49 protein-coding genes (1 of these 49 running past the window's edge) are annotated in these 57,671 nt (G+C 33.9%); 19 read left to right on the top strand and 30 right to left on the bottom strand.

Annotated features, from left to right (window positions below):
- The 5 genes from ACFS3A_RS17745 to ACFS3A_RS17725 form a co-directional block, all read left to right on the top strand.
- Positions 1-181, top strand: the end of a protein-coding gene (locus ACFS3A_RS17745) for a vWA domain-containing protein (protein ID WP_109194053.1). It extends 938 nt beyond the left edge of the window; 181 of the gene's 1,119 nt are visible here — the last part of the coding sequence; its start codon lies off the left edge, out of view; its stop codon occupies positions 179-181.
- A gap of 104 nt (positions 182-285) precedes the next feature.
- Positions 286-1,749 (top strand): AAA family ATPase, encoded by a 1,464-nt coding sequence (locus tag ACFS3A_RS17740; protein ID WP_379826906.1) that lies wholly within the window; start codon positions 286-288, stop codon positions 1,747-1,749.
- A 413-nt stretch (positions 1,750-2,162) separates the two neighbouring features.
- Positions 2,163-3,017: an EamA family transporter gene (locus tag ACFS3A_RS17735; RefSeq protein WP_379826905.1), complete on the top strand. Its 855-nt coding sequence runs from the start codon at positions 2,163-2,165 to the stop codon at positions 3,015-3,017.
- A gap of 455 nt (positions 3,018-3,472) precedes the next feature.
- On the top strand, positions 3,473-4,759 hold the full coding sequence (locus ACFS3A_RS17730) for a Glu/Leu/Phe/Val family dehydrogenase (RefSeq protein WP_379826904.1): 1,287 nt from the start codon (positions 3,473-3,475) through the stop codon (positions 4,757-4,759).
- Between the two features lie 135 nt (positions 4,760-4,894).
- On the top strand, positions 4,895-6,118 hold the full coding sequence (locus tag ACFS3A_RS17725) for a sterol desaturase family protein (protein WP_379826903.1): 1,224 nt from the start codon (positions 4,895-4,897) through the stop codon (positions 6,116-6,118).
- Between the two features lie 132 nt (positions 6,119-6,250).
- Here ACFS3A_RS17725 and ACFS3A_RS17720 read toward each other — a convergent pair whose 3' ends face one another.
- Positions 6,251-7,849: a DUF6377 domain-containing protein gene (locus ACFS3A_RS17720; RefSeq protein WP_379826902.1), complete on the bottom strand. Its 1,599-nt coding sequence runs from the start codon at positions 7,847-7,849 to the stop codon at positions 6,251-6,253.
- A 480-nt stretch (positions 7,850-8,329) separates the two neighbouring features.
- Between ACFS3A_RS17720 and ACFS3A_RS17715 the strand changes: the two genes are divergently transcribed.
- From ACFS3A_RS17715 to ACFS3A_RS17690, 6 genes are all read left to right on the top strand, one after another.
- Complete coding sequence (locus ACFS3A_RS17715) at positions 8,330-8,851, top strand: DUF5004 domain-containing protein (protein WP_379826901.1); 522 nt, start codon at positions 8,330-8,332, stop codon at positions 8,849-8,851.
- An 8-nt stretch (positions 8,852-8,859) separates the two neighbouring features.
- Positions 8,860-9,942: a hypothetical protein gene (locus ACFS3A_RS17710; protein WP_379826900.1), complete on the top strand. Its 1,083-nt coding sequence runs from the start codon at positions 8,860-8,862 to the stop codon at positions 9,940-9,942.
- A 121-nt stretch (positions 9,943-10,063) separates the two neighbouring features.
- Complete coding sequence (locus ACFS3A_RS17705) at positions 10,064-13,081, top strand: SusC/RagA family TonB-linked outer membrane protein (RefSeq protein WP_379826899.1); 3,018 nt, start codon at positions 10,064-10,066, stop codon at positions 13,079-13,081.
- A gap of 28 nt (positions 13,082-13,109) precedes the next feature.
- Positions 13,110-14,621, top strand: a complete 1,512-nt coding sequence (locus ACFS3A_RS17700; protein ID WP_379826898.1) for a RagB/SusD family nutrient uptake outer membrane protein — start codon at positions 13,110-13,112, stop codon at positions 14,619-14,621.
- A gap of 266 nt (positions 14,622-14,887) precedes the next feature.
- Entirely contained in the window at positions 14,888-16,132 is a 1,245-nt protein-coding gene (locus ACFS3A_RS17695; protein ID WP_379826897.1) for a glycoside hydrolase family 71/99-like protein, read from the top strand.
- A gap of 25 nt (positions 16,133-16,157) precedes the next feature.
- Positions 16,158-18,176, top strand: a complete 2,019-nt coding sequence (locus ACFS3A_RS17690) for a glycoside hydrolase family 97 protein (RefSeq protein ID WP_379826896.1) — start codon at positions 16,158-16,160, stop codon at positions 18,174-18,176.
- Between the two features lie 430 nt (positions 18,177-18,606).
- Here ACFS3A_RS17690 and ACFS3A_RS17685 read toward each other — a convergent pair whose 3' ends face one another.
- A complete protein-coding gene (locus ACFS3A_RS17685; RefSeq protein WP_379826895.1) occupies positions 18,607-19,521 on the bottom strand; it encodes a hypothetical protein in 915 nt (304 codons plus the stop codon).
- A 173-nt stretch (positions 19,522-19,694) separates the two neighbouring features.
- Between ACFS3A_RS17685 and ACFS3A_RS17680 the strand changes: the two genes are divergently transcribed.
- The 3 genes from ACFS3A_RS17680 (at position 19,695) to ACFS3A_RS17670 (ending at position 22,995) form a co-directional block, all read left to right on the top strand.
- Positions 19,695-20,171, top strand: a complete 477-nt coding sequence (locus tag ACFS3A_RS17680) for a MarR family winged helix-turn-helix transcriptional regulator (RefSeq protein WP_379826894.1) — start codon at positions 19,695-19,697, stop codon at positions 20,169-20,171.
- 62 nt (positions 20,172-20,233) lie between these two features.
- Positions 20,234-21,652, top strand: a complete 1,419-nt coding sequence (locus ACFS3A_RS17675; RefSeq protein WP_379826893.1) for an MATE family efflux transporter — start codon at positions 20,234-20,236, stop codon at positions 21,650-21,652.
- A gap of 182 nt (positions 21,653-21,834) precedes the next feature.
- A complete protein-coding gene (locus ACFS3A_RS17670) occupies positions 21,835-22,995 on the top strand; it encodes a hypothetical protein (RefSeq protein WP_379826892.1) in 1,161 nt (386 codons plus the stop codon).
- A gap of 194 nt (positions 22,996-23,189) precedes the next feature.
- On the opposite strand, the gene ACFS3A_RS17665 is transcribed toward ACFS3A_RS17670, so the two are convergent.
- Together ACFS3A_RS17665 and ACFS3A_RS17660 are read right to left on the bottom strand one after the other, a co-directional pair.
- Positions 23,190-23,624 carry a DUF6526 family protein gene (locus ACFS3A_RS17665; RefSeq protein WP_379826891.1) on the bottom strand — a complete coding sequence of 145 codons (435 nt, stop codon included), beginning with the start codon at positions 23,622-23,624 and terminating at the stop codon, positions 23,190-23,192.
- Between the two features lie 296 nt (positions 23,625-23,920).
- Positions 23,921-24,406, bottom strand: coding sequence for a DNA-deoxyinosine glycosylase (locus tag ACFS3A_RS17660; RefSeq protein WP_379826890.1), 486 nt, complete (start codon positions 24,404-24,406; stop codon positions 23,921-23,923).
- Between the two features lie 193 nt (positions 24,407-24,599).
- Between ACFS3A_RS17660 and ACFS3A_RS17655 the strand changes: the two genes are divergently transcribed.
- Positions 24,600-25,625 (top strand): helix-turn-helix domain-containing protein, encoded by a 1,026-nt coding sequence (locus ACFS3A_RS17655; RefSeq protein ID WP_379826889.1) that lies wholly within the window; start codon positions 24,600-24,602, stop codon positions 25,623-25,625.
- A gap of 206 nt (positions 25,626-25,831) precedes the next feature.
- On the top strand, positions 25,832-26,785 hold the full coding sequence (locus tag ACFS3A_RS17650) for a bifunctional helix-turn-helix transcriptional regulator/GNAT family N-acetyltransferase (protein WP_379826888.1): 954 nt from the start codon (positions 25,832-25,834) through the stop codon (positions 26,783-26,785).
- Positions 26,786-26,863: 78 nt separating this feature from the next.
- Here the strand turns inward: ACFS3A_RS17650 and ACFS3A_RS17645 are convergent, their stop codons facing one another.
- The 17 genes from ACFS3A_RS17645 to ACFS3A_RS17565 form a co-directional block, all read right to left on the bottom strand.
- On the bottom strand, positions 26,864-28,063 hold the full coding sequence (locus ACFS3A_RS17645) for an NAD(P)/FAD-dependent oxidoreductase (protein WP_379826887.1): 1,200 nt from the start codon (positions 28,061-28,063) through the stop codon (positions 26,864-26,866).
- A complete protein-coding gene (locus ACFS3A_RS17640; RefSeq protein ID WP_379826886.1) occupies positions 28,060-28,572 on the bottom strand; it encodes a low affinity iron permease family protein in 513 nt (170 codons plus the stop codon). Before ACFS3A_RS17640 ends, ACFS3A_RS17645 begins: the two co-directional genes overlap by 4 nt.
- Complete coding sequence (locus ACFS3A_RS17635; protein WP_379826885.1) at positions 28,572-31,397, bottom strand: AsmA-like C-terminal region-containing protein; 2,826 nt, start codon at positions 31,395-31,397, stop codon at positions 28,572-28,574. The genes ACFS3A_RS17640 and ACFS3A_RS17635 overlap by 1 nt, the downstream gene beginning before the upstream one ends.
- A 152-nt stretch (positions 31,398-31,549) precedes the next feature.
- Positions 31,550-32,386 carry an MlaD family protein gene (locus ACFS3A_RS17630; RefSeq protein WP_379826884.1) on the bottom strand — a complete coding sequence of 279 codons (837 nt, stop codon included), beginning with the start codon at positions 32,384-32,386 and terminating at the stop codon, positions 31,550-31,552.
- 22 nt (positions 32,387-32,408) lie between these two features.
- Positions 32,409-33,188: an ABC transporter ATP-binding protein gene (locus tag ACFS3A_RS17625; RefSeq protein WP_179005413.1), complete on the bottom strand. Its 780-nt coding sequence runs from the start codon at positions 33,186-33,188 to the stop codon at positions 32,409-32,411.
- A 2-nt stretch (positions 33,189-33,190) separates the two neighbouring features.
- On the bottom strand, positions 33,191-33,949 hold the full coding sequence (locus ACFS3A_RS17620; RefSeq protein ID WP_179005415.1) for an MlaE family ABC transporter permease: 759 nt from the start codon (positions 33,947-33,949) through the stop codon (positions 33,191-33,193).
- A 268-nt stretch (positions 33,950-34,217) separates the two neighbouring features.
- A complete protein-coding gene (locus tag ACFS3A_RS17615; RefSeq protein WP_289660992.1) occupies positions 34,218-36,488 on the bottom strand; it encodes a glycosyltransferase in 2,271 nt (756 codons plus the stop codon).
- Between the two features lie 348 nt (positions 36,489-36,836).
- Positions 36,837-37,304, bottom strand: coding sequence for a DUF1440 domain-containing protein (locus tag ACFS3A_RS17610; protein WP_379826883.1), 468 nt, complete (start codon positions 37,302-37,304; stop codon positions 36,837-36,839).
- A 25-nt stretch (positions 37,305-37,329) separates the two neighbouring features.
- On the bottom strand, positions 37,330-37,839 hold the full coding sequence (locus ACFS3A_RS17605; protein ID WP_379826882.1) for a DinB family protein: 510 nt from the start codon (positions 37,837-37,839) through the stop codon (positions 37,330-37,332).
- Between the two features lie 175 nt (positions 37,840-38,014).
- Positions 38,015-38,224, bottom strand: a complete 210-nt coding sequence (locus ACFS3A_RS17600; RefSeq protein ID WP_179005421.1) for a hypothetical protein — start codon at positions 38,222-38,224, stop codon at positions 38,015-38,017.
- A 12-nt stretch (positions 38,225-38,236) separates the two neighbouring features.
- Entirely contained in the window at positions 38,237-38,617 is a 381-nt protein-coding gene (locus ACFS3A_RS17595; RefSeq protein WP_179005423.1) for a DoxX family protein, read from the bottom strand.
- Between the two features lie 400 nt (positions 38,618-39,017).
- Positions 39,018-39,749, bottom strand: coding sequence for a GNAT family N-acetyltransferase (locus tag ACFS3A_RS17590; protein ID WP_379826881.1), 732 nt, complete (start codon positions 39,747-39,749; stop codon positions 39,018-39,020).
- A 72-nt stretch (positions 39,750-39,821) separates the two neighbouring features.
- A complete protein-coding gene (locus ACFS3A_RS17585) occupies positions 39,822-40,427 on the bottom strand; it encodes a Crp/Fnr family transcriptional regulator (protein WP_379826880.1) in 606 nt (201 codons plus the stop codon).
- 361 nt (positions 40,428-40,788) lie between these two features.
- Positions 40,789-42,207, bottom strand: coding sequence for a TolC family protein (locus ACFS3A_RS17580; protein WP_379826879.1), 1,419 nt, complete (start codon positions 42,205-42,207; stop codon positions 40,789-40,791).
- A gap of 331 nt (positions 42,208-42,538) precedes the next feature.
- Positions 42,539-45,703 (bottom strand): efflux RND transporter permease subunit, encoded by a 3,165-nt coding sequence (locus tag ACFS3A_RS17575; protein WP_379826878.1) that lies wholly within the window; start codon positions 45,701-45,703, stop codon positions 42,539-42,541.
- Positions 45,704-45,715: 12 nt separating this feature from the next.
- Positions 45,716-46,933 (bottom strand): efflux RND transporter periplasmic adaptor subunit, encoded by a 1,218-nt coding sequence (locus tag ACFS3A_RS17570; RefSeq protein ID WP_379826877.1) that lies wholly within the window; start codon positions 46,931-46,933, stop codon positions 45,716-45,718.
- 247 nt (positions 46,934-47,180) lie between these two features.
- Positions 47,181-47,774 carry a TetR/AcrR family transcriptional regulator gene (locus ACFS3A_RS17565; protein ID WP_068842436.1) on the bottom strand — a complete coding sequence of 198 codons (594 nt, stop codon included), beginning with the start codon at positions 47,772-47,774 and terminating at the stop codon, positions 47,181-47,183.
- A gap of 582 nt (positions 47,775-48,356) precedes the next feature.
- Here ACFS3A_RS17565 and ACFS3A_RS17560 point away from each other — a divergent pair.
- Positions 48,357-48,794 carry a cupin domain-containing protein gene (locus ACFS3A_RS17560; RefSeq protein ID WP_379826876.1) on the top strand — a complete coding sequence of 146 codons (438 nt, stop codon included), beginning with the start codon at positions 48,357-48,359 and terminating at the stop codon, positions 48,792-48,794.
- Between the two features lie 19 nt (positions 48,795-48,813).
- Here the strand turns inward: ACFS3A_RS17560 and ACFS3A_RS17555 are convergent, their stop codons facing one another.
- From ACFS3A_RS17555 to ACFS3A_RS17525, 7 genes are all read right to left on the bottom strand, one after another.
- On the bottom strand, positions 48,814-49,230 hold the full coding sequence (locus tag ACFS3A_RS17555) for a hypothetical protein (RefSeq protein WP_379826875.1): 417 nt from the start codon (positions 49,228-49,230) through the stop codon (positions 48,814-48,816).
- An 83-nt stretch (positions 49,231-49,313) separates the two neighbouring features.
- The gene (locus tag ACFS3A_RS17550) at positions 49,314-49,781 is read right to left on the bottom strand and encodes a hypothetical protein (RefSeq protein WP_379826874.1); all 468 of its coding nucleotides are present in this window, start codon (positions 49,779-49,781) and stop codon (positions 49,314-49,316) included.
- Positions 49,782-49,821: 40 nt separating this feature from the next.
- Positions 49,822-50,778: a DUF3137 domain-containing protein gene (locus tag ACFS3A_RS17545; RefSeq protein WP_379826873.1), complete on the bottom strand. Its 957-nt coding sequence runs from the start codon at positions 50,776-50,778 to the stop codon at positions 49,822-49,824.
- Complete coding sequence (locus tag ACFS3A_RS17540; protein WP_379826872.1) at positions 50,778-51,332, bottom strand: LemA family protein; 555 nt, start codon at positions 51,330-51,332, stop codon at positions 50,778-50,780. The genes ACFS3A_RS17545 and ACFS3A_RS17540 overlap by 1 nt, the downstream gene beginning before the upstream one ends.
- Positions 51,333-51,477: 145 nt before the next feature.
- On the bottom strand, positions 51,478-51,822 hold the full coding sequence (locus tag ACFS3A_RS17535) for a hypothetical protein (RefSeq protein WP_379826871.1): 345 nt from the start codon (positions 51,820-51,822) through the stop codon (positions 51,478-51,480).
- A gap of 375 nt (positions 51,823-52,197) precedes the next feature.
- Entirely contained in the window at positions 52,198-52,671 is a 474-nt protein-coding gene (locus ACFS3A_RS17530; RefSeq protein ID WP_379826870.1) for a hypothetical protein, read from the bottom strand.
- A gap of 285 nt (positions 52,672-52,956) precedes the next feature.
- Positions 52,957-53,505, bottom strand: coding sequence for a hypothetical protein (locus ACFS3A_RS17525; protein ID WP_379826869.1), 549 nt, complete (start codon positions 53,503-53,505; stop codon positions 52,957-52,959).
- 331 nt (positions 53,506-53,836) lie between these two features.
- Between ACFS3A_RS17525 and ACFS3A_RS17520 the strand changes: the two genes are divergently transcribed.
- Positions 53,837-54,385 carry a type 1 glutamine amidotransferase domain-containing protein gene (locus ACFS3A_RS17520; RefSeq protein ID WP_379826868.1) on the top strand — a complete coding sequence of 183 codons (549 nt, stop codon included), beginning with the start codon at positions 53,837-53,839 and terminating at the stop codon, positions 54,383-54,385.
- Positions 54,386-54,991: 606 nt separating this feature from the next.
- Here ACFS3A_RS17520 and ACFS3A_RS17515 read toward each other — a convergent pair.
- Positions 54,992-55,594 (bottom strand): S24 family peptidase, encoded by a 603-nt coding sequence (locus ACFS3A_RS17515; RefSeq protein ID WP_379826867.1) that lies wholly within the window; start codon positions 55,592-55,594, stop codon positions 54,992-54,994.
- A 459-nt stretch (positions 55,595-56,053) separates the two neighbouring features.
- Between ACFS3A_RS17515 and ACFS3A_RS17510 the strand changes: the two genes are divergently transcribed.
- Positions 56,054-57,130 (top strand): hypothetical protein, encoded by a 1,077-nt coding sequence (locus tag ACFS3A_RS17510; RefSeq protein WP_379826866.1) that lies wholly within the window; start codon positions 56,054-56,056, stop codon positions 57,128-57,130.
- 131 nt (positions 57,131-57,261) lie between these two features.
- Here ACFS3A_RS17510 and ACFS3A_RS17505 read toward each other — a convergent pair.
- A partial coding sequence (locus ACFS3A_RS17505) for a transposase (RefSeq protein ID WP_379826865.1) occupies positions 57,262-57,671 on the bottom strand: 410 nt, incomplete at its 5' end.

Raw genomic sequence — 57,671 nt, 5'->3', positions numbered from 1 at the left:
GGCGAGAAAACTACATATTCCGATTACTACTTTTATGATTGCCAGAGATCCGTATTTACAGCGTTTCGTAAATCAGTTTACGGAAGCCAATCAAGGGAAAGCATTTTATACCGGACTGAAAGGTTTGGGAGAAATGATTTTTGAAGATTATGAAGCGAATAGGAAGAAGAGAATTAAATAAGGTACAGAGGTTCTGAGATTCAAAGGTTCAAAGGATTTTTTGTAGGAACGCACCGCAGTGCGTCTAACGCGCGCCAAATAAATAACAATCTATATTTCAATAAAATGGAAATCAATACTATAAAGACATTAGGTCAATTAAAAGCCGCTGGATATAAAAGTACAAGCATAAAGGATGAATTGCGAAATAACCTTCGCGAAAAAATAAAATCTGGAAAACCTGTTTTTGAAGGTGTTCACGGTTTCGAAAATACTGTAATTCCAGAATTAGAAAGAGCTATTTTATCTCGTCATAATATTAATCTTTTGGGACTTCGCGGACAGGCAAAAACGCGTCTGGCTCGCAAAATGGTCGAATTATTAGATGAATATATTCCTTTTGTAGAAGGTTCAGAAATTAATGATGATCCATTAAATCCAATTTCTCGTTTTGCAAAAGATTTAATTGCAGACAAAGGAGATGAAACTCCGATTTCATGGTTACACAGAAGTGACCGTTTCTTTGAGAAACTGGCAACTCCAGACGTAACTGTTGCTGATTTAATTGGTGATGTTGATCCAATAAAAGCCGCAAATCTCAAATTATCGTATGCAGACGACCGCGTAATTCATTTCGGAATGATTCCGAGAGCCAATCGTTGTATTTTTGTAATTAACGAATTACCCGATTTGCAAGCTAGAATTCAGGTGGCGCTATTTAATATTTTGCAGGAAGGCGACATTCAGATTAGAGGTTTTAAATTGAGAATGCCTTTGGATATGCAGTTTGTTTTCACCGCAAATCCGGAAGATTATACCAATAGAGGAAGTATTGTTACGCCGTTGAAAGATCGAATTGGTTCGCAGATTCTAACACATTATCCTGAAAATATTGCTATTGCAAGAACGATTACTGAACAGGAATCTAAATTAGATCAAAATCAGACTGATATTATTTATGTACCGAGTTTGGCGAGAGATATTTTAGAACAAATAAGTTTTGAAGCCCGCGAAAGCGAATACATTGATAACAAAAGTGGTGTAAGTGCCAGAATGAGTATTACGGCTTTTGAAAATCTGATAAGTACAGCAGAACGACGAGCTTTGCTTTCAGGTGCAGATAAAACAACTTTACGTTTATCAGATTTTGTTGGAATTATTCCAGCCATTACAGGAAAGGTAGAATTGGTGTACGAAGGAGAGCAGGAGGGAGCCGATGTTGTAGCAGAAACGTTGATTGGTTCAGCAATTCGAACGCTATTTCCGGAATATTTTCCGAAAATTGAAAAATTAGAAAAACCAGACGAGAAAACGCCATATTCTGATGTAGTAGAATGGTTTTTTGCAGAAAGCGGTTTCGAATTATTAGACGATGCTTCAGATAAAGAGTATAAAAGTATTTTGGATGAAGTGACGCCTTTAGATGATTTACTAAAAAAATACCAGCCACAAACAGCCAAAGAAGATATTTATTTCCTTAAAGAATTTGTTTTGTGGGGATTAGTTGAATATAAGAAGTTAAGTAAAGACCGATTTGCCAAAGGAAATCAGTTTAGGGATATTTACGGGAGTTATATTAGTAAGTTCTAAAACTATATTTAATAATAAAGTTAAACCCGACAGATATTGAAATCTGTTGGGTTTATTTTTTTAAACGCATAGAAGCATAGGATTTTTAGATTTGTAAAAAGACAATTGAAAGAAACTAGTTTCTAACACATAGATTTATTGTTGCTTGTCATCCTGAGCGAAGTCGAAGGACACAAGTAGCTGCTCATAGAAATTCGCTAATCTTTGTAAAAAGATGTAGGCCTTGAAATAGCTATGTGTATTTATGCAAGTGAAACGCCTTCGTACAGACAAATTAAATCGATGTTTCTATGTGTTTAAATTAAACTTTACTCAATTTGCATTAAAACTTAATCTGGTCTAGCTGGTTTTTTTAAACCGGTTGGACCATTTTATTTTACATTAGTTTACTTTTACAGTTCAAATATAAATCTATGTTATTTCTTATTCTAAGCATTTTATGCAGTGTTATTGTTGGTGTTATTTTTAAAATTTCCAGAAAATATAATGCCAATCCTTCGCAGATTATTTCTTTTAATTATGTTGCTGCAATTGCCCTTTGTTATTTTACTTTCAGTCCCGATCCGAATGCTTTAGATAATAATGCTCCTTTGGAAATTTACACGGCGGTTGGAATTTTGCTTCCTATAGTTTTTCTGTTTTTGGCACTTTCTATAAAATTTATGGGAATTGCAAAAACCGATGCAGCACAACGGTTATCACTTTTTATTCCGATTTTGGCAGCCTGGTTGTTGTTTAATGAAGCTTTTAATACTTATAAAGTTATTGGGGTTTTAATTGGTTTTGCGGCACTTTTATTCATTCTGAAAAAGCAATCGGACAATCAGGAGAACAAATGGATTTATCCCGCGGTTGTACTTTTTGGTTTTGGACTTGTAGATATTCTTTTTAAGAAAATTGCTTTGTATACGGTTGTACCTTACACAACTTCTTTGTTTTTCGTGTTTCTAATTGCATTTGCAGTTTCTATACTGATTGTAGTTTACAAACTTTTAGTGGAGAAAGAAAAATTTGGACTCCAAAATATCCCTTTTGGTATTTTAGTCGGAATCTTTAATTTTTGTAATATTCTGTTTTATTTGAAAGCACATAAAGCATTTGCAGAGAATCCGTCGACAGTTTTTGCCGGAATGAATATGGGAGTTATTGTTCTGGGGACTATAGTTGGTGCTTATTTCTTTAAAGAAAGATTATCTAAAATCAATATTTTTGGTTTATTTCTGGCTTTAATTGCCATTGTTTTTATTGTTTTATCGCAATTACAGTAATTTTTTTTACTTTCTAATTCTTTAATTTACAGTCGATTTAAAGTTAATTCGTAAATTAATTAAATTTAATTCTACTAATTCTATAGAATTTATAAATATAATTTGTAGCTTTGCTTCAACAATGAAAAACTTTAGCCGAAATATTAAGACGTCTTTCCAATGCAGCTTTGCGATGTGCTGCATGATGAACCACGTTTTGAAATGGCGTTAATAGAGAAAGTACTTGTTAGTTATTTTTTTTTTTAGCCTTTCATTGCACCATGAAAGGCTTTTTTTTGAATCATTAAAAAATGAAAATATGAGAACCAATAGAAATATGAAAATTTTGATGCGTCGTTGCCTGATAAAGATTCCGTGTTGTATCAGTTTTAAGAGATAAAAAGTAAAGCACTTTTATCGACAAAAGATTTTCAAAGCATATAAAAAAGATAACCCAAACCTAAAAACTATATAGTATGAGTTCAGAAATTATAAAACAGAATCCTTTTCAATCGATGATTGATCGATTTAATATAGCCGCAGACATTTTGAATTTAGATGAATCTATTAAACAAAAACTGCAAAAACCGGAGAAACAAATCACGGTAAATTTTTCTATCACTTTAGATAACGGAAACGTTCAGAATTTTGAAGGTTACAGAGTAATTCACAATACGGCTTTAGGGCCTTCAAAAGGAGGAATTCGTTATGATACTGCTGTAAATCTGGATGAGGTAAAAGCACTTGCCGCCTGGATGACCTGGAAATCTGCTGTAACCGGAATTCCGTTTGGCGGTGCAAAAGGCGGCATTATCTGCGATCCGAGAAAACATTCTAAAACCGAATTAGAAAAAATTACCAGAGCTTACACTAAAGCTTTAGCTGATATTTTCGGACCGGAAAAAGACGTTCCTGCACCGGACATGGGAACAGGTCCGGACGAGATGGGCTGGCTGATGGATGAATTTTCGTTACTTCACGGAAGACCAATTCATGCCGTTGTTACAGGAAAACATCTTCATTCCGGCGGATCTTTAGGACGAGTAGAAGCAACAGGAAGGGGAGTAAGTATTATCAGTCTTTTGGCGCTTCAAAAGTTAAAAATAAGACCCGCAAGAGCTACCGCCGTTATTCAGGGATTTGGAAATGTCGGACTGCATTCGGCTTTGTTCTTATATGAAAAAGGAGTGAAGATTATTGCGGTGAGCGATGTTTCAGAAGCCTTTTACAATCCTAATGGGATTAATATTCCTGAATTGATTTTGTATTATAATCTGAATAATAAAACCATCAAAGGATATCCAAATTCTGTTGCCATCAAACATGAAGATCTGTTGCTTTTAGAAACCGATTTATTGATTCCGGCAGCCAAAGAAGATGTAATTACGCAGAAAAATGCCGGAGATATTAAAGCAAGAATTATTGTGGAAGGTGCAAATGGCCCGGTTTCTTCAGATGCAGATCAGATTTTACATGATAAAAATATATTAGTTGTTCCTGATATTTTGGCTAATGCGGGCGGTGTTACCGTTTCTTATTTCGAATGGCTTCAGAATTCGCTTTTGGAGTCCTGGAGAATCCACCAGATTAATAAACGTCTGGAAGATATTTTAGAAAAAGGTTTTGATACTGTTTTTAGAGTGGCAGTAAAACACAATGTAACGCCTCGTATTGCTGCTTATATTATTGCTTTGAAAAAAGTAGCCGAAACACAATCGGTTAAAGAAGTGGCACTGGAAGCACCTCAATATAAACAGAATTAAAAATCAGGTTTACATCGTAAAAGATCATTTTCGTTGATTACATTTTTTAGTCTCCCTAAAAGCGTAATTGATGGAAGTGTCTTTTTCGTTTGTGCTATTTGAATATAATTTTAGAATCGAAAAATATCATTACAAATGAAAAATATCAATTTTCTGGCTTTTGCCATGCCGGCCTTTTTTCTTTTTTTATTTTTAGAATATAAGCTTGCCCAGCGCAAAAAGAGGCCTGAAATTTTTAACTATGAAAGCTCTGTTTCTAATATCAGCATTGGTATTGCAGAGCGTTTAATCAATTTATTTATTGCTGCCAGTTTTTACCAGCTGTACTATTTAATTTATGATGATTACAGGATATTTGAGATTCCGAGTAATGCCTTTGTCTGGTTTGCTTTAATTCTGGCTACTGATTTCGTTTGGTATTGGTACCACAGATTAGGACATGAAGTCAATTTTTTCTGGGCAGCACACATTGTACATCATCATAGTGAAGAGTTTAATTTTACAGCTGCAGCCAGAATTACTACTTTTCAGGCAATAATCCGAACGGGATTTTGGTGTGTATTGCCATTTATTGGTTTTCATCCTTCAATGGTTATTACCATGCTTATTGTACATGGTGCTTATTCTTTTTTTACTCATACACAGCTTATTGGTAAAATAAAATGGTTAGAATATGTTTTTGTAACCCCTTCTGTTCATGGTGTTCATCACGCTTCTGACGAAAAATATCTGGATAAAAATTATGGCGATATGTTTACCTTTTGGGATCGTCTTTTTGGAACTTTTCAAACGGAAGAAGAAAAACCAAAATATGGATTAACGCATCCGCTCAAAAGCTATAGTTTCTTATGGCAGCATTTTCATTATTACTTTGAAATTTACGAATTATGGAAACGCTCCAACGGATTCAAAGCCAGATGGAAAGCCGTTTTTGGAAGTCCCGCCCACATGGATCAGGATATTCGTCCCATTTTGGAGAAGCGCTTTCTGCAGGATAAAAGTAATCCGCATCAACGACTTCGGTTCAAAAATTACCTTTATATACAACTAGGAATCTGTACTTTGATTCTAACGGTTTTTACCTATTATTTTGATTATTTAGAATTGTATGATAAAGTGTTTGTACTTTCTTTAGTAATCATTACTTTGATCAATTGTGGAGCTTTATTAGAACAACGAAAATGGATGTATTATCTGGAATATACACGCCTCGCCATGATTTCAACTTACTTTTTATACGAAGAAGGTTTATTGGTGTTTTTCTTTGTTCCGATTGCAATTATGATTTTTATGGAACAATTATTTTCGTTGAGCAAAATTTATCAAAATACAATTTTGCAGTTGGAACCTGTTGAATAGTTTTTTTTCAGCCACGAATTCACGAATTTTTATTTAAAATGATACGCGAAATTTGTGCTCGATAATTGCACGAATTGATTAGAAAAAGAAAATTCGTGAATTCGTGGCGGAAAAATTTAGAATCACAGCATCTTAAATCGTCTTTATCTCCATAATTTTCTGCTCAAAAGTATCTTTAAAATCAGATTTACTTTTGATTCTGGTTTTATAAGTATAAATTGTAGCCACAGAAAGTTCCAGGAATTCTGCCATTTGATTACTATCCTGAATTCCCAATCTGTACAAAGCAAAAATTCGTAATTCGGTATTCAAAATTTCACCTTTTTTGACAATGCATTTGTGATCGTTTGGAAACAGTTTGTTGAATTCCGTTACAAAAGTGGGAAACAATCTCAGGAAGATTTCGTCAAACTGATGGAATAAATTTTCTCGCTCTTCCTTTACATTATAACGTTTCAGACTGGCAATAACTTCATCTGTTTTTTTGGTAATAATCTTATGAAGTGTACTTTTTTGAATATGATCGATTTTATTGATGAAAGCAGAAGTGGCCTTAATAAAATACGTAATATATTCTTCCTTAATAGCATTAGCCTCGCTTAAACTTACATTCATTTCCTGTAGTTTTAAATAGGACTCAGCCATAGTTTTTCGGGCTTTATTTTTCTCTTTCAATTGTTTGAAGATAATTCCCAGGAAAACAAAAATGATAACAGTCAAAATCGTTAAAAGAATAATAATTTTTTCCAGTTTATCATTTTTATCTTTTACGTTATTCAATTGCGCTTTTTCTATAATAGGAAGAATCGAAGAAATCTCAATTTTTCGATGTCTGGCATTATAGAAAGTTGCATCATCCATGGCAATGTTGATGTATTCATTGGCTTTGTCTAAATATCCCATTTTAAAGAGTTCGTTGGCTAAATTCCTAAGCGCAACAGTTTCTTTTGTAGCATTTTTAACATCGGCAATAGCGGCAAGTGCCAGATACTGAATTGCTTTTTTGGTATAACCTCTTTCCGAATAAATATAGCCGAGACTTGAAGTCGCAATGCCATAATAATCCGGAGGAAGATTGTAATTGTTAATCCAATAACTGAAAGCAAATTCGGCACCTCGCCAGTCTTGTTGTTTAAGGCGTTTGAGACTTTCGGCTGCCCAGTATTCATTGGTATTGGTTCCAATTAATTCTAATGCTTTTTTCAGGAAATGATTTCCCTGTTGTACATAATGAATATTAAAACGCTGATCACGGTTATAGTCTGCTAAATCATAATAAGCGCGGGCTTTGATGTTATAATACTCAAATTTGTTTTTGAGATCCAGTTTAGTGTCATCAATTACGTTCAAAGTATCAATTGCTTCTTTAAAAAGTCCGGAAGAGAGCAATACAAAACCTTCTTTGATTCGGCTTTTCGATAAAAACTTTGGGTCTTTTAAAACTTTAGCTTTGATTTTAGATTGTTCCAAATAATAGTAAGCAGAGTCGTATTTAAAAGATTTGTATTCATCAAAAAGTGACATATAGCAATTGTACAATTCCTCATTGTTCTGGCTGAGCGTAAACTTGGAAATGTTTTTCTTTAAAGCTTCAATTTTTCGATATTTCTGTTTTAGATAGACATCTTTCTTCAAAAGTGCCTGATCTAATTCTTCTAAATAAGGATTTGTCTCTTTCGCGGTTAGAGAAAAACCTCCAATAAAGAAAAGCAGTATCAATATTCTTTGCATGATTTGGTTTTGATTTAGAGGTAAAGTTGGTTGATAGATATTGTTAATCAGTTCATTTTAAAATTAAAAATAAGTTTGAAATTAAGCGAAACCTAATTTTCAGAATCTTGTAAATAGTTTACTAACATCGCTTTAGAAGGAGATTTTTGAAGTAAAAATAAGCTGTAAATGTTAAAAACGGGAAATTTATTTGCAATTATACAATAAAAACCAGTTATATATATGTATAGTGAAAAAATAATACCAAATATTTTACATATTGTCATTTTAACCATTAAAAAAACATCGTTTTTTATCTAAACATCGTCTTGATTTTTTATTTGTAAAGATAAGTATAAAGAACTGGTATTTAGGTGGTTAATGTTTTTATTCGTCTGATTTTATCTTGATTTTTCTTAGATATTTTTTTTAAGATTTATTTAACTTCTAGCTTCGCTCTATCCTTTTGAAGGGGTAACAAACTAACAAAAACCAAAATTTATGAAATGTAAAAGCTTTTATTGGTTAGCTCTTTTAATGTGTTTTTTTGCACTTAGTTGCGATAACACAGAAGATGGTAGCTACGTAGATCCGATTACCATTTATGAGAAAGTAAATGGCAATTGGCAATTGGCAAATTTGAAAATGGTCGATGAAACTGCGAAGGCAAATAAGATCGAACCAAGTGAAGAAAACCTGAGTACTTATTTTAACTACGAAGATTTTAAAATCAATTTTAATGTAGATGAAAAAAATAAGCCTACAAGTTATGAAGTAACCGGAAACGTTCCGCCTTTATTTGCTCCCAAAGGCTACTGGGAACTAAGTTCAGATTTCCAACAAACAAATGACCGTGCAACAAAAATCTATCTGTACAGCGATGCACAAAAAACGCAGAAAACAGATGAACTTCGATTAATGTCTGTTCCAGGTAAAAATGAAGAAATGCAGCTTCAGTTAGTGCGTTCTTCAGGTGGTACCCCATTTGTGTCTTACATCTTTAAATTAAATGCTATTAATTAAAAAGTAATATGAAAAAGTTTATATATACAATTTTACTTGCCTTGTTGATGGCTCCTAATTTTATTCAGGCGCAAGAAAATGCCGGAGCTGTAGGGCCAATGTCATCTTTTCCTGTAGTGTACAAATATGATGAACAAGTTACCTGGTATTTCGATTTATCAGGCACTACGTTTGCAGAAACAGAAGATTTGTACATCTGGATCTGGTCTCCATCTGAGCCGGATGCAGGAAACTGGGAACATTCTTCGAGCTTTGCAAAACTGAAATATGAAGGAAATAAAATCTGGAGTTTTACTTTAACTCCAACCGTTTATTTTTCTAAAACGCCAGCTGAAATTGCGGCGAGCGCCGGATTTTGGTTTCGTTTAAAAAACTTTAACGGATCGAAACAAAGTGATGTTGCGAATATGCCGTACACTGATTTTTCTTCTTTCTATACAGCAAATGAGATAATCAGATCATATCCTTCAAAACCTTTGATTGATAAACCGGTTAGTATTTTATTCAATTCTAATTTGAAAGATGGTTTTGCGGGTGTTCCAAGCGTTCACTTTCATAGTGGTTTAAACAATTGGGCCGTTTTACAAGAGTATCAGGCATGGCTTCCAGATGTATCTGAAAAAACAAAATTGAAAGATTTAGGAAATGGTTTTTATAGAATGGATTTGATTCCGCAGCAGTACTATAACCCGCCTGCAGGTTTTGTTATGGAAAACATCACTTTCCTGATGGTTGCAAAAGACTGGACCACAAATTCCGGCGATCAGATTATTTATGCAGGTGAATTTATTCCGCCACCACCACCAAGTTTCAGCTTTTTTCCATTGCAAATTAGTCAGAAAGATTTCTTGGGAATGTCCAGAAAAAATAACGAAGTGGGTGTAAACAAATTACTTTACACAATCACGGCAGGAACAAAAACATTTTCAGGTGAGTTTTCTGGAGGAACTACGGAAATTAAAGGCTTTGTGAATTTAGTTTCAGAACTAAACGGCCTTCCGAATTTAAGCGAAATCCACGTTTTGGTAAAAGACAACAAAGACAAAACGATTTCGGATACTACAATTCCGCTTAAAACTTTAGACAAATAAATTCACTATTAAATTAAAACACCAATTCTAATGAAATGAGCATAAATGAAAAGTTGGTCGTAAAACCAATAGTTGATATGCGAATTACATATGACAGATAAAAAACAATAAATAGTTTCATATGAATAGTAAAAATACAAAAAGCGTCCTGCATCAAATGTGGACTGCTAAAGCAGCGGTATTGATGATATTTATGCTTTTTCTTTCTGCTGGTTTATTTGCACAAGGAAAAAAACAAATATCAGGAACCGTTTATGATAATACAGGCAGCGTTTTGCCGGGAGCTTCTATCATTGAAGTAGGAACAAAAAACGGAACTACAACAGATTTTGATGGTAAGTTCAGTCTTCAGGTAGCCGTAGGAGGTGCGATCGAAGTTTCTTTTATTGGAGCTACAACTCAGAAAGTTCAAATTACTGCTAATACTTCCAATTATGATGTGCGTCTGCAGAATGACGGTTATGCGTTGGCAGAAGTACAAGTAGTTTCTGTAGGTTACGGTAAAGTAAAAAAATCAGATTTAACTGGAGCTATTTCAACTGTTGGCGCAGATGATTTAGTAAAAGGAACAATTTCTTCTACAGAACAGGTTTTACAGGGAAAAGTTGCAGGTTTAAATATCATTCGTCCTTCTGGTGATCCAGCTGCAGGTTCTACAATCCGTCTTCGTGGAGGAACTTCTTTAACAGCTAGCAATAGTCCGTTGATTGTAGTTGATGGAATTGCAGGTGTAGATATCAATGTGGTACAGCCGGCAGATATTAAATCGGTTGACGTTTTGAAAGATGCTTCTGCAACAGCAATCTATGGTTCCAGAGGAGCAAATGGAGTAATTATGATTACGACAAAATCCGGAACAAAAGGAGTTTCTGTAACTTATAATGGATTGTCAAGTTTTGGTTATGTAACCGATAATTTAGATCTTTTATCTGCAAACCAATGGAGAGGTTATGTTCGTCAGACTGGAAATGCAGATGCAGTAGATTATGGTGGAAACACAAATTGGCAAAAAGCAATCGAGCAGACAGCGATTTCTCAATCTCATACTTTAAGCATTAATTCAGGAAAGGCAGACAGCGGTTTTAGAACTTCTATTGGATATTTGAATAATGAAGGTGTTATTAAAAAATCCGGTTTAGAAAGAATCAGCGGAAACGTTAGTGCTTATCAGTTTCTTGGAGATAATAAAGAGGTAAAATTCGATATGGGATTATTTGCAAACATCGACAAATGGCACCCGATTGATTACAGAATTTTTGAAAGAGCTTACAACTTAAATCCAACAATTCCGGTTTACAACGAAGATGGATCATTTTCTTCTGTAACAGGAAATATTTATCAAAACCCGGTTGAGATTTTAACCAACAGAACATTTGATAATGAAAGACACAGACTTTTAGGATATTTCAAAACAGATGTGAAATTCTTAAACGATTTTACCGCTACAGCTAATATTTCATTGGAACACAATGCAGTAAAAGGAGGAACATACAAACCATCTTATGCCGTTATGGAAGGTCAGACAGAAGGCGGTTTTGCGCAAAGAACTTATGCTGAATTTACTAACGCACAAGGCGAGCTTTATGTAAACTACAACAAAACAATTGATAAGCATAATATTAGTGCTTTAGCAGGATATTCTTATCTGGAAAATATTTATCAAGGTTTTGGAGCTCAGAGAGGTGGTTTCGTAACCGATGCTTTCAGCTATAACAATTTAGGAGCGGGTTACAATTATCGTTTAGGCGACGTGTATTCATATAAAGGAAAATCAAATTTAGTTTCTTTTTATGCTCGTGCTAACTACGGTTACGATGGTAAATATTTATTGACCGCAACTGTAAGACGTGACGGATCCAGCCGTTTTGGAGAAAACAACAAATGGGGAACTTTTCCTTCTGCTTCTGCAGCGTGGAGAATTTCTAACGAAGAGTTTATGGAATCTTCAAAAGGCTGGTTAGATAACTTAAAATTGAGAGTAGGTTACGGAGTTACAGGTAATCAGGATGGAATTGGAGAGTACAAATCGCTTTCTATTTTAGGAGTTGGAAACGATAGTTACTACGATCCGGTTACAAAAACCTGGAGTTTGGCTTATTCGCCAAAACAAAACCCAAATCCTGATTTGAAATGGGAATCTACACAGCAAATTAACGTTGGTTTTGATTTCGGACTTTTCAACAGAATTTCGGGATCTTTCGAATATTATTCAAAAACAACAAAAGATTTATTGTACACTTATGAAGTGCCTCAGCCTCCTTATTTAGTAGGAACTATGCTGGCTAACGTAGGTGAAATGTCTAATAAAGGAGTAGAGTTGACTTTGAATGCAGACATTATTAAAGGAGATAAATTCAACTGGAATGCTAATTTGACTTTAGGGCATAACGTTCAGAAAATCGAAAAACTTTCGAATCCAACTTATAAAACAGATGTTATTTACAGCGGTTCTTTACACGGTTTGGCTGGTATGTCTGGGCAGTATTCTCAGATTATTGCTGAAGGATATCCTGTTGGAACTTTCTGGGGATTCAGAAATGCAGGTTTAGATGCAGATGGTAAAATACAATATTACAATGCTGCAGGACAGGTTGTGCAAGAAAGTGCTTTGGTAGATGCTGATAAAACAGATTTAGGAAATATTCAGCCAGATTTGACTTTAGGTCTTGCCATGAATTTTACTTATGGAAATTTTGATCTTGGAATTTCAGGATATGGAATGTTTGGACAAAAAGCTTTAAACGCAACCAACATGATGTTAAATGATCCTAACAGATTACCATCATTTAATGTTCCGGACGATTTCTTAAACAGCGGTATTACTTCTGCTCCAAAATATTCAGATTATTGGATCGAAGATGCTTCTTTCTTCAGACTTCAAACCTTATCACTTGGCTATACTTTGCCATTGAAATATAAAAAATCTAAAGTGAGATTTTATGTAATGGGAGAAAACCTCTTTGTATTTACAAGTTACAAAGGAGTTGATCCAGAGATTGGTTTAAACGCTCAGGACGGAATTAATCAAACTGGAGTTATGGATCAAACTGGATTGGCTGCTCCTGGAATTGACAGATACAATAATTATCCCCGACCAACAACCATTTCTGTTGGACTAAATTTTACGCTGAATAACTAAGCGAATTGATAACCATAAAATATTAAAAATGAAAATCAAAATAACAGCAGCAATACTTTTAAGCATGCTTTTTACGGTATCATGTACTGATTTGAATGAACAGTTGTATGATCAGGTAGAAGACGGTGAGTTTGGAAATACAACTAAGGAAATTGATGCGCTGGTTGGGGGAGCTTATTCTTCTTTAAGAGGATTCTCTGATGCAATCTCAAATAACTTTCCAACCTGTGAATATGTTTTCTTTTTGAATGAAGTTGTTTCTGATGAAGCAACAATTCCAACAAGAGGAACCAATTGGTATGATGGTGGGCAGTATCAAGATGCACAAAAACATACCTGGAAAGCAGATAACAGAATGATTCTTTCGGCTTGGCGTTACAATTATACAGGAATTGCAAAGATCAATGCGATCATCTATCAGATCAACAAATCATCTTTATCAGATAAAGCAAAAGAACCCATTTTTGCAGAGTTAAAAGCGTTGAGAGCCTATTACTATTATAATCTTCTGGATTTATTTGGAAATGTGCCAATAGTAACCAACTTTGAAGATACAGATTTGCCTTCAAATTCAACGAGAAAACAGGTTTACGATTTTGTTGAAAAAGAGTTGACAGATGCCATTCCACATTTAAATCCGAATGTGGTTTATTCTAAATTAACCAGAAATGTTGCGTATTCTATTTTGGCAAGATTGTATCTTAATTCAGAAGCATTCATTGGTGTAGCACGCTGGCAAGATTGTTTAGACGCATGCCAGAAAGTTACAGGTTATAGTTTAACGCCGGATTTCTTTGCCAATTTTATAACAGAGAATCAGACTTCACCAGAAATCATTTTTGCTATTCCTTACGATTCAAAAGCGGGAACAGTTGGGAATTATATGAACTCAATGTCTGCACACTATAATCAAAAACTGGCTATTTCTGCGATACCAAATAATTATCCTTGGAGCGCAAACGGAATGTGCGCACAGCCAGGAGTTTATTCCGCTTTTGCCGATACAGATAAGAGAAAAAAATGTATGCTCGAAGGAGATCAGATTAATTTAGCAACGGGTTCTGTAATTATGATGGATAATGGAGAACCGCTTACTTACACTGAGAACCTTAGAAGTTTAGAAGATGCTAAAGAAAATGAAGGAGTTCGTTTGGCAAAATACGAAATGAAAGCAGGAGAACAATGGGAGCGTGATCATGATTTTGTCCTAATTCGTTATTCAGAAATCTTAATGATGCAGGCAGAATGTTATGTTCGTTTAGGTTCTCCAGATTTAGCAAGACCATTTGTACAGCAAGTGACTACACGTGCAGGAGAAGAAATGCCGGCAACAATTGATTTAGCTTTTATTGATCAGGAGTTACTGAAAGAATTCACTTTCGAAGGAAGAAGAAGAACAGATAATATTCGTTTTGGAACTTTCTTCCTGCCTTGGTGGTCAAAAGGTGCAACAGAGAAATACAGAGCAATTTTCCCAATTCCAAGCACTGTTTTAACAACAAATAAAAACCTAAAACAAAATCCTGGGTATCCAAATTAGGTTACTAGAATGTCAGTCTTCCATGTTGGTTAGTCGTGGAAGGCTGACATGTTTTTAAACATTGTCATTTAAATAAATCTACAATGGTTAAAAAATATTTTAACACATAGAAACATAGAATTTTATGTGTAAAAAGAAGTAAGAAAGAAACTAGTTTCTCACACATAGCTATGTGCATTTATGTGAGTGAAACGCCTTTTTTGGAGTTCCAAAAACTATGTTTCTATGTGTTTAAATTATTAAGTATTATAAAATAGTACATCAGTATGAAAAGATATATCACATCATTGGTTTTTGGTTTAATGAATATTGTGATGGTTGCCGGATGCAGCAGCGATGACAAAGGTTCAGACAAACCAACGGAACCAGAAAAAACAGCACCTGTTGCGATTGAGAAAACCAACAGCACCAAAATTTATATGCATTATATGCCGTGGTTTGAAACCAACGAAAGCAGTGCCGATAAAAAATGGGGATATCACTGGACAATGGCCAACAAAAATCCGAACAATGTTGGAACAAACGGTCGTAGAGAAATTGCATCTTATTATTACCCGCTAATTGGGCCATATCATTCAGGCGATAAAAATGTGATTGAAAATCATTTATTACTGATGAAATATTCAGGAATCGACGGTATTTTAATTGATTGGTACGGCACTTACGATGTAAACGATTACCGAATGGTCAAGGAAAATACAGAGCAGCTAATTGAAATGCTGGACAAAGTAGGTTTAGAATATGCGATTGTTTACGAAGACCGATTTTTAACCAATGTTGTCAACGCTGGAAAGGCAATTTCGGTAACCAGTGCGGCAAAAACAGATTTAGCTTATGTTCAAAATAATTATTTTACTGATGCTAATTATATCAAAATTAATGGAAAACCTCTTTTGATGAATTTTGGACCAATCGTTTTGCAGACTGCTGCTGAATGGACAAATGTGTTTGGAACTTTAACTACAAAACCAACATTTTTAACGCTTTGGGATCATTCTGCAAAAGCAGGGGATAATGCTGCCGGTGAATATGCTTGGGTATACAAAGACAATACTTTCTTGACTAATTTTTACACTAATACAAAACCAAAATTAGGTATTGCAATGGGAAGTGCCTATCCAGGTTTTAAAGATTTTTATGCTGCAGGTGGGGGCGGCGCAGCAATTGGATGGACAATAGAACATAACAACGGAGCAACACTTGATGAAACATTGACTTTGGCTAAAAATGCCAATATCAATTACCTGCAGTTGATTACCTGGAATGATTTCGGAGAAGGAACCATGTTTGAACCAACCGTAGAATTTGGATATTCTTATATCGAAAAAATAAAAGCTTTTTCGGGAGTAAAAAATACAGAAAATGTTTTTCCTGATATCAGCAAATTGTATGATTTACGCGTACAGAAAAAAGGAAATGTCGATGCCCAGAAAAAACTCGATCAAGCGTTTAATTATTTTGTTTCGATGCAGTCAGCAAAGGCAAAACAAGTATTAAGCGAAATTAAATAGAGCGGTAATTAATACAATTTAAATAATGAAAAACAATAAATATAGATACTGTATAGTCGCGCTGGCATCCATGTTGCTTTTTGCCTGCAGTACTAAAAAAACGTATAAAATCAGTTCTCCTGAAAAAATCTCTGAACTTACTTTTGAATTAACACCTTCGGGACAGCCGCAGTATCGTTTTTCTTCTAACGGAAAATCGGTTATTGAACCGTCACTTTTGGGATTTGAATTTCAAGGTTTACCCAAAATGACCGATGGTTTTGAAGTCGTTTCAACAGAAGAAAAATCGGCAGATGAAACCTGGGAACAGCCTTGGGGCGAATTCAAAAAAGTAAGAGATCATCATAATGAGTTAATTGTTCACTTAAAAGAAGCAAAAGGCGAAGAGCGTTTGGTTGATATCATTTTCAGGGTTTTTGATGATGGTTTAGGATTTCGATATGAATTTCCAAAACAGCCGAATTTAGGAAAAGTTAAAATCTCAAATGAAGTGACACAATTTACTTTTAAAGATAATAACGAAGTTTGGTGGATTCCGGTTCATCGTGAAAATAGTTATTATGAAAGTGAATATCGTAAAACGTTAATGAGTAAAACGGATACGATTAATACACCGGCCACTTTTGAAACCAAAGACAAATTATACGTAGCGATTCATGAAGCTAATTTAACAGATTTTGCTTCAATGACACTTTTAAAAACATCTGATAAACAATACAAAAGTGGTTTAGTGCCTTGGGCTGATGGGGTAAAAGTATATGCGGAAACACCATTTAAAACACCTTGGAGAACAATTGTGGTAGGAAAAAATCCGGGAGAAGTAGCAACTTCAACTATTATGCTGAACCTAAATGAACCTTCAAAAATTGAAGATTTATCTTGGATCACACCTTCAAAATATATTGGAATCTGGTGGGGAATGCATTTAGAAAAGTACACTTGGGGGCAAGGGCCAAAACATGGTGCCACAACCAAGAATACTAAAGAATACATTGACTTCGCTGCAAAAAATGGTTTTGACGGCGTTTTAGTAGAAGGCTGGAACGAAGGTTGGGACGGCGACTGGACTGCTGATGGTTCTGCATTTAGTTTTACAAAAGCCTATCCCGATTTTAATTTGGAAGAAATTACCAAATATGCTGCGGTAAAAAATGTTCGTTTAATCGGACATCATGAAACGGCTGGGGCAACTAAAAATTATGAAAACCAATTAGAAGATGCATTCAAATTGTATCAGAAAATGGGAGTGAATTCGGTTAAAACGGGTTATGTAAACAAATATCTGGACAAAAAAGAATGGCATGATAGTCAATACGGAGCACGTCATTATAGAAAAGTAATCGAAACGGCAGCGAAATATCACATTATGATTGACAATCATGAACCTATGAAAGGAACGGGATTACAACGTACTTATCCAAATTTCATGTCGCAAGAGGGAGGTAGAGGTCAGGAATATAATGCATGGTCTGTAGATGGAGGAAATACACCAGAGCATTTAACCACTTTACCTTTTACGAGAATGCTTTCGGGGCCTTTTGATTACACTCCAGGGAATTTCAATTTTGATTATAAAACACCATCCGGAGCAAAAGTACAGACGACTTTGGCAAATCAATTGGCGTTGTATGTCATAATTTTCAGTCCGTTACAAATGGCTTCTGATTTACCGGAAAATTACGAAGGAAAACCGGAATTTCAGTTTATAAAAGACGTTCCTTGTACTTGGTCAGATACGAAAGTTTTAGATTCAAAAATTGGAGAATACACTACAATTGTACGTAAAGATTGGGACGAAAAAAAATGGTATTTAGGTTCAATCACAAATAGACATGCAAGAGACTTAAAAGTCGCTTTATCATTTTTAGATAAAGACAAAGAATACGAAGCAGAAATCTACGCAGACGGAACAGGAGCCAATTATAAAACCAATCCGTATCCGGTCACAATCTCTAAACAAAAAGTAAACAGCAAAACCGTTTTAAACATTAAGTTGGCTGCTGGCGGAGGAACAGCAATAAAATTTTCTCCAATCGAGAAATAAATAAGTTTAGTTTTATTTTGAGTTAAGTAGTTTAAGTTTGGTAATAAACCCGATAGCAGTGTAGTTATCGGGTTTGTTTTTGTTTCAGGTTTCAAGTTTGAAGTTTTCTTAGCTTTGAACATAATTTTACCGCAAAGAGCGCAAAGGTATTTTTGCTGTGTGTTATGTTTTGAGAGTATTAAGTTCGCAAAGCTTTGTGCAAAAAAAATCTCGCAAAGTCGCAGAATCGCAAAGGAAATAAAACTTTGCGTCTTCGCGACTTTGCGAGATTATTACATTTAACTATAAAAAACTTTGCGACCTTTGCGTAAATCTTTGCGTGCTTTGCGGTAAAAAAAAACGATAGCAAAGCAGTTATCAGGATTGCGGTAAAAAAAAATATACTCAAAGTATAGAAACCTTAGCATCTCAGCATCTTAGAACCTCTAAACTAATGCTTATAAAGCTTCACATGATTACCGAAGCTGTAAGTTGCGGTTAAAGTTGGACCATTATAGCCCCATTTGAAGAAACCATTGAGTCTTTCTTTTTCCATATCCACTCTAATATTTAGTCCGGTATAACCCGCCATTAAGCTGAAGTTTTGATAGACATTATACAAAACAGATAAATTATAACTCAATAATCTTCCGTCAAAATCATTGATTTTAATGGCAAAATAGTTGAAGTTAGCGTAAAGACCCACTTTTCTTCCTAATACAAATTCCCCCCAAATACCAAGATCCGGAAGAGGAGCAGTAAAACCAAAATTATCTTTAACCTCTAAATTTGCTGTTGCGCCAGCCAGTCCTATTCCCACATCGCCAAATAAAACGTGTGCACCAATAAGAGCTCCGATTTCATATTTAGGTTTCGATACAAATGCATAACCATAAGTAATTCTTCCGATATGATTGTCCATGAATGCATAAACTGTAGCGTCTACAGGATATACGTGATCACGAAATTCAATTTCTTTTTGTAGTGTTTTAGTAGAATTTCTACTTAAATAATAATATTCTGCACCAAGTCTTGATCTTCGGGAAATTCTCCATTCAAAAGCACCAAAAAAGGAAGTTGTACTTTTGTTAAAGCCAAGGTCTTTTTCAAAATCAATTATATTTCCAAATTGACCATTATTACTACCGACTTTAACTTCTGTATTATTAACAGGAAAAAAAACACCGGCTGTTACTTTAAATCTTCTTGCGTGCCACGGAAGATCATCGGCATAATTATCCTGAAAATTTTCACTTTCAGACTTAACAGTCGTTAAATTTTCGATTGAACTTGCCTCTGCAAATGTTTGGGCATTTACCGGAATCCAAAAGAACGTCATTACCAAAAAAAATAATAATTTTTTCATCAGATATGTTTTTAGATTTTGATTAGGTAATATTTAACAATAAAGTTAGTAAATATTATCGTTCATTTTTCTTTTTTATACTGAATTGTTTTGTTGAAGTGATTGGTTATCAGTAAAATAAGAAATTAATTCTAGAATAGTTGACATGTCATCCTTTTTTGTAGCTTTGCCTCATGGAAAAAGTAAATACAGATAAAGAGCATTTTTCAAATTTTTGGAAAGAGGAAATATCCGATAGTTTTTTCTTTCAGATTCATCGTATTAAACGAGCAATTTTTAGAAGAACCAATGCATTAATGACAGAAGCGGGAATAACATTACAACTGGAACAATTACCATTGTTAATGATTCTGAATCATAAAAGTCTTTCCCAGCGAGAATTGTCAGATAAAACGATGCGTGATAAGTCTTCAATTTTGAGAAGTATAAATGCACTTGAAAAGAAGAACTTAGTTGAGGTAGTAAAAGATAAAAGGGATAAAAGAAAGAATATAGTAAGCCTTACTAATGAAGGAATGAATCTGGCTAAAAGTATTCGTTCCCTGATGAAAAGAGCTGAAGAGGAAGTAATGTCTGTTTTTACTCCAAAAGAAAGAATAGAAGCCTTGAATGCAGTGAGATTTTATGCAGATAAATTAGAAACGCTTTAATTTTTTTTTAAGCTTTAAAAGTTGATATGTCAACTTATTTTAAATGATTATTTGATTGAAAAATGAAAAAAAACGAATTATTAGAAGGACCAATTCTTTCTTCATTATTAAAATTGGCCGTTCCCATTATGATTGCCAATCTTTTGCAGGCTGCCTATCAATTAGTTGATGCCTTTTGGGTTGGACGATTGGGAGGCGATGCGGTTGCTGCGGTTTCGATAAGTACACCAGTAATATTTTTAACCATTGCTTTAGGAACAGGACTTGCCATTGCTGGATCTATTTTAATTGCCCAATATTTTGGTGCAGGAAACCAGAAAATGGTCAATCATGTGGCGGCGCAGACTTTGTCGATGGTTATTATTGTATCGGTTGTATTGTCTATTATTGGCTATATTTTAAGTCCGTACTTTTTATACCTTTTAAAGGTTGAACCTCAGGTCTATGTTGATGCTCTAGGATTTATGAGAGTGGCATTTGTGGGATTGGTTTTTAGTTTCGGATTTATGATTTTCCAATCGATTATGCGTGGAGTTGGGCGTGTAACCTTGCCGGTTTATATTGTTTTGGGAACTGTAATTTTAAACTTTGCACTTGATCCATTATTTATTTACGGATGGAATTTTATTCCGGCAATGGGTGTAAAAGGTGCGGCATTGGCCACTTTATCAACTCAGCTTTTGGCAATCATTATCGGATTTGCGATTTTGTTTAGAGGGAAACACGGAATTCATCTTCGTATTCAGGATTTTAAACCGGATTGGGATCATATTAAAAGAGCTTTTCAAATTGGATTTCCTTCTTCAATCGAACAGTCTATGCGTGCTTTAGGAATGATGGCGATTACATTTTTGATTGTACGTTTTGGTACAACGACTGTGGCTTCGTATGGTGCAGGTTCTAATTTAATTCAGCTGATTTTAATTCCGGCTCTAGGACTTTCTATGGCAATTGCCACTTTGGTAGGACAAAATATTGGAGCCGGAAATGTAGATCGCGCTGCCGAAATTTCAAAATTAGGAGCTTATCTTGGTTTCGGATTATTGACAGGATTAGGAATCATAGCTTTTATTTTTGCACCTTATTTAATTGCTTTTTTCGTTCCGAGAGATCATGCTGTTATTGAAGGTGGAACAGAATTATTGAGAATTACTTGCCTTTCATGGGGATTTCTGGGGTTACAGCTTTGTTTAACAGGTGTTTTCCGCGCTGTTGGAAATACCAAACTTCCTATGATTCTGACTTTGGTGTCACAATGGGTAATTCAGTTCCCATTAGCTTTTATTTTGTCTCATAATACGCCTTTAGGAAAACACGGAATTTGGTGGGCTTTCCCAATTGCTTCTGTAGTAACGGCTTTAATCACTATTGTAATGTATGTGAAAGGCGATTGGAAAAAAGAAAAACTAACAGGAAAAACCAATAAACTAATCGATAAAGTAGAACGAGAAATAGTAGAAGAAGGATTTGAGGTTAAGTAAGGTGCTAAGATGCTAAGGTTCTAAGACACAAAGTAACAAAGGTTTTGTAGAGACGCACTGCTGTGCGTCTTTTTTTGAGGGTTTTAAAAAAAAACTTTGTCACTTTGTTTCTTTGCTACTTTGTCTCTTTTCAAAAAAAACTTAGTATCTTAGAATCTAAGAACCTTAGCAACTTAAAAAAAATGACCCAAAACTTAAAACGTTATTTCGTAAAATCCTTAATAGTCTTAGCTTTAATCCACTTAATTTATTTTTTATACGGTTATTTTACTTTTGAAGGAATAGCAAATATTGACATTTATACAGAGTTCTACCGTTTTAAATTTTATGATGACGTTTCGATTTCACATTTTTTTGTCAGCGGATTATTTTTACTTTTTTTTCTTATTTTTTTACTAAAAAATCATTCTGGACAAAGTTATAAAGCGGGAAGTCTGCTTCAAATTTGGGGTTGTTTATTATTAATTTCATTTTTGACATTTTCATTTTTCATTAGCTATAGTTTTGGGATGAATGCTAAACTGAAAACAGAACTTTCTGAAAATGATTTTAATAAGGATAAAAAACTGCTTAATGTTCTCAATCCTTTTTTATATGGATTTACTTCTTACAGTTCCGATAAATTGTTTAATTATGAGAATATATTATATCCAAAGCCTTATCCGGTAATCCGAAAGGAAGATACTATTTCCCCAGGAGAATATCCGATAACAGAAACCAGTTATTACAGTATTGATACGATTAAGGCCTTAACAAGCACTTTTGATAAAACGACCAGTAAAGCAGATAGTATTCTGAATATTTTAGGTTTTGATAAAGATGAATTGTATAAAAGAATGATATCAAAAAGAGTAATAAACGACAGTACAGAAATCATTTTTAAAAGCGTTCAGGTTAATCCCCAATACGACGAGGATATTTGTATCTTTTTGCAAAACAAGTCTTTGTTTAAATCAATCAAAGGAGATTCAATTTATAAGCAGCAATATCAGTCGGCTAAAGACCGCTATAAGTTATTGTATCAATCCAAAAAGGATTCTTTGACTTATGAGTTTCAGAAATTGGATACGCTTTTTAGAAAATACAAAATTGAGACAAGTATTGTTCCAAAAGTATTAGCACAAGACGTTTATCGTTATAGGGATAATCATGACGATCCGATAAGCGGTATCCAGAATACTTTTGATAGAAAAGCATTAGCCGAAAAGTTTACGATTTTAGATAAGCTCTTTTACCAGCCTAATTATCTGCATCCGAATATTATTGGAATGTACTTTATAGTAATTTTTTCTGTTTGGCTGTTATTGTTTTTGATTTATTTGCCTTTCAATAAGAAGAAGTAAAAAAAACAATATCAATAACAAAAATCAATAACAATTTCAATATCAAAAAGCAATAAGAATAAAAATGTCAATTTAAAAAGGAAACAAAGCATTCCTGTTGATTTTTTTCATTGTCATTGATATTGGTTTTTGCCATTGCCATTGCCATTGCCATTGATTTTTGAAATTGTCATTGATTTTTGCCATTGAAATTACTAAACTCGGTGGTAATCGGCTTTCCAGTGTACAATGGCTTTTTTAATGGCGTCGCCGCTTAAACCATTTTTTAAGGCATCTTCCACAAGTGGAATCAATTCGCTGTCTGGAGCAAATCGAAGAGCAAATATTTGATCATCTGTTAATTTGTATTCAAATTCTTCAAATCTTTTGCCTGTTAAAGTAAAATAACGGTAGCGCATTTCTAAGCGTACAATTCGATTTTGCAGGGTTAAGGCATAGTGCTGTCGTAACATATAAGCAATTGCAAATAAGAAAACAAAAGCTACGCTTATGAAAATCCAAATCAAATGATCTTCTGTTGTTATGGCAAAATAAATACTGCTGATTAAAAATAAAATTAAAACAGGATAATATATAAAATGGTGCGGTTTGTAGAACCTTATATGATTGGAATAGGTCTGAATCTTCATGTTTTTTCTTTTAAAGGTACTCTAAAAAACAAAGCTGCTCTATAAAATTATAGAGCAGCTTTTTCCCAAAAATAAACTAACATAACCAATGTTCTCTTTATAGTATAAACTTTTTACAGTTTTCTAAGTAATTTTAGTAAGAATAAAGTCTTTTCTCTTCGTTAATCAAATCTTCACTAGGACTTGTTTTTCTTTTTGTAAAATTACTTCAGGAGTAGTGGTAATTTGTTATATTTTAATCGGAAAAAGTTACATGATTCCAATATTTGGATTTTAATTTTATAAATAATGATCTGTTATAATAAGGTTTTAATGACTTTCCATTCATTCAATTTATCCTGAAAAGCCTTTCCTGCATTGGCGGGACTGGTAGAAGGAAGAGTGATTTGCTGATATTGTTTATTTAAATGAATATATTTCTTGAAAAAGACTGCTGCTTTTTGGCCATTAAAAATTATAACATTAATAGAAGGATGATTTTCAAGAAAATTTTCAAAATCATTAGCAATTTCATTTTTAATTGCGCTGTCCAAACTTCCCACACGATCACAAAATTGTAAGACATCCCAAAGGGCGATATTATTTTTTATCAATAATGTTTTGCGTGTTTCATAATCGTATGAAAATTCTTCTTCGAGAATTGAGAATAGAAATTTCCAAAAATTGTTTTGATTGTGTCCATAGTATTGATTGAGTTCTAAAGATTTTGTTCCAGGCATCGTACCTAAGATTAAAATTTTAGATTTTTTTGAACTTATTGGCGCAAAAGAAAAACTTTTCATAATTGTATAACCGATGTTTGTTGATTTATGTTAAAATAAGCATTAATAAGGAATTATAAAACAAAACCAGAAAATTATATAACATTTTTGGCCTGTGATTGGACGAACTTTGACATTCAGATTTTTAGAAATACCAACGAAGTAATTCGGTTTAAAATTTGTTTTGCAGATGTAGAATTTAAATCCCATCGTCATGAAAATTATTACTATAAATACAGAAAGAACTCAAAATATATTTAATGAACTTCAAGCTAATTTTGGAGGGAAGGTTGCTTTTGATTTAGATGAATATTCATTAGAAGTCGAAAACAGCTTTGCAGAAGGCTCGATTGTGGGAGCTTCCTTTAATGATAATATTTCTTATGTGCAGTTTGATATGACATTTTCAGCAGATGTTCGATTAGATATTCTTAATGTAAAGTCTTCACCTATCTATTTTGCTTATTGTTCAAAAGGAAATTTATCGCATAGTTTCGGATTGAATGGAGAAGAACGAAAATTAAAAACGTTTCAAACTGCCATTGTGACCTCAAAACAGCATCAGGATAATATTCTATACTTTGAAAAAGGAAAGAAAACCAAACTGACTTTAATTATTGTTGGAACTCAAACTGATGCGGTAACCCAAGCTCATTCCTTAAATCAACAGGTAAAAGATACTTTTTTTGAAAATAATCTAGTGCAGGATTTCTTTTATATTGGTTCTTATAATTTACAGATTGCCGAAAAAATCGAGCAACTTAATTCGATTACACAAACCGGAATTGTTAGAAATTTACTGAAAGAAGGAATTATGAGAATTATTCTGGCAATGGAAATCCAACAGCATTCAGACGATTTACATGCTTTCGCAAATGAGTCTAATGGACTGACTTTAAGAGAAATGGAAGAAATCAAAGAACTTTCAGAATTTATAAAAACAAGTCCGGAAGAAGCTTTTTCAATAAAATCACTGAGCAAAAAATCAGGTTTATCTCCGAACAAATTACAGGAAGGATTTAAAATGATACACAATCGCACGGTCAACGATTATATTACACATATGCGCGTATTAAAAGCAGAAATCTTAATTAGAACTTCTGATTTAAATATTTCTGAAATCGTGTATTGTATTGGTTTTACGAGCAGAAGTTATTTCTCAAAAATCTTCAAACAAAAATTCAACTGCAGTCCAAAAGAGTATAAGTTTAATTTGAATTCGTTGGCTATAACGGCGTAAACGCCTAAGCTACTTAGGTTTTAAGTTTTTTGAATTGGAATACTATCTAAATAATTAAATATAAAGTCGTTAGCTCTTAAGCATGATATATAAACGCTGAGGTTCTAAGAATTTTAAGTTAAAAAACTTAGAATCTTAGGACCTCAGTTGCTTAATATCTAAAAAAAATTATATATTTACATAACTAGTTATATAATTAATTATTTATGGATTTTTTTGATAAAGTAGGTAAAGCGGCTTTAGGAAGTCGTTTACGTTTGATGACAGCAGCGATAACAGATGATGCTTCTAAAATTTATGAATTGTACGGTGTTGATTTTGTGCCGAAATGGTTTCCTGTTTTTTATGTTTTGACTGAAGAAAGAGCATTGACAATTACTGAAATTGCAAATGAAATTGGCCATTCACAGCCTTCTGTCAGCAAAATTATTCAAGAAATGACGAATGCTGGGATAGTAGAAGAAAGTTTAAAAACAGATGATAAAAGAAGAAATAATGTCGTTTTGACTGCAAAAGGACTTTCTCTTTCTAAAACGATTCAGCAACAGTTAAAAGATATTGATGTTGCTATTGATGGTTTAATTTCAGAATCAAAACACAATCTTTGGGCGGCGTTGGAGGAATGGGAGCATTTATTAAGTCAAAAATCAATGTTTAAAAGAGTGAGCGATCAAAAGAAACTTCGTGAAAGCAAAGATGTAGAAATTGTAGAGTATCAGTCTAAATATAGGGAAGTCTTTAGAGCATTAAATGTAGAATGGATTTCTACATATTTTGAAATGGAAGAATCTGATTATAAAGCATTAGACAATCCTGAAGAATACATCATTAATAAAGGCGGAAAAATCCTGGTTGCATTATATGAAAATGAACCCGTAGGTGTCTGTGCTCTTATCAAAATGGAAAATTCGGAATACGATTTTGAAATGGCAAAAATGGCTGTTTCTCCAAAAGCGCAGGGAAAAAGTATTGGCTGGCTTTTAGGAAAAGCAATTGCTGATAAAGCTAAAGAACTGGGAGCAAAGAAGATTTATTTGGAAAGCAACACGATTTTAAAACCTGCTATAAATCTGTATTATAAACTTGGTTTTGAGAAAGTTTTTGGATTGGAAACGCCCTATAAGAGATGTAATATTCAGATGGAGTTAGTTCTTTCTTGAAGTTGCTAAGGTTCTAAGATACTAAGGTTCTAAGAAAAAAAAGCTTAGAGCCTTAGTATCTCAGTATCTTAGAATCTTTCATCGCCCAAACCTGTAATATTCTAAGTCTGTGTTTTTTTTATTGTGCAGAGAATCCAGAATAGAATTCATTCCAATTACGCTGAAAGTGATTCCGTTGCCTCCGAATCCCAAAATGTAATGTTCATTTCGTCTTGGATTTGGTTTCCCGAAATAAGGAAGTCCGTCTTTGGTTTCTCCAAAAGTTCCTGCCCAGGAGTAATCAATTTTAAAGTCAAGATTTGGAAAACGCTTAAAAAACTGCTTTAGAAGATACTGTTCTTTTTTGGGCAATAATTTATCTCGTTTTCTGGGATCTTTAAAATCTTCGTCGCCACCGCCCATTATAATTCGATTGTCTTCGGTAGTTCTGATGTAATGATAAGGCGCTGCCGTGTCCCAAAATATAGCATGTTTAAAATGTTCCGGAAGATCCGGCTGACTTTCAGAAGCAATGACATAGGTGCTTTTTAAATTTACCACTTTTTCGTTTAATGTTTCCGTGCTCTCATAACCTGTACAGTGTATAATATGAGAGGCTGTTATTGTATTTTTAGAATCAGTATGCGCGATAATTTTACCTTTTTGATGCTGGATTGAATTTATGTTTGTACGATCATAAATCTGCATTCCTTTTTGATGACAGTGATACAAAAGATCGTTTGCCAGTTTAAAAGGATCCATTACAGCAGCCGTTTTAGATTCAATACCCGCAATGGCATTTAAACCCATTTTTTGAAGTTCAAACCGACTCAGCCAACTGATTTCAAATCCATGTTGCTTTCGTGCTTTATATTCATTTTTTAAAAAAGGAACATCTTTTTTTAAGGTTGTAAAATAGATACTTTTTTTAAACTCAAAATCGCAGTCGCAACCAATATTGTCAATAATATTGCGAAGGTCAAAAATGGCTTTTTTTCCGTTTTGATAACTGTCTACAGCACATTTGGCGCCTCGAAGTTTAATAAGCTGGTGTAAGGGAACATCAATTTCATACTGCAGTAATGCGGTGCTTCCGGAGGTGCTTCCTCCACAAACGTCGCGCCGGTCTACGAGTATAATTCTTTTTCCTTCGTTGACCAGTTTATAAGCGGTCAGCGCTCCTGTAATTCCTCCGCCAATAATTAGAATATCAGTATTGAGATCCGTATCAATGGAGGGATAACTGTGCTTCATGGCATTTTTTAGAGGCCAGTAGGTTTCGGTTGAACTTAATTTCATTTTTTGGTGTTGTTTTTGGTGGGACTTTTGGTAGTTTTTTTATTTATAGGTTTATTATTTTTCTCTTGCTTACGATTATGAAGTTCATGGGCTTCGGCTATAGAATGTGAAGTTCTGATGCTTTCATCTTTTTTGGCTAATTCGCTTAAACGATGGTAGTACTTCTGAATGATAATCATTTCTTCTTCGGTCATACTTTCAATATCAACCAAACTGTTGCTGGATGATTCATTGGATGCAACGAGCTCATTTAGTTTAAGCTGAATGGCAAGTGAATCTTTATTTTGCGCTTTCTGAATTAAGAAAACCATCAGGAAAGTAATAATAGTTGTTCCTGTATTAATAACTAACTGCCAGGTTTCAGAATAATCGAAAATAGGCCCTGAAACTGCCCAGGCCACAACAATAACAAAGGCACCAATAAAAGCCGTTGTGCTTCCTGCAGCTTTAGAAACTTTTGTGGCAAACTTATCGAATGCGCTGTTGCTATGTTGTGACTTAGATTTCATTACGATTTTGCTTTGGATTTACTTACTTTTTCTTTTCGAATCACTTTATTATTTTTTTCATCATAAACGGCCGGGTCGATTTCTTGTCCCGTTTTGCTGAAAATTTTGATTTTTGGAGCTTCGTGTGTTCCGGTAATGACAATCGGAAAACCGATGATTCCGAAAAGAGGAAGACCCAGACGCATCCTAAGATCCAAAAGTCCGTCAAAGCTTGTAGTTCCTTTAATTGTAGGTTTAAAACTGGCTACAGTAAAGGTAAATGGCTCAATATTAATTAGGTTTTTATCAATTGTCGATTTGATTTCTATTCCTTTCATATCAGGATTATTCAAACCATTTTGTCCTGTTTTAGAACTGATTCCATCAAATAATTTTAGGCCTTTAATTTTTACATCGCGTAGATTAATTGTTCCGCCGCCTTCTAAAGATTCGTAAATCGGACCCATATTTCCGTTTAAATCGCCTTTGATTTTATAATCAACAGAAACAATTCCGTGTGCTTTTTCGGCTGCAGTAACCATGTCATGAAACATCGGAATTTCTTTGTATGCCCTCTGTACATCAAAATCTTTTGCCGTAAAATGGGCATCAAAATGCGCAGCTGTTGGCGATTCGTCTTTGTAAGAAGCATCAATTCCTAAAATACAGTCAATGATATTAAAGGTAGTGTTTTCTAAATAGAATCCACCTCTTGTTATACCGGTTTTTCCGTTCAGTTTATTGAAAACCAACCCATTGTATTCTATCTTGTCTGCGTTTGCATTTAAACTGACATTCAAATTCTTGGGAATCATAACGACACCACTCATTTTGGGATGATCTTCTTTGGCGTAATCAACTTCGATTTTTCGATCGGTATTTTCACCTTTTTCAAGTGCCATAAATTCGTCAACATTAATCAGTTTTGATTTTAAGTTGAAGTTGCCGCTCAAAGTTCCGTTAGATTCTAAAAAGTAATTGATCGTATTTAAAAGATAACCGTTAATATCAAAATCAGATTTTCCGTAAGAAGCATTAAATTTCTCAAACCACATTTTCTCATTCTGAAAACGGAAATTTCCCTGTTTGATAAAAAAGGCTTTCGGAAACAATTCAGAAGTCGCTTTTATATTTTTAAGAATCAAAGTTCCTTTGTTGTCCAGTTTATCATATTGTCCAGTCGTGGCGTAACTTTGTTTTCCTTTTAACGAAAGATCGGCTTTGGCATAACCAGTTAAATCCAATCCTTTTTGAGAGAAAACCTGATAAATTTTGCCCACATTCAATTCGCCTTTAATTTTAGCATTATAAGCCAAATCACTAAAGTCTGATAAGGTTGCATTTACATAAACTGGATTTCCTTCAAATGTGAAAGAAGCAGGAGCGACCGCCACAATTAAATCTTGAAAAGTTCCTGCTTTGTTCAGCATATTAGCCACAAAGGTAATATTGGTAATTGGGTTTGGATAATATTCGGTTTTCAGCCAGCCATTTCGTAATGAGATGCCTCCAATCGTTTTTGGAAACAGTTTTTTGGTGGTGCTGAATAATCCTCTGGCTTGTATATTCGTTTTTAAAATCCCTTTTAAATCAACACTGTTTAATCCTAGTGCGGCATCAACAACAGCTAAATCTAAGTCTCCTTTTACACTGGCATTAATGTTCATTTCACTTAAGCCTTTACTATGCAGATAAGCATTGAAATAATCTTTTTCGCCCACTTTAAATTTCAACGTTCTAAGATTTACCAAAAGTTGTTCGGTATCTAAAGACGGAAGAATAGCATTTAGATCCATCTGAAAATCTTTTAATGGAACAGGTGCGTCTTTGTAATTAACGGAACCTTCATTAATTTTTAGATTGAAAGCTAAATTTGGTTTTTGTTTTTTCGAAACATTGTAATCTCCCTTAAAGGTCAGTAATAAATCACTTCTTCCTGAAATTTCTGTTTTCTCCAGCCAGGTTAAATATTCAGGAGGCATTACAGACAATAAATCTTTGACCGTTGTATTCTCTGAAGCCGCTTTAATATTGATTTTATATCCGTCTCTTAAAATGGTAAATAACCCGGTGAATTTTAAAGGCAGTTTATTGATTTTTAATTCATTTTTTTGAAGAATAAACGAAAGCGAATGTGTATTAATTCGGGTAATTAAATCTGCCTGTACTTTTTTCTTTCTTAAATAGCCTGTTCGATCATAGTAGAAGTCAAGATTATCGATTTTGGCATCTGTAGCCAGATCAAAAATATCTTCGCTTAAATTTCCTTTTCCGACATAATTAAAACCTTTAGCATCAACTAAAATCTTAGCAGAACGATCATTGTATTTTACATGGCAGTTTTTTAAATCAATTCTTTCTAATCTTATTGCAGTTCCTTCTTCAGGTGCATTTGGATTTTCCTTTTCATTTTTTCGGTCTTCTGGCGCCACATAAATATTGTAATTGGCCTGACCTTTTTCATTTACCATTACATTGATTAAAGCATCAGAAACATAGAGTTTATTGATTTTTACTTCATTGTCAAAAATCAGACGTTTTAAATTGATTCCGAAAGCAACTTCATCAGCTTTCAATAAAGTATCATTGCTGAAAGGTTTAGAACCCGTTAAAGACAAATTATCTAAAGAAACAGTAAGAGATGGGAAATGGGTAAAAAAGGAAAGTTTAGATTTGGTAAAATCCAACTTCGTATCCAATCGTTCGTTAGCAATTTTCTTTACTTCCGAAGCAATTTTACCAGGAAACAACATTGGGATTATAAATAGCAAAAACAAGATTACCGCAATTGTTATTCCGGTAATCTTTAAAACTTTTAAGGCGGTATGTTTAAATGAAGTAGGCATGTATTGTAAGTTTTTGCTGTTTAAAACAGCTGATTAAAAATAAAATATTTTTGTCAGAATTTTAAACTGTAAAGTTGTAATATAGAACTATGAGTTATAAATGATTTGGAATTAGAACTTCCAAATCCTAAAATTCAATGTTATAATGAAAATTATTTCTTTTCAGTTTCAGCTTTTTTAGCTTCTTCCTGTTTTTGTTTTTCCTCTTTTTCTTTTTGAGCTTTCTCTTGTTGTTCCTTCTCTTTCTTTTCTTTTTCTTTAGCAGCTTTTTCTTGTTGTTCTTCTTTTTTCTCCTTTATTTCTTCTTGTTTTTTTGCTTTTTCTTTCTCTTTTTTCTTGTAATAACCTCTCAACAAAAAGTTGCTTTTAGCCGCTTCCATATTATCGCTGAAACCTTTTGTTCCCGATTCCAGGTTGTTAAGTGTATTCGAAACGCTGTTGGCCATTTTATCATCTTTAACCAAACGAGCAAGAGCGCCGTTCCCGTTATTCATGCTGTGGCTGAAAATCGCTATTTCATCTGAAATTACGCCGATATTATCGACACTCTTTTTAACGCTTTTCATGATGTCGTGCATTTCAATTCCGTCAACAGAAGCTATTACGCCATTGTCTCCAATAATTTGCTGTGACTTTGTGCCGGGAGAAATAGTCAAAACTTTATCGCCCATAAGCCCGTCTGAACCAATGCTGGCTGTTGCATCTGTTTTAATAAATTTGCGGACATCTTCTTTCATGACCAAAACCACGATCACAGTCGAGTCATTTTTTAATTGAATTTGTTCGACAGTTCCAACATTAATTCCGGAGAAACGAACATTATTTCCGACTTCCAGACCGCTGACCGTTTTAAACTGAGAAGTAATATGAAAGGTTGAACCGAAAAGGTTTTTTTGTTTTCCAATAAAATATACGGCCATTATAAAAAGCAGTAAACCTATTGTTACAAACATTCCTAATTTCCAAGTATATCCCGATTGCTTTTCCATGATTTCTATTTTTTATTTTGCTTTATTCAAAAAATGAGCGTACCCATTCGTCTTCGTCTTTTTCTAATTCTTCGTAAGTTCCTTCTGCATGTATGACACCGTCTTTTAAAACAATGATTCGATCGGCAGTTAATTTTGCACAAGCCATATCATGCGTAATGATAATTGCAGATGTTTTTTGTTTTTGTTTAATGTCCAGAATTAATTCACTTATTTCTCTTGATGTTATAGTGTCTAAACCTGTTGTAGGTTCATCGTATAAGATAATTTCAGGTTTTAAGATTAAAGTTCTTGCCAAGCCAATTCTTTTCCTCATACCGCCTGAAAGTTCTGACGGCATTTTATCAATAGCATCAGCTAAACCGACATTTTCAAGCGCTTCCATTACTTCATTTTCGATTTCGTCAGCACTTAAATCTCGTTTGTGTTTGGTTAAGGTAAAAGCCAAATTTTCCCGAACTGACATGGAATCATATAATGCACCGCTTTGAAACAAAAAGCCAATCCTCACTCTGATTTCATTCAGTTCTTTTTTGGAAATGTTGAGTACGTTTTCATCAAACACTTTAATTTCTCCTTTATCTGGCTCAATCAATCCTACAATACATTTGATGGTAACTGATTTACCAGATCCAGAACGACCTAAAACGACTAAATCTTCTCCTTTGTTCAAAGTCAGATTAACGCCTTTTAGGATCTTATTGTCTTTTCCAAAAGTTTTATGCAGATCTTTTATTTCAATAATTGGAGTCTGCTTTTTTTCTTTTGTTTTAGGTTCTTTATGTAGTTTTTCTTTGTCCATTTTTAAAAGAATAAATCGGTTATTTGAACAGCAACCATATCAATAATAAAAATGCTTAATGATGCGGTAACTACTGCTGAGTTTGCTGCTTGTCCAACACTTTCGGTTCCGTTTGAAGCATTAAATCCTTTATAACATCCAATCATTCCAATAAAAAATCCGAAGAAAAAGGTTTTAATGGTCGCTGGAAATAAATCTAAAAATTCCAATGACTGAATAATTTGAGTTAAGTATCTGTAGAAATTTACATCTCCATGAATATTAATTCCTACATAACCACCAACTATTCCAATCGCATCTGCAAAGAACACTAAAACGGGAACCATTAGCGTACAGGCTAAAACTCTTGTCACTACTAGATAGTTATAAGGATTAACAGCCGAAACTTCCATCGCGTCTATTTGTTCTGTTACTTTCATGGATCCTAATTCGGCGCCAATTCCTGATGAAATTTTTCCGGCACAAATTAAGGCGGTAATTACAGGAGCAATTTCTCTAATTAAAGAAAGCGCTACCATTCCAGGAAGCCAGCTTTCGGCACCAAATTTCACTAAAGTCGGCCTTGACTGAAGCGTAAGTACCAAACCCATAATAAAACCTGTAATAGCTACCAACGGAAGTGATTTATAGCCAATAACATAACATTGTTTCAAAAACTCCCTAGTTTCGTAAGGCGGAATAAAAACCTCCTTAAAAAACTTTTTGGCGAACAAAGTAGTTTCTCCAATTTCGGCAAATGTATTTTTTAGGTTGAGAATCAAAATGTTTTTGTTTTAGATGAATGTTTTTAAAATGAAAATCAATTCTTTAACAGTTTTTGTGACTGACTGAATTATATAGGAAAGTTAGCTCAATACTTGTTAAAAAATTTTACACAAATTTTACACAGCCTTATATAATTTTCATAAATGCACAATAATTGAAACAAACTTGCGTTGCTTTTTTCCGTAAACAAAAAATCCCTTTCATTAAGAAAGGGATTTTCCAGGTTTTAAAAGAGAGGTATTTGGCTAGCTTCGCCTTTATACTTTATGAATTGATAGCAATTCCTGATCGGTTTTTTATTAACGGAATCACTTTAGATTGTGACATGGCTAATTTTTCCATTAATAATCTTGCTGTTAAATAACAAACAGTAGATTCTGCACCTTGATTTAAGTTTACATTGTGTTTTTCAAGTCCGTCATAACCACCGCCACTTACTGGGTTATACATAATCTGGTTCAAATGATTTTTACCTAAAAACCAGTTAAAAGCCGCTTTCATTTTCTTTTTGTACTGCGGTGTTTTAAATTCATTGTAAAATGCATTTAAAGTCATAATTGTGTACGTTACATCAATTGGCTGTTCTCCGTATTCTTGCGGTTCTGATCCTTTGTGATGCCAGCTTTGATTGGAGATGGCTTTAAAATTTCCGTTTGGAAATGTTTTAGAAATTAAGAAATCTAACGAATCTAAAGCTACTTTCTTGTAAACGGGTTTGTTTGTAATTAAATAAGCATACAGCATTGATTCTGGAAGAATTCCATTTCCGTATGTTAAATAATTTTCAAACCACTGCCAGTCTTCTGTTGCTGTATCCTCGTAATTGGCCAGTAATTTTGCATTTAGTTTATTGATAATTGCAGCTACATACAAATTCGGAATTGTGGAATGATATAAATACAAACCTTTAGTTGCAAATCCTATTGAGCGTGGCGACTGAATAGTTTCTGCCCATTTTAAAGAATGCAGTAAACATTTTGCAGCCTTTTTAGAAATCGCTTCTGGAAGAATATCTGAAATCGAAACTACAGTTCCTAAAGCCCAGATGGCTCTTGCGTTTGAATCTTCTAAATTCACTTCGGCATTTTGCTCCACATGTTCACGATTTTCCTGATCTACGTAATTGATGAAATTTCCTTTTGGCTGCTGGCAGCGTTGAATAAAATCTAAATAGATTAAAATATAACCTAAATCTTCTTTATCCTGAGTTTGTTTGTAATGCATACAGAAAGCAACTAATGCTCTGGCGTTATCGTCAAGCGTATATCCAGACTCTAAATCTGGAATTGAAATTTTACTGAATTGAATAATTCCAAGTTCTGTTGTTAATTTTTTGATATGTCGTAATTGAATGTCAGGATAACTGAATTTTATTTCTGCCGGATTTTCAATTAGTTTTTTATAAGTATTCATTTGTGTGATTGCAACATTTTCCCATGAAGAGGCTCTCATTTTGGTAAATGAATTAATCCCCATTTCATGTCTCAAGTTTTCATCTTCGATTAATTTAATAGCTGCAGCTGCAAATTGATCTGGATTTCCAATATCACATAAAATTCCAGAATCTGCAGTTAGAACTTCTGTGGTATGCGGAATTTTAGAAGCTACAATCGGGCATGCACAACCCATCGCATAAGAAAAAGTGCCGCTAACCGCCTGATTAGGATCTTTAGAAGTAAACATATAAATATCTGTAGCTTTCAAATACTCTAAAAGTTCATCAGTATCTAAATATTGATTTACGAAACGAACATTATTTTCAAGCTTTAATTCTTTAACAATGCCTTCCAATGTATCACGATAAGGATCTTTCCCGTCTTTAATTAAATTAGGATGTGTTTTGCCAATAATTAGATACAAAGCATTTGGTGCTTTTTCTACAATTTTTGGAAGCGCCTGTAATCCTGTTTCTATATTTTTTCCTTCGCCTAAAAGTCCGAAAGTAGATAATACTAATCTGTCCTGAATGTTTAATCTTTCTTTTGCCGTTTCTGGAGTTTCATAAACAACGATATGAGTTCCGTGAGGCACGCAAGTAATTATTTCTTCATTGATATCGTAGTCGTTAATTAGGATTTCTTTAGATTTATTGGTCATTACAAAAACCGAGTTGCTATAAGTCAAAAGAAGTTTTACAAATGTTTTCAATTCGTCATTTGGATTTGGAATGACACTGTGAAAAGTATAGGTAACAGGCACTTTTATGGCATTTAAAAAATCTAAAAGATGATCTCCGTAATTCCCTGAAAACAAACCAAACTCATGCTGAATGTGAACTAATTTTACAGCTTCGTCTTTATTGATTTCTTCAGCTACTTTAGCATATTCTTCTCTGTTTTTTGTGTTCAGGGTATAAGCTTGTGTAGGATGTTCTTTTGGTTCAAAAACAAGTTCACAAATTTCGCATTGAATAGATTTACCGTAAACATCTGTAATTCCTTTAATGGTATCTTGAGTATAAGTTGCTATGCCGCATTGCGTTGGCGGAAAAGTAGATAAAAAAACTATTTTTGATTTATTTGATATTGTTTTCATGAGGATTAATTTTTGTTCGGTTAATAACACGTCAAGGTTCAGAAATGCTACTCAATAGGATAGTCAGCAGCGCCATTAAAAATTAGATACAGCATATTTTCATCTGATTTTGTCGCCGTAAATAATTTTTAGATAAAATTACTTTAGTGATAAAGGGACGATTAATCCAATCGATCAAAAAATTAACTCAAAAGCTTAGACATGGTAATTCTGTAAGAATCCAAAATAATCCTGAAACCCTTTGTTAAACAGGTATTTCGCTAAATTTTTTGTTAAAAAACAGCACTTTTGAAATAAATGGTATTTGTAGGAAATAAAGAAATGAGAAATTGACTTTTTTTTAAGATTTTAATACCATTTAGCGTAATATTTGCGTGTTATAAAAGCTATGGGTACACCAACACAAAAAATTACAAGCAATATGGAAAGCAATAATGCAAAGTCTAAATTCTTTTCTGGCAAAACAGGAAAAACTATCGGAAGTACAAGTAAATTCATTACCACCCAGATAAAGAAACCATAAGCAATTCCGGATAATAATGTATTTATTTTGAAGAACGGAATATAAGGAAAGATCTTAAAATAAAACCAGGCAAATATAAAAGTAATTAAGAAATGAAGACACAGTCCAAAAAAAGTCATCTCTATTCCGCTGGTATAGGCTTCTTTTTTAAAGATACCGCTTGCGATAGACCGTAGGATTTTTTCGGCTGTTGTTTTATGAAGAATCACGGAATAAATTAAAATAGCGGCTGTAATATCTAATGTACCGGCTACTAAACCAGATGAAACGATGGTTTTTACTTTTGATCTCATAAAAATTGGTTTTGGTTACTGCTAGTTATTTTTTCTTGAGAATTTCATAAATCGATTTTAACTGATGCGTATGTCTTTGTGTGTGCACTATGACAAAGTGAAGCCACTCATAAATAGTGAAATTTTCAAAACCAGGAATTTTAGCATCCAGACAAATCAATGTTAAATCGTAAGTTTCTGCCGCTTCAAACAAATCATTTTGAATCTTTTTGACAGAAGCCGTCAAAGTACTTTTTTCATAATCAATTTCAGGAGGTTTTATATTTTCGGGAGATTGGTATTGGGTAGTAAAGTCTAAAAATATAGCATCGAGTTGTTTGACATTTTCATCTGGTTTACGAGTTGTTTTTTCAGTTTTTCCAGCAAATAACATCGGAATGCCAGAACATGCCAAAATAATATGCTGTACCGTTTGTCCGCCAGTCCAGCTTTCTTCAATGGGAACTACATTAATTTCTTCTTGAGAAAAATATTCAAGAATATCATTCAACTTAGTGTAGGTTTCTAAAATAGTATTTTGGACAGCACTTTTCATCTTATTTAATTTAGAAATTAGAGAATCGACAGCAAATGCAAACCTATGAGTTAAAAAGAACCCATAGTACATTTTTGTCAAATTAAATTTATAGAATTAGGGGAATGATAGTATTTCAAATATACGATAAAAAAATGTAAAATACTAAAAATGAATTGTTTGTATGCTTTGTTTTTTAAGGAAGCACTTCACAGGAATACCCATGAAAATTTAGGATCGAAATAATTTTGGCATTCGATATTTCATTGGCATGAACACGTAAAATTTTGTCACAATCTTCTAAATCAAAGTTGATTGAACTGTGTGGATAATGTTCCAGAAGAAGCTCAATGATAAGTTGGCATTGAGACTCTTCCTGAACATTGGTTTTAAAAACTTCAATCATAAAGTTTGAGTTTTAGAGCGCGATATTATTATAACGCTGTATTTTATGATAAGTCACATAAGAAACTACTAAAATGGCAAGAACAATTAGCGGGAAGAAACCTTGAAAATCAATTCCGTCTACCGCAAAGTGGCTGATTGATGCAAAAATAAAGTCGAATGCAAATCCAGCATAAGCCCATTCTTTAATACGTCCTGGAACTTGTGGAATTATTAAAGCTAAAACGCCAAGAATTTTAAAAACGACTAATGCATTTCCGAAGTATTCCGGATAGCCAAGATGTTTTATTCCTTCTTTTGCTAATTCAGTCTGAGAAGTTAAAGCCGGCATAACGCCTTCAAATAAAAAGATAAGGATGGTAGTAGTCCAGAAAATGATTTTGGTTGTTTTCATTGGGTATTTGTTTTAAATGATTATTAGTTAATGTATTACAAATCTAATAATGTTTTATTTTATACGAAATACACATTTGCGACTATTTTCGGGGCATTTTGGACAAGATGCTGATTTTAGATTTTAGTAGCAAAGCCTCGGGATAGACTTTAGATTGAAAATAGTTCTCGCAAAGAAACGAAGTCGCAAAGTTTTTTAGCTCTCGCAGATTTGGCAGATTGAGCAGATTATTTATTTTCGGGCTTAAAAATCTAATCTGCTCAATCTGCCAAATCTGCGGGAAACAAATCCTTTAATCTTTTTTAATCTGTGGTTTAAAAATAAAACTTTGCGACTTCGTTTCTTTGCGAGAGATTTAACAGTTTGATTAATTTGAATTTGGATTTTAAAATTTTGGAATTTACGTAAGTTGATAATTCGTAATCGTAAACAAATCCTCAAAACCCAATTTTGTATAAATTCCTTTTCCTAAAGCCGAAGCTTGTAATTGTGCATAATTACAATCAGCATCAATCGCTTCGTTTATGGCAAATTTCATGATTTCTTCTGCAAATCCTCTTTTACGCATTTCCGGAATAACGCCGACACCGTGAATTCCCATTGTTTTTTCGGTTTGGAAAAGAGTTAATGTTCCAATCGCTTTTCCTTCAAAATGAACCAAATAAAATTTCACATTTTCGTAATTAGCAACCAAAGTTTCTTTGCTAATTACATAACTAAAAGAAAGCGGATAAATATCTGACCAGGTTTTGGCATCTTCTTCATTTAAAACTCTTTTAAAAGTAAGATTGTTTTGAAGTGACAATTTTTCGCCCAATTTTAAAGCCATTGCTACAAGCTGAATTCGGACATTAAAGCCGTTTTTCTCGAAAATCTTTTTAGAATTGCTTCCAAAAATATCCCAATAGGGAACCACCAAACCTGGATTTTTCTCCATGGTTTCCAGAATCTGCTGAAAACTTTCTTCGGTAATATCTTTTCGAGACCATAATCTATTTGGCCAGCCTGAATTTTTGATTTGAGAAAATTCAAAAGGATTGTTTTTATGATAGGAAAGAAGAGGAGTGGCAACAGTTTTCCAAAGTGTCGTTAGATTGTCAATATTGTCTTTGATGAGGTTTATGTGGTTCATTTTAAATGACGAGTTTGAATAATAACACAAAGATAATTCTGGTCTTTTAGAAAAACCTTTACATATGTTGATTTACAAATCTTTTTCCAGACTTTTTCTGATTCGGCTTAACTGTGTTGGCGTAATTCCTAAATGAGAAGCAATATGAAGCAAAGGAACACGATCTGCAATTGTTGGATGTTTCTCCAGAAGATTAAGATATCTTTCGGTTGCGTTTTGCATTACTAAAGCGACTTCTCTTTGTTCTTTATCAATAATCCAGTTTTTCTCTAAATGAGCGATATAGAAGTTTTTGAGATCGTCGTTTTGATAGATCAGCTCCATATATTTTTTATAGTTGATGTTGATTACAATGGAATCTTCCAAAGCCTCAATTGTAAAATTGGATGGACTTTGGAGCATCAAGGAAACTTTAGAACCTGCAAAATAATTTTCCATAAAAAGATTCTTGTTATAGAAATTCCCCTGTTGATCGGTTATAAAAGCTCTTAGAATACCTTTTGCAATAAAATGAAGGTTTTTAGCGACTTCTCCATTTTGTAATAGCGTTTCTCCTTTTTTAAGCGTTTGGAAATTTGTAGTACTTTCAATCTGTTTCCAAGACTGATCAGAAAGCGGATAGTAACTTTCGATAGTTTGTTTTAGATTGTTGAGGTATATTTCTGGATTGAAAGTCATAGATTGGTTTGGTTTTGCCGCGAAGACGCTAAGGCAGAAAGTTTTTATTTTTTTAAGGCACTAGATTTACTATTCAAAAATAAAGAAATAACCGCAATTTTGTCATTTCGACGAAGGAGAAATCTTCACAAGTAGCTTCGCAACGAGAGTCCAATCTTTGTAGAGTTTCTCGCGGAGATTTCTCCTTCGTCGAAATTGACAAAAAATTGAGAATAAATCTCCACAATCAGCAAAATCTGCGAGAGACTTAAAAAAAACTTCGCGCCCTAGCGCCTTCGTGGCAAAACAAAAAACGCCATGAAACCCAAAGGTCTCACAGCGTTTTCATCTCAAAAAATAAATAATTAACGGGTATTGGGTATTATTTCCAGCCTCCGCCTAGGGCGCGGTACAAATCTGTATTTGCTGTAAGTTGTTGTCTTTTAATATCAGCCAGTTCTAGTTCGCTTTGCAATAAATTCGCTTGTGCAGTTAAAACTTCAAGATATTCTGCCATACCGTTTTTGAATAAAAGGTTGGCATTTTTAATAGCTTGTTGTAATGTTTTTACTTTTTCTTTTAAGAAAGTTTCTTGTTGTTGTAATTTTTCTACTTTAACCAAAGCATCAGAAACTTCGCTTACAGCAACCAAAACTTGTTGTCTAAAAGCTAAAACCGCTTTTTCTCTTTCTGCAACAGCGATATTATATTGTGTTCTCACTCTTTTGTTATTCAAAAGAGGTTGAGTTAAACCGCCTGCAACAGTTCCGAATAAAGAAGCCGGAATGTTGAACCAATTGCTTGTTTCGAAAGAGTTTAATCCGCCTTGAGCTGTAATTCTTAGAGCAGGATATAAATCGGCTTTTGTGATACCGACATTTGCGTTGGCAGCTTTAAGAGCCAATTCGGCGCTTTTTACGTCTGGTCTTCTGCTTACTAACGAAGAGGGAATTCCGATTGCTGTATTGTGTTTTACTTCAAGTGCGCTTAACTTAACTGTTCTTTCTTTAGAATTCGGAAAAGAACCTGTCAAAACGCTCAAAGCATTTTCCTGAATAGAAATATTCTGTTCCAATAACGGAATCAACTGCGCTGAGTTTAATTTCTGTGCTTCCGATTGTTGAATTGCCAATGTTGTTACCTGACCCGCATCGTATTTTAATTTGATAATATTGGTTGTACTATCGTTTAAGCGAAGATTTTGTCTGGCAATATCCAATTGTGCGTCCAGCATCAAAAGATTGTAATATCCTCTTGAAACGTTCGCAACTATATTAGTCTGCAATGCTTTTTTTACTTCTTCAGACTGAAGATATCCTGCGTAAGCCCCTTTCTTTTGGTTTCTGATCTTTCCCCAAATATCAGCCTCCCAAGAAAGAGAAGCTCCAGCAGAATAGTCGTCAATATGTTTAGCTCCAATTGCTTGGTTTAAGTTTAATCCAGTAAAACTATTGTCAGACGGATTACTTGTGCTTGCGTTTACAAATAAATTAACCTGAGGCACATTTCCCCATTTTGACTGTGTAAAACGGTATTGTGCAATTTCAATGTTCTTTTCGGCAATTTGAAGGTCGTTATTTCTTGCAACAGCGCTGTCAATTAATTTGATAATATCTTTTTCAGTAAAGAAGTTTTTCCACTCCACATCGGCAATACTTGTTGTATCACTCGAAACCGATGCATTCCTGAAATTCTCAGGAAATGCATCTTTTGGAGTTTCAATATCCTTCGAAACTTTACAGGATATTAAAGTCGTGATCAGAATGGCGAAGGTCACGATTTTGGTTATATGATTTTTCATTTAGTTTTTTATTAAAATTCTTTTAACCCGTTTGGGGGTAATTTTTTTTGAAACACATAGAAACATAGTTTTTTGCAGATTTAAAAGGCGTTTCACTTGCATAAATGCACATTCCCGATAGCCATCGGGACTATGTGTGGAAACTAGTTTCTTCTAATCTCTTTTTTTGACACAAAAATCTATGTTTCTATGTGTTTAATTTTTTTCTCAACAGATTATATCTCTGTACAAGTATCTTTTCTGGTTTCAAGATCTTTTGAGATTCTGTACGATATATAGCCGATGCCAAATATGATGGCAACAAGAATGGTTGTGATATAGTTTTCCATTATTATTTTTCTTCGTTATGAATTACGGCAACTGGTTTTCCAGAAACCTTTTCTTGTAAATGTTGGAAGATGATGAATAAAACAGGGATGATAAACAAACCTAGAATTACTCCCGAAATCATACCTCCGGCGGCACCAATACTAATAGAGTGGTTACCTTGAGCTGATGGCCCTTTGGCGCTCATCATTGGAACTAAACCAACAATAAAGGCAAGAGACGTCATGATAATTGGTCGCAAACGTAATTTGGCAGCATCGATTGAAGCTTTAACTAACGCCATTCCTGATTTTCGTTTTTGCACTGCAAATTCCACAATTAAGATGGCATTTTTAGCGAGCAATCCGATCAGCATGACAAGAGCAACTTGTACGTAAATATTGTTTTCAATTCCAGTTAAACCAATAGCAACGAATACTCCAAAAATACCTGCAGGGATTGATAAAATAACCGCTAGAGGAAGGATATAACTCTCATACTGTGCAGCAAGTAGGAAATAAATGAATATCAAACACAGTAAAAAAATTGTAGCCGATTGCCCTCCGGAAGAAATCTCCTCACGAGTTTGGCCCGAGAATTCAAACCCGTAACCTGCAGGTAATTGTTGTGCTGCTACTTCTTCAATTGCTTTAATGGCATCTCCAGAACTAAATCCTGGTTTCGGAATGGCATTAATAGAAATTGAGTTAAATAAATTATATCTAGAAGCGGTTTCAGAACCATAAATACGAGTTAGTTTTACTAAAGTATTTATTGGCACCATTTCGCCAGTTTTGTTTTTTACAAAAACTCTATCAATTGCTGTTGGATCTGCTCTGTCTTCAATATCAGCCTGAACAACTACTCGGTAATATTTACCAAATCGGTTAAAGTCAGATGCTTGTGCGCTACCAAAATAAGCCTGCATAGTTTGTAAAATGTCTTTTACATTAACACCCAATTGATTTGCTTTTTCATCATTAACTTCCAATTGCAATTGTGGATAATCGGCTTTGAAAGAGGTAAAGGCAACTGCAATTTCTGGACGTTTCATTAATTCACCGATAAAGTTTTGAGAAATTCCACTGAATTTATCCAGTTTTCCTCCCGTTTTATCTTGTAGAACCAAATCTAAAGCCTCAACGTTACTAAATCCAGGAACAGTTGGGAAACTGAATACGAAGAAACTTCCGCCAGAAATACTGCCCAGTTTACCACGAACCTGATTCATGATTTCGTCAATGTTTTTTACTTCGCCGCGTTCTTCGTTTGGTTTAAGCAATACGAATACAACCGCAGAAGATGGACTTGTAGAATTCGTCAATAAGTTGAAACCTGAAATCGCTGTTACAAATCGAGAAGCATCTAAACCTCTTAATGTATTTTCAGCATCGGTCATTACTTTCTGAGTTCCGTCTAATGATGTTCCAGATGGTGTATTTACTGCAATCGCAATAAATCCTTGATCTTCTGTTGGAATAAACCCTGCAGGAGTTGTTTTCACCATTACAAAAGTTGCAACAACAACTAAAGCTAATCCGCCTAAACTCAACCATTTTCTTCTGATTAAGAATTTAAGTCCGCCCACATAACGGTTTGTCAACGATTCAAAACTGCTATTGAAAGCGGTAAAGAATTTCTCTTTAAATCCTTTTTTCTGATAAGGTTCATTGTGATCGTGTGCTCCATGATTATCTTTTAAGAATAATGCCGCAAGCGCTGGACTCAATGTTAAGGCATTTACTGCCGAAATTACAATTGCAATCGCCATCGTAAAGGCAAACTGACGATAGAAAACTCCTGTTGAGCCTTCCATAAAACCAACCGGCAGGAATACAGCAGCCATTACCAGCGTAATCGAGATAATAGCACCCGTTATTTCGTGCATTGCTTCATGGGTTGCGATTTTTGGAGACAAGCGTTTGTGCTCCATTTTCGCATGCACCGCTTCGACTACCACAATGGCATCATCGACCACAATACCAATCGCCAGAATTAATGCGAAAAGCGTTAAAAGGTTGATCGAAAATCCGAATAACTGCATGAAGAAGAACGTTCCTAAAATTGCTACAGGTACAGCAATAGCCGGGATTAATGTTGATCTAAAATCTTGCAAGAAGATAAATACCACAATAAATACCAGTATAAAAGCTTCTAATAATGTATGCTCAACTTGTTCGATAGATTGGTCAAGAGATACTTTTGTACTATAGAAAATATTGTGTTTGATACCTTTTGGAAAATCTTTAGAAGCTTTTTCCATCATTTTGTTAATGGCAATCTGAATATCATTAGAGTTCGATCCAGCTAACTGAATAACCCCAATTACAATTCCTTTTTTACCATTTAAACGCGTTAAACTGTTGTAAGAGTAAGCACCCAATTCAACTCGCGCTACATCTTTTAAGCGAAGTACTGAGCCATCTGCATTAGAGCGTATAGCAATATTTTCATAATCTTCCGGTTTAGTTAATTTCCCTTTGTATTTAATAACGTATTCAAAAACTTCTTTGCTTCGTTCTCCAAATTTCCCTGGAGCCGCTTCCAAACTTTTGTCCTGAATCGCGCCCATAACTTCGCTTGGCGTCACTTTATAAGTTGACATTTGTGTTGGATTCAACCAAACACGCATAGAGTAATCTTTTACACCACCAAAAATACTGGCAGAACCTACACCCGGAATACGTTTTAGTTCCGGAATAATATTAATCTGTGCATAGTTGGCAACAAACGTCTGATCGTATTTTGATTCATCTTCGGTGTACATACCAATTGCCATGATGAAACTGTTTTGTTGTTTCGCCGTAACTATACCTTGCTGTACAACCTCCGCAGGAAGCTGACTCGTTGCCTGAGCAACACGGTTTTGTACGTTTACTGCAGCTTGATCGGCATCAGTTCCTAGTTTAAAGAAAACTGTAATGGCCAAAGTACCATCGTTACTAGCTGTAGAACTCATGTAAGTCATGTTTTCTACACCATTTATAGATTCTTCAATAGAAGGTGCCACAGAACGTAAAACCGTTTCTGCGTTGGCTCCCGGATATACCGCCGTTACCAAAACCGATGGTGGCGCAATATCTGGAAACTGTTGTAAAGGCAGTTTAGTTAAACCCAATACCCCCAGAATTACCAATAAAATGGAAATTACGGTTGCCAGTACAGGTCTTTGTATAAATATTTTGAACATTATTTCTTCTGATTATTTTTTGTTAGTTACTTCGGCAACTTTAGTTGATTTTTCTGGCTGAATCGCTTGTCCATCCTGAAGTTTGTCAATACCGCTCATCACGATTTGATCACCAGATTTTACGCCGTCTTTAATTAAATAATTGGTACCGCTTTTACCTACAACAGTAATAGGCATTTTAGTTACTTTGTTGTCTTTGCCTACAGTGAAAACAAATACTTTATCTTGCATTTCGATTGTAGCTGCTTGAGGTACTAAAATCGCATCGTCGTGGTTTAACCCTAAACGGATTCTTCCTGTGTTTCCAGAACGTAAAATTCCGTTTGCATTTGGAAAAGTCGCTCTAATCGTAATTGCTCCTGTAGTTTTATCAAACTGACCGTCAACCATATCGATTTTTCCTGTTTTTGGATAAGCGCTGTTATCTGCCAAAATCAAAGTAACTGGAGGTAATTTTTTGATTTTATCGCCTAATGAACTTCCAGCATATTGTTCTTTAAAGTGAATGAAATCTGTTTCACCTAAAGAGAAATAAGCAAATACTTCATGAACGTCAGATAAAGTCGTTAAAGCTTCAACATCAGAAGCAGAAACTAAACTTCCTTGTTTTTTAGGTAATCTTCCGATGTAACCGCTCACTGGAGCTGTTACGTTGGTGTATCCTAAATTAATTTTAGCAGAACCAACCATTGCTTTTGCTTGTTCGATATTGGCAGCAGCAATTTTTTGAGAAGCTTTAGCTGTTTTCAATTGATAATCAGAAACTACTTTGTTCTGAACTAGAGGCGTTAATTTATCAACTTCTAAATTAGCGTTGATTAAAGCCGCTTCAGCTGCGTGAAGACTTGCCAAAGCATTGTTTAACTGCTCACGGAATGGACGCTCATTGATTTTGAATAAAGTTTGTCCTTTGCTTACATAAGCACCTTCGTCTACAAAAATTCTGTCAAGGTTTCCGCTTACTTGTGGTCTAATTTCCACATCAACAGTTCCTTGTATAGCTGCAGGATATTCAGCGTCAGTTGTTGTATTGGCGCTTGTGATAGCTAAAACTGGTAAAACCGGTGGAGGTGGAGCAGTAGGCGCCTGATTTTTATCGGCACAGCTGCTTAATACTAGGGCCAGAATAAAACTGGTTATAATTACATTTTTCATTTTCATTGTGGTTTTAATTGGTTGAACATTTTCTCGGATAAAATTCTTAGGTATTCTGGCATTCTCGGGATTCATATTTAATTGAATTAAATTATCTAACGTTGTTAAGTAAAAGTGCACAAATTTCCATACAGTAAGTCTTTCCAATTCTATTTCAAATCAGTATTAAAATATTTAACGGTGTTAAGTAAAAGTCTAAAAAAAGAGCTTTTATTACCTTGATTAAATTTTCTAACAGTGTTAAGCGAAAGTTATAAAAAAAAGGATTTTACATTATCCCGTTTAAATCATTTTACACTGTTAAGTAAAATTGAAAATTTTTTTATTGTATAGATTTGATGATACCACCAATGGCATCTTTCAAAATTTGGGCATTTATTGTTTCTAAAATATCACTTTTGTTAATGATGTTGATGGCGATTAAACCATGAATAACAGAAAAGAAAGTGAAATACTTTTGTTTAATAATATCCTGACTCGGATTGCTGTCTTTCATTACTTCAGCAATGACCTGAGTGAATAATTTGTAAGGTCCCTCCTGAGCCGAACATCGCTGTGCGCAACACGTCATTTGAACACCAAACATTAACTGATACATTTCAGTATTAGTAAAAGCGAAGTCCCAGTAAGTCATCCACATGGCTTCTAATTGATCTTCGGGTTTCTCAAACTTATCAATTGCAATTTGCAGTTCTTTTGTCAGTTTGATAAAACCTTTACCAGTCAGTTCTTCTAATATTGCTTCCTTATTTGAGAAATATTCATAAATAATAGGAGCAGTATATTCGATTCTGTCGGCAATTTTACGCATACTCAAACCATTCCAGCCTTCTTCTTTTACGATATCATAAGCAGCGCCAAGGATGTTGTTCCTTGTCTCTTCTTTTTGTCTTAAAATTCGATCTTTGCTAGCCATTATATTCGAGTATTAAATCGTTTAACACTGTTAGGCAAATGTATGACGGTTTTTCTAATAATGAAATATTTTTATCATAATATTTTCTTATCGTGTCATAGATTGATGCATAAAGCTTTGAGAACCCTTTATTTTATTGAGATTTATTTTGGTATGATTTTATTAAGGAGCAGCACTTTTTCGTTTTTTAAGACCATTTGTCCTGCTCTTCACTATATCTTTTATGCCGAACCCCGGCATAAAAGGATGCCGTTTCGATCAGGGCTAGGTGAGAACTTGTGTTTTTTTATTAGATTATCCATATAGTTTGTCATTTCGAGGAACGAGAAATCACATTCGGGATTCGACAAAGATTGGCGACATTCAGCTCGGAGTTTCTAGTGTGATTTGCTTCGCCTTTTCGCTATCGCTCGGGTCTTCGTTCCTCGAAATGACAAAATTGAGTAAAAATGCAGGCGATCTACAAAGATTATTAATTATGATTTCTGGATTTTCTAGTGTGATCCTTCCTTCGTAAGGATTACAAAAACACCATTCCAGTTATCAGCATTGATATTTTTCGTAACATTACAAGAAAAAAAAATGAAAAGTTTAACTATCCTAAAAACCGCATTTACTGTTTTATTTTTCCAGCAGATTGCCTTTTCTCAGGAAACCAAAAAGGAAACTGCTCCACCACAATACACAATTGAAAACTGTGTTAATCATTTTGAATTAGACAAAGCGAAGAAAACCAAAGTAGGTTATCAATATTGGTTTGCCGATAAGGATTTTACTCAGGAAAATACCTTAAAAATGAGTATTGTTGAACCAGGAAAATCTACCCACGCACCACATCATCATCCAGAAGAGGAATTCTTTTATATTCTGGAAGGCTCGGCTTCTTTTTTCTTAGATGGAAAAACGATTGTTGTTGGGCCAAATACAAGCTTATATTGTCCGCCAAATGCAGAACACGGGATAAGCAATGCTGGGAAAACAGATTTGAAATATTTGGTTATTAAAAAAGATTTGAGGTAGAACTCATAATTGTAAATGCCTACCAATAAGTAAAACCGTTCCATCTTAGCTCAAAAGATCCAGCTTTAATTTTCCAAATAATGAAATCAGTATCGTCGTTTTCGTTGTATGGTTGATTGTTTTTCCATGTAACGATTTCTAATTCAAGACAATTTTTAGTTTCTATAATTTTTTTGAAATCAGTAATATAATACTCGTTTTCAATATTGGTGATATGTGTTTTTTCTTGATTTTTATTAAAATAAAATGATTCTGAAAATATGTTAGTTATGAGTAAATCAGATTTCGTAAAGCTGATTTTGTTTTGATAACCTCCTTCAATAAAATTAGCCAACTTTACAAGAGCAAAATTTATTTTAAGGTCATTATTACGTTTTTCAAAAGAATTAATGACACCTATTTCTAAACGGTTTAAATTTTTACTTATATGGTACATTGAGATTAAGATTTTTATATTTTTTTCAGAAGAAGTTTGTCCAATTACTTTATAAAGAAATCAATAAAAATATGATGTAGAAATTAAGAATAATAATTCGTTTTTCTATTAACATGAATTATATCTGGATTTTTGCCATCCAAATCTCTTTTATTCCTTCCGAATAAACCAATTTCAACATCATTTGTTTTTTTATGTTTTATTTCGCTCGGATCTACATACGTATACATTCCGTATCCATGTCCTGAAACTATCCAGCCTTTATTTTTACCTAAATTGGCAGTTCCAAAGTCTCCGGCAGAACCGCCCGCATAGACAGGTCCAAATTCTTTCATTAGTTTTATAGCTTCACTTTCTAAATCTGGAATTATGTCTGCATTGTCAAAAACAATGTAAGTTCCATTTTTGAACAAGATCCAGTCTTGAAATTTTGGATTTATTGCCAGTCTAACATTATGAATTAAATCGGAATTCGTCAATACTTTAGTTTTTTGATTCCTAAAGTTCGAAAGAAAAGATCTAAGAGAAGATATGATTTTGAATCGTTTCATCTTCATGTATATTTTTGTAGATTCATAAAAGAAATTGCTCTTATTCCTTCCCCCAAATCCTAGTATTCAAATCCAGTTCCTGTACTATATTCTGCATAAAATGTACAATCGAAAGATCATCGCTGAGTAAATCGGGATCTAAAAGCGACGAATGAATAGGAGGTTCAAAATAATTGTGAGATAGCGGGAAAGCAATATACATTTTTGAGTTTATGAAAGAGATCGAAATTGTATCGTCAGATTTTTTGTTTAAATCCAGAATTCTTTCCATCATGGCTGGCGTTAAGATATATCTTGCTTCGATCTGATTTTTTGAATAAGTAGCAAAGATGTCGTCAAATACGTTATTTTCTAAAGTTACAAGCTCAGAGTTTCCAAAACTAAAAACGTTTTTGGAAAACCAGGAACTAATAGCATCACCAATGCCTTTTGGACGTACAACCGTAGAAACATTAAAGTTTTTATTAAAATCGGCTACAAAAATAATTCCTTTAAAAATGGTACGCCATTCGGTACGTGTTCCGTTTTTGGTACGTGTTTCGGTTTTGTATTCAGCATGAACTTCGGCAAACCAAAAGGAAGTTTTATCGGCAGTTCCGTTTACTAAATCCTGTGTATTATAGCGATCCGGTCTTGTGGTAAAAAGTTCAGAACTAACAAATTCATAATGAGGCAATCCGCTTTGAGGAGTAATTGTCAAAGTCTGATTAATCTCCTTTAAGGCCGATGCGATTATGTTGGTTTTATATGCATTTTTGTATTTTCTGGCTTCATCATCTACTTTGTAATACATGACAATCCCAATGATAGCAGGAACTAAAGCACCAAAAACAGATAAAGCAGGAAACCGGATTAGAAAACCAATTACTAAAATCACGCCCGCAAGTCCGAATAAGATGTAGCTGGTTTTGTACGTTTCGGCTATTTTTTTACGGTCGGTTTCTAAGGTATTCAAAACCTCCTGCAAGGCTCCGGAACTAGTATTTTCTGAATCCATTAATTATTAAAAAGCTCTTTTGCACTTATATTTTTGCGTTCTTCTGCCGGTGTTTCCAAAACGTCGATTTTAGTGTAATTCAACATTCCGGCAAACATATTTCCTGGGAACATCATGATGGCGTTGTTATAATCGGTTACGGCAGCATTATACGTTCTTCTTGCAGCAGCGATTTGTTCTTCGCTTTCTGTCCATGTCGATTGTAAATTGAGGAAATTTGTATTGGCTTTTAAGTCCGGATAGTTTTCAACGGTTACCATTAAACCTTTTACTGCTGTGCTTAACTGAGTGTCTAAGCTTGCTTTTTCGGTATCGGTTAAAGAACCTGAAGACGCTTGTGCGCGAAGTTCTGTAATTTTAGTTAAAGTACTTTGTTCGTAATTAGTATATTGTTTTACCACTTCAACCAGATTCGGAATCAGATCGAAACGTTTTTTCAGCATGACATCAATAGCAGAAAAAGCATTGGTTATCTGATTCTTTTTTCCGATAAGCGAATTGTAAATCAGGATACCAAATAATATAAAAACAACAAGTAATATAACTATAATCATAGCTTAAAAATTTAATAGGTTTGGAAACAAATATATACAAATAGGGAATAAGTTTGTTTCTTTTTTTGTAGGAAATACTGCTTATACAAAAAAAGGACAGCTTTTTTTTGAACCGTCTATAATCAAATTTTAAGCTGTCAGAAAATTAAGTAATATCGTATTTGTGGTTTTCAAAATAGCTGGCAGCCATTTCTACAATTGCCTCCTTTGTTGTAAAACTGTATTGTACTCCATGATCGAGGTTATACGATTTTCCCATTTCAGGATGATGTTCTTTACCGTCTGAATGAAAGGAATCTGTAACGTTTACCCAAAGATTACGATCCTGATCTTTAAAAGAATACAAGTCAGAATCAGATACAATAAAGATTGTACCATTATCATTATCCAGAATCGAAGTGTATGTACTGCTGGTGTAATTGCCTAAAATACTAATATTTGGATTGTATTTTTTAGACAGTAAGTCTGTAATTTTTTTTGTTAGTGGCATAACATGTGGATTTTTTGTCTTTGAAACCGTAAATTTAAAAGTACGATTTTTATCGTTTTAGCCACTAAAAGTTTTTTTTGTATTAAAATAAGTTTTTTATTGAATAATTATAAAAGGTTTTGGTGTCTCAAAATGCTGTTATGTAGTGGTTTAGTTTTTTTTATAATAAAAAAGACAGCAACTAATAAAAGTGCTGTCTCTTTGCAAGTAAATTGTAATTTTTGCATTTTAAAACCAAATCAAAATTTTAAAACACGGCATTCAGATTGAATGCGTACAGTTTGGGTAATTACTAAATAAAGCGAAACGCAGGTTATTTCGTTTCAGGATGCCTTACTTTAGTGTCTTTACTGATGAAAGCTCATGAGTATATTTTTAATTAAAAGAGACGTAAGTGTCGGTTTTGTCAAACATTCGGGCTTTAAACTTATGCAGGTTTAAATTGAATTTTGTTGTTTTATCACGGTCTTCATAGAAAAGCAGTTTTTGGTTCACGATTTTAATTCCATAGTATGGATCAATAAATTTTTCGAAATAGGTTACCGCTTTTTCCAAAACCTCTTCTTTGGTGGTAAAACTATATGTAATGCCGTCTTTTCCTGTATATTCCTGACCTACTCTTGGATAAAATTTCTTGTCATTGTAAATAAAAGACTTTGGTGTAGTGGTCCACAAGTTGTCATTCAAATCCTTGAATATATACACACAATTATACGAAACAGAAAACATGGTTCCGTTCTTAGTGTCCAAAATAGAATTAAATCTGCCGTCCAGATTGTTGTTAAGAATCGTAATACGTGATTTATATTTTTTGGAGAGTAGTTCAATAACTTTTTGTATCGTCTGCATAATAAATTATTTTAAGTGCCATAATTATTTACGAGTTCTGTAAAATTATGGTTTAAAGGGTTGATACAATGGCTCTTAAAAGTTATAAAAACACTATAAAAAGTTTAAATTTAAGCGGTTAGGTTTTTAGTTGCAAAGTGATAAAGTAACAAAATTGCAGAGGCTTTTCTACTTTGGGATTTTTATTGAAGTGTCAGTCTGAGTGAAGTCTAAGGATTTTGAAAATGTAAATTTTCTGTCTTGGAATTTGAGATTTATTAAATTGGAATTTGCTCAATATCGCAGTTATAATTTCTCATAAGGTCTTTCTAAAAATAAATCGCATACCTCTTTAAACTTTTGTTTTAAAGGCTTTAATTGGTATTGCTCGTCATAAACCGTATTTTCTATTTCTTTAAAAATTGGTTCCATAATCTCGTCATAGAGAACATGCCCGGAATGCTGTAGTTTTATTTTTGAATGTATGATGTACAGCTCAAAAGAAAGCATATTTTTTAATCTAAAGAATGCAAACTCTTCGTTAGACATTTTTTGCATGTCAAAAACTTTCGGACTAACATCATTTAAAAACTTCATAATTAACTCAGTCAGTTCAATGACAGCGACTTCATACATAACGACTATATCCGGATATAATTCTTTGTAAGCAGATTTTATACGAAAATCTTTTTTTCTTTTTTCCAGTTTTTCCGGATCAGAAAGTGTTGACCATTCCAGAGTATCGATTAAACCATTAAAAAGCTGTATTTCGTAATTGAAAGAGTTGATTTTTTTGTCTTGTGAGAGATAGAATTCTTTTAGTTCTTCAATTTCATTTATGTTTTCAAAGGTCATTGCTTGTATTTTTCTTTATTCTCCTTTGTAAAAATAAGGTTTTATATAGTACTAAAAATCAGAAATAAAATTGTTTGATTTGTCGCTTACACAGTATTAGACTTCCTTCTAATTTCTAAAAGTAATTCCCTTACTTACTTCCATACTATAAAATAGTAAATCAAGTGGACATACATCTTATATAATTTTAATTTAATTTTTAATAAAAACCTGTAATTCAATTAATTAACTTTTATTAAAGAAAGCTTTAACAACGTCTGTTTTCGATAGCTGTCTGAAATAAGTAATTTTAGGTAAATCAAATTAATAACGTTTTAAAAAAATTAAAATCATGAAAAAGAATATAGCCATATTAGCCACAAACGGTTTTGAAGAATCAGAATTAGCATCTCCTAAAGCCTATCTGGAAGAGCAGGGTTGGAATGCAGATATCGTTAGTTTGAAATCAGGAACGATTAAAGCCTGGAAAGACGGAAATTGGAGCAAAGAATTTAACGTTGATGTTGTTTTAGATCAGGCAAATGAAGCCGATTACGACGCTTTGGTTCTGCCTGGAGGAGTAATTAATCCTGATTTATTGAGAAGAGAAGAAGCTGCAGTAAATTTTGTGCGTTCGTTTTTTGAAAGTAAAAAGCCAGTAGCCGCTATTTGTCATGGACCTCAAATTTTGGTCGATGCCGATGTTTTAGAAGGTCGAAAAGTAACATCGTTCTTCTCAGTTAAAAACGATTTGAAAAATGCCGGAGCACAATGGGAAGACTCAGAAGTAGTAGTAGACAACGGATTAGTGACGAGTCGAAACCCTAACGATTTGCCCGCTTTTAATAAAAAAATGGTAGAAGAAATTAAAGAAGGTATTCACGAGCGTCAGAGAGCATAAAAGATATTTTATTTAAATGTATCAAATTACAAAAAATGCAAGATCAATTTTGGTCTTGCATTTTTTTATTGAATAGCTCCCAGTTTTAACCAGGAGAATATAATTGTAAATTGATTCTTGTTTTTTGAACACATATGGGTTATATAAGTTGTTGAAGTTTTTTATGAATAGCCCCTGGTTTTAACTAGGGGAATTAAATAGTTAGCAGGAGTAAGGCTTTAGCCAAAATACACATTTTGGCTAAAGCCTTACTATGTTTCTTATTATACCTCCAGCTAAAGCTGGAGGCAATTGATTTTTTAATTAAATTGAGGATCAATCTTTGCGTTCCTCTGGTTTCAACCAGAGGCTATGTTTTAAAATGATTGTAGAGTTTCTCGTGTTTTTTGCCTTTTGTTAGTGTGAAGCGCTCGTGTTTTCCATCTAGTTTGTCATTTCGAGGAACGAGAAATCACACACGCTGATCGCCAAAGATTGTGGAGTTTCTAGTGTGATTTCTCCCTTCGGTCGAAATGACAAGGTATCGCATTTCATTTCGAGAAACGAGAAATTGCGCACCTATATATTCTCCGCGTGAGCATCTTACTTGTGAGCACAACAAAAAAATCACATAGTTGTTTTACTGATAACCCCTTTAATAATAAAAATTTTTTTAATTAAAGATTTATGAAACTCTCTGGCTTCATATTTTGGATTTTCAGAGGAAAGAAGCCAGTATTCGTCATTTTTTCCTTTTTTGATATAGTTTAAGAAAACCTGATCGTCGCGTAAAACTACTACATACGCATAACCATAATGCATAAATTCGCTTTCGACTTCTTTGATGCCTATAATTTGTCCTGCGCAAAATTCAGGGTACATGCTGTCGCCGTAGACATTAATAAACTCAATTTCTTCGTCCCATTCCGGAAGACTTACCGGAAGACGTTTTAATTTGTCTTCTTTAAGGCTTTTTTCCAATCCTGATTTTACAGCTACATCCGGGTAATAGTAACCGGTAAGCTTTTCAGTATCTGATTTTTCGCTTTTTGTAGTGTTTTTTGTGTGTTTGTCAAACACAGAACGCAATATTGTGTATTTTGATGCCGGTATTTTTTTACCGCCTTCCCAATTTATTATGGTGTTGCCAGAAACGCCAATTAACGACGCAAACTCTTTCTGCGTAAGCCCTAGCGACTTTCTTTTCTCTCTTAACTCAACAGAATCCATCTACAATTTATAATTTAAAAACATAATTTTGTGTAAAAATTTTCACAAAAACTTGTAAATACACAATATTGTGTATTATATTTGTACCCATAATCTTACGGTGTAAAAAATGGTGATGCTAAAATCACAGTTTTCTTTTAGATCAGTAAGGGAATAAGAGCACGAAAAAATATTTAAAAGTAGCTAAAAAAGTAATCATTTCGGAATAAGTATCCGAAAAATCACTTTTTAGCTCACTTAAATATGGAATAAACGCCAGTTTAGAAATACGTTATACTAACAATAGAATAATACCACACTTATTATTGTTAACGCATTTCTTTTAAAATTTCCAAAAACACTTCGAAGAGCTTCATCGCCTAAATGAACAATATTGTGCATTTTGGTACAAAAAATATACTCTACATCTAGATTTTACCGATTTATTCAATTCAATTACAATAATTAAACAATAAAAAAATGAAACAATATTTCAAATTAACCCTGCTTTGCTGGGGTTTAAGTCTTTCGTATGCCAATGCGCAGGTAGGAATGCCAACCAATAACCCGAATAAAAATGCTGTTTTAGATTTAAACAGAACCGATGGAACCAGTGCAAAAGGTTTGTTGTTGCCCAATGTTGCTTTAACAGCTATCAACAATTTTGCGCCAATGACCGCGCATGTCGCAGGAATGCATGTCTGGAATACTGCAACAGCAGGAAGTGGTGTAAATGCTGTTACACCTGGCGAATATTATAATAATGGTTCAAAATGGATACGTGTTGCTTCTTCAACAGATGCATGGATTCAGGGTGGAAACAATAATGGAGCCTTAAAATTTATTGGGACCAACGATGCTTTTGATTTACCTATTGAAACCAATAGTGTTGAGAGAATGCGAATTACCTCTGGAGGAAAAATTGGTATTGGTACTACAGCACCTTCAAACAATTTAGAAATTTCAGGTACAAACGGCACCGCTACCGGATTAAAATTACCAACAGGCGCCAGTTCCGGAAAAGTCTTAACCTCAGATCCTGATGGAAATGCGGTATGGCAAAGTTCTGCAATTCAATTGCAAACAGTTGTCACTTCTAGCGGAGGGCAAAAATTTTTTCCATCAACTGGTGCAATGACTGACTGGAAACTCATTGATTTCTTTTCAGTTGTTGTTGAAGATGATGCCAAGACAATTTACGGCTCGACTTATGGCTGGAATACAACCACGAATTCATATAAAGTACCAAGGGATGGCAAATATCGCATTTCTATGAATATGTATACGTTGGGCGCAAAATTTGGTGGTTCTACAGTAGGAGACAATTGGCGTATAGCCACTATATTTAATAATGCAAATGCTCAGGTAAGTAATCCTGCTATGCCTTTTATTTCACTTACTGTTGCAGGGGATGATCAAACAGTATATACGTCAGGAATAGTAACTTTAAAAGTAGGAGATATAATCAATTTTAAAAGTGCCAATTATAGTGGTGCCAGATCTGTATCATTATATGGTGCAGGAGGACACTCAGTAATAACAATTGAATCTTTATAATAAACTCTATAGTACTATTTAGATATTAGTAGTTCCGGAATTTACTGGAAATTGAAACCCCGATTTTTAAAGTCGGGGTTTTTTATTTGTAATTCTATTGTACGTTTCGATATAGTTTGTCATTTCGATTTCTATGATAAAACCAAATCTTTTTGATAAGAGGTTTGTTTTTTTATTACCGCAAAAACCCGATGGATTATTTTATTTCTCACAGCATTTAAAACGCTCATTTTGTTTTTTCCTTCATCAACTTTTCTGATGTAGTACTTCCTTAAATCATTATCTAATCGGATTGCACTCATCGCAGCCATATGTAAAATAGTTTTTAGATTTTTATCAGCAAGCATTGATACTCCGGGTCTTCTTTTCAATGATGTTCCAGATTGAAAATCAAAAGGTACGACTCCGCTGTAGCATGCCATTTTTCTTGGATCTGTTATAACTGTAAAACCTTCTGTTTTTGATAATAATGTCCAAGATAAAACCTGACCTACTCCAGGAACAGATTTTATTAATTTCTGCTGCTGGCAAAGATTTTCAT

The organism is Flavobacterium notoginsengisoli, assembly GCF_042686225.1.
GTDB lineage: Bacteria > Bacteroidota > Bacteroidia > Flavobacteriales > Flavobacteriaceae > Flavobacterium > Flavobacterium notoginsengisoli.
The sequence above is the reverse complement of the archived record's forward strand: the minus strand, read 5'-3'. Positions and strand labels throughout refer to the sequence as shown.

Excerpts from the sequence above, each read along its gene's own strand:
- ACFS3A_RS17555 (WP_379826875.1), bottom strand. The coding sequence starts at position 49,230 with ATGTACCATATAAGTAAAAATTTAAACCGTTTAGAAATAGGTGTCATT.
- ACFS3A_RS17675 (WP_379826893.1), top strand. The coding sequence starts at position 20,234 with ATGAAAAAAAACGAATTATTAGAAGGACCAATTCTTTCTTCATTATTA.
- ACFS3A_RS17625 (WP_179005413.1), bottom strand. The coding sequence starts at position 33,188 with ATGGACAAAGAAAAACTACATAAAGAACCTAAAACAAAAGAAAAAAAG.
- ACFS3A_RS17725 (WP_379826903.1), top strand. The coding sequence starts at position 4,895 with ATGAAAAATATCAATTTTCTGGCTTTTGCCATGCCGGCCTTTTTTCTT.
- ACFS3A_RS17650 (WP_379826888.1), top strand. The coding sequence starts at position 25,832 with ATGGATTTTTTTGATAAAGTAGGTAAAGCGGCTTTAGGAAGTCGTTTA.
- ACFS3A_RS17700 (WP_379826898.1), top strand. The coding sequence starts at position 13,110 with ATGAAAATCAAAATAACAGCAGCAATACTTTTAAGCATGCTTTTTACG.
- ACFS3A_RS17615 (WP_289660992.1), bottom strand. The coding sequence starts at position 36,488 with ATGAAAACAATATCAAATAAATCAAAAATAGTTTTTTTATCTACTTTT.
- ACFS3A_RS17515 (WP_379826867.1), bottom strand. The coding sequence starts at position 55,594 with ATGGATTCTGTTGAGTTAAGAGAGAAAAGAAAGTCGCTAGGGCTTACG.
- ACFS3A_RS17630 (WP_379826884.1), bottom strand. The coding sequence starts at position 32,386 with ATGGAAAAGCAATCGGGATATACTTGGAAATTAGGAATGTTTGTAACA.
- ACFS3A_RS17655 (WP_379826889.1), top strand. The coding sequence starts at position 24,600 with ATGAAAATTATTACTATAAATACAGAAAGAACTCAAAATATATTTAAT.
- ACFS3A_RS17535 (WP_379826871.1), bottom strand. The coding sequence starts at position 51,822 with ATGCCACTAACAAAAAAAATTACAGACTTACTGTCTAAAAAATACAAT.
- ACFS3A_RS17610 (WP_379826883.1), bottom strand. The coding sequence starts at position 37,304 with ATGAGATCAAAAGTAAAAACCATCGTTTCATCTGGTTTAGTAGCCGGT.
- ACFS3A_RS17730 (WP_379826904.1), top strand. The coding sequence starts at position 3,473 with ATGAGTTCAGAAATTATAAAACAGAATCCTTTTCAATCGATGATTGAT.
- ACFS3A_RS17715 (WP_379826901.1), top strand. The coding sequence starts at position 8,330 with ATGAAATGTAAAAGCTTTTATTGGTTAGCTCTTTTAATGTGTTTTTTT.
- ACFS3A_RS17665 (WP_379826891.1), bottom strand. The coding sequence starts at position 23,624 with ATGAAGATTCAGACCTATTCCAATCATATAAGGTTCTACAAACCGCAC.
- ACFS3A_RS17565 (WP_068842436.1), bottom strand. The coding sequence starts at position 47,774 with ATGGCTAGCAAAGATCGAATTTTAAGACAAAAAGAAGAGACAAGGAAC.
- ACFS3A_RS17735 (WP_379826905.1), top strand. The coding sequence starts at position 2,163 with ATGTTATTTCTTATTCTAAGCATTTTATGCAGTGTTATTGTTGGTGTT.
- ACFS3A_RS17560 (WP_379826876.1), top strand. The coding sequence starts at position 48,357 with ATGAAAAGTTTAACTATCCTAAAAACCGCATTTACTGTTTTATTTTTC.
- ACFS3A_RS17550 (WP_379826874.1), bottom strand. The coding sequence starts at position 49,781 with ATGAAACGATTCAAAATCATATCTTCTCTTAGATCTTTTCTTTCGAAC.
- ACFS3A_RS17600 (WP_179005421.1), bottom strand. The coding sequence starts at position 38,224 with ATGATTGAAGTTTTTAAAACCAATGTTCAGGAAGAGTCTCAATGCCAA.
- ACFS3A_RS17545 (WP_379826873.1), bottom strand. The coding sequence starts at position 50,778 with ATGGATTCAGAAAATACTAGTTCCGGAGCCTTGCAGGAGGTTTTGAAT.
- ACFS3A_RS17640 (WP_379826886.1), bottom strand. The coding sequence starts at position 28,572 with ATGAAATCTAAGTCACAACATAGCAACAGCGCATTCGATAAGTTTGCC.
- ACFS3A_RS17580 (WP_379826879.1), bottom strand. The coding sequence starts at position 42,207 with ATGAAAAATCATATAACCAAAATCGTGACCTTCGCCATTCTGATCACG.
- ACFS3A_RS17575 (WP_379826878.1), bottom strand. The coding sequence starts at position 45,703 with ATGTTCAAAATATTTATACAAAGACCTGTACTGGCAACCGTAATTTCC.
- ACFS3A_RS17605 (WP_379826882.1), bottom strand. The coding sequence starts at position 37,839 with ATGAAAAGTGCTGTCCAAAATACTATTTTAGAAACCTACACTAAGTTG.
- ACFS3A_RS17720 (WP_379826902.1), bottom strand. The coding sequence starts at position 7,849 with ATGCAAAGAATATTGATACTGCTTTTCTTTATTGGAGGTTTTTCTCTA.
- ACFS3A_RS17570 (WP_379826877.1), bottom strand. The coding sequence starts at position 46,933 with ATGAATCCCGAGAATGCCAGAATACCTAAGAATTTTATCCGAGAAAAT.
- ACFS3A_RS17680 (WP_379826894.1), top strand. The coding sequence starts at position 19,695 with ATGGAAAAAGTAAATACAGATAAAGAGCATTTTTCAAATTTTTGGAAA.
- ACFS3A_RS17595 (WP_179005423.1), bottom strand. The coding sequence starts at position 38,617 with ATGAAAACAACCAAAATCATTTTCTGGACTACTACCATCCTTATCTTT.
- ACFS3A_RS17635 (WP_379826885.1), bottom strand. The coding sequence starts at position 31,397 with ATGCCTACTTCATTTAAACATACCGCCTTAAAAGTTTTAAAGATTACC.
- ACFS3A_RS17525 (WP_379826869.1), bottom strand. The coding sequence starts at position 53,505 with ATGACCTTTGAAAACATAAATGAAATTGAAGAACTAAAAGAATTCTAT.
- ACFS3A_RS17740 (WP_379826906.1), top strand. The coding sequence starts at position 286 with ATGGAAATCAATACTATAAAGACATTAGGTCAATTAAAAGCCGCTGGA.
- ACFS3A_RS17530 (WP_379826870.1), bottom strand. The coding sequence starts at position 52,671 with ATGCAGACGATACAAAAAGTTATTGAACTACTCTCCAAAAAATATAAA.
- ACFS3A_RS17690 (WP_379826896.1), top strand. The coding sequence starts at position 16,158 with ATGAAAAACAATAAATATAGATACTGTATAGTCGCGCTGGCATCCATG.
- ACFS3A_RS17695 (WP_379826897.1), top strand. The coding sequence starts at position 14,888 with ATGAAAAGATATATCACATCATTGGTTTTTGGTTTAATGAATATTGTG.
- ACFS3A_RS17585 (WP_379826880.1), bottom strand. The coding sequence starts at position 40,427 with ATGACTTTCAATCCAGAAATATACCTCAACAATCTAAAACAAACTATC.
- ACFS3A_RS17660 (WP_379826890.1), bottom strand. The coding sequence starts at position 24,406 with ATGAAAAGTTTTTCTTTTGCGCCAATAAGTTCAAAAAAATCTAAAATT.
- ACFS3A_RS17685 (WP_379826895.1), bottom strand. The coding sequence starts at position 19,521 with ATGAAAAAATTATTATTTTTTTTGGTAATGACGTTCTTTTGGATTCCG.
- ACFS3A_RS17705 (WP_379826899.1), top strand. The coding sequence starts at position 10,064 with ATGAATAGTAAAAATACAAAAAGCGTCCTGCATCAAATGTGGACTGCT.
- ACFS3A_RS17645 (WP_379826887.1), bottom strand. The coding sequence starts at position 28,063 with ATGAAATTAAGTTCAACCGAAACCTACTGGCCTCTAAAAAATGCCATG.
- ACFS3A_RS17670 (WP_379826892.1), top strand. The coding sequence starts at position 21,835 with ATGACCCAAAACTTAAAACGTTATTTCGTAAAATCCTTAATAGTCTTA.
- ACFS3A_RS17520 (WP_379826868.1), top strand. The coding sequence starts at position 53,837 with ATGAAAAAGAATATAGCCATATTAGCCACAAACGGTTTTGAAGAATCA.
- ACFS3A_RS17590 (WP_379826881.1), bottom strand. The coding sequence starts at position 39,749 with ATGAACCACATAAACCTCATCAAAGACAATATTGACAATCTAACGACA.
- ACFS3A_RS17510 (WP_379826866.1), top strand. The coding sequence starts at position 56,054 with ATGAAACAATATTTCAAATTAACCCTGCTTTGCTGGGGTTTAAGTCTT.
- ACFS3A_RS17540 (WP_379826872.1), bottom strand. The coding sequence starts at position 51,332 with ATGATTATAGTTATATTACTTGTTGTTTTTATATTATTTGGTATCCTG.
- ACFS3A_RS17710 (WP_379826900.1), top strand. The coding sequence starts at position 8,860 with ATGAAAAAGTTTATATATACAATTTTACTTGCCTTGTTGATGGCTCCT.